This window comes from Pseudoglutamicibacter albus, from assembly GCF_031458175.1.
In the GTDB taxonomy this organism is placed as follows: domain Bacteria; phylum Actinomycetota; class Actinomycetes; order Actinomycetales; family Micrococcaceae; genus Pseudoglutamicibacter; species Pseudoglutamicibacter albus.
On sequence record NZ_JAVDXX010000001.1, the window covers coordinates 57,672 to 115,342 of the forward strand.

Below are 57,671 nucleotides of genomic sequence, written 5' to 3' on the forward strand. Positions count from 1 at the left end.
GATGCGGTTGGCAGAAATACACACCTGGCCTGCGTTGCGGAACTTCAAGCCCGCGGCGCCTTTAGCGGCCCAACGCACGTTGGCCTTGGACAAGACGAGGAACGGTCCGTTGCCACCCAACTCCATCGAGGAGGCCATGACGTTATCGGCCGCCTGCTTCAAAAGCTGGGTACCCACCGGGGTCGAGCCCGTGAATGAGACCTTCCGCAGCCGCTCATCCTTCATGAGGTCAGCGGACTGAGCCGGGGCATCCACGGTTGGCACGAGGTTCACAACACCGGCCGGCACACCGGCTTCGTGGAGAATCTGAACGAACAGGGACATCGTCAACGGCGTCAGATCAGACGGCTTGAGCACCACGGTGCAACCCGCGGCGAGCGCGGCGCCGGCTTTGCGGGCGCCCATCGAGACAGGGAAGTTCCACGGGGTCACCAGGTAGGAGGGGCCTACCGGTTGGTAGGTGGTGATGATGCGGTAGCCGCCTTTCGGGGCGGGGGCGAAGTTGCCGGTTTGGTGTTGGACTTGTTCGGAGAACCAGCGCAGCATGTCTGCGGCGTCGGTGGCTTCGGTCTTGGCTTCGCGTAGTGGCTTGCCCATCTCCGTGGCGATCACGTGGGCGATGTCATCGGCACGTTCCAGGATCAGTTCGTAGGCTGCGCGGAGGATGTCGGAGCGCTCCCGGGTTGTTGTGGCGCCCCATTCTTTCTGTGCCGCAACAGCGGCATCTAGGGCGCGGCGCGCGTCTTCGACTCCCGCATCGGCCACCTGCGTGATCTCCTTAGCTGTGGCCGGGTTCAGTACAGGAAACGATGCGCCACTGGCGGCCGCTGTCCACTCGCCGTCGATGAACAGGCCGGTCTGGACGTCGAAAGAACCATTCGGGCTGGTGAAGGATACAGAAGTCATACATTGAGTCTCCCACGTCGCAGTCGCACACGTCACCCACGCGTCACACCTGCGGAACTGTATGTGAACTGTGGGTGTCATTGTGTACTTATTGCACGCGTTTCCGCGAATACACGGGGTTCACCTGCCTACAATGGTCAACAGCAAAAACACAGCAGCACGGATAACGGTGGCAGCCGGCGCTGGGTGACGGTGGTAGCCGTTGGGTAGCGGTGGCAGCCGTTGGGCAGTGGTGGTGGCGCAGTATCGTAAGCACGCAGCGAGGGAAGCGGGGAGAGGGATGTCTCGTTCACCTATGGCCTCGACGTGGCGTACCGATTCCCGTGCCGTGCAGCTGCATAAGTCGGTGCGGGTGACGGTCGGTTCGATCGTTACTAACCTGATCCCTACCGCGATCGTTGCGTTCTTTGTCTATACCTCGGTTGCGGGCGCGGCCGTGGGTAAAGCCCTCATGTATATAGGTATCCCGTTGGGTGGCTTGATTTTCCTGATCGCGATCGGTGGGGCCGTGGTCGCGCTCGTCGTGGCTTATACTGAACGCCGCCGCATCCGGGGCGAATCGGGAACGCATGTGGCAAGCAACGGCTCCAGTACAGAGGTGACGGGGGCTCGGATCCCTATGCTGCGCCTCTGGATCCTGCTGGTGGTGACGGTAGCGGTGACGGTTTCCCGCATTATCGCTAACTGGTGGTTCTTCGAAACCAACGGGGCGGGTTCCGCGGCACGCACCGAGGTAGGGCCAGGCCCTGTGGTTCTGACTTCGTGGATTCTCTATATCCTCGCCACGGTCGTAGCGTTCTGGACGTTCTTTGGGGTCCGCCGCTACGAAGACGCCGTAACGCTACCGGCTGATACGGCGGGATCAGAGCGGGGAGCCAGCTAACTTTCCATGGCGGCTAGGGCCGTGAGGAAGTCCGCGAGCGATACCATCGGTGTTCCGTATTTGCGTGCGTTGCGTGCCTTGCCTGATTCGCTGTTGATGTCCGCGAGCACTAGAAGGTCGGTGCGGGTTTTCGTGACGTTCGCGCTCGTGACGAAACCGCGTGCCTCGATGAACTTCGCGAACACGTGCCTATCCCATGCCTTCCCCTCCAGCGTGATGCTGCCGGTGAACGCGATCCGCGCCCCAGGCTTCAGGATGTCTGCGAGCGCGGGGCCGGCAGCTGGCGGCTCATAGGGGATCACGACGCCGTACTCAGCTTCGATGCTGCGTTTCAGTTGCTCTGTGGCCGGCCCGAGCGTGCGGCCGGCAAGCCGCGCCGCCAAGTGCTCGGTGTGCGCCGGCGTCATCCTCCCGCCCGCCGGTATGAACGTCAGGGGTTCGGGGTTGCTGCTGGGTGCGGCGGCGTGGGAATCTGCGGCAGTGTTGGAGGCGGAGACCGTGTCAGACCGGGCGGTGCGGGTGAGGAGATAGCCCGAGGATGTGGTGTGTTCCCATGCGGTCCACGGGTCCGGATCACCAGGCGCCTCGCTCGATTCGACGAAGAGCGGCATGCGTTCTAGAACGCCGAGGCGGCGGAGCTCGAAGTCGATCAGCCCACGCAGAGTATCCGCGTTTGTGGCCACGACTGTCCTGCCCTCAAGCAGTGGACCGAGCCCGGTCAACGCTTGCGCCGTATCCGGGGCGAGGGTCAGCATGTCCGCATCAATCCCGTGCGTTGCCGCCGCATTTCCTAAGTCACGGCCGGGGTTCACCAGGGTTGAAGCCTGGCCTCCATCCGATGTGACTACCGAGACCTCGAGCGGCCGCGGACGCCAGCCTCGACCTGCGTCCCCCACCGTGAGGACCGTGAGGAAGGCAAGCCCACCATCGTAAGCAGTGTTGCCGGGCCCAGGGTTACTGTTGGGTCCAGTGTTGTCGCCTCGGTTCAGGACGCGTTGGCTGCGCAGGAAGCGACGTAGCGAGGGGGCTACTTGGATGTCTTTCGGGAGTACGGTTCGCCGCAAAACCAGCCCCTCCAGCGAACGCACGCGGGAGAGCGCGACATAGAGTTGACCGTCGGTGAACACGCCGCCGCGGATGTCGACGATCGCGCGTTCGAGGGTTTGGCCTTGGGCTTTGTGGATGGTGATGGCCCACGCGAGCCGCATGGGTAGCTGCCGGAACGTGCCCTGCACCGTGTTGGATAGCCGGCCGCTCTCGAGTGCGATAGGGGAGAGGACTTCCCACGTGTAGGGCCGGGCGATGAACATGTCCCCGCCGGGTGTCGCGACGGCGGCCCACGGTTCGCCGTCTTTGTCCCAGCCGAGGTCTGTGATTTCGCCGAGGGTTCCGTTGACCCACCTGTCCAGCGGGTCGTTGACCACCATCATGACTTGCGCGCCGATCCGCAGCTGAAGTTCGTGCGGGACGGGCGGGTCGAAACCGGTGAGGTCGCCCACGGTGTCGGCATCGGAGGTGAGTGAGAACGTAGCGAGCTTTTCGAGTTCGCGCCGGTTTGCGGCATCGGCCATCCGGTTGGTGGTGGTCAGGGTCATCCACGGTTCGTCGGCGGGTGGTGTGAAGTGCGGGTCGACGCGTTCGTTGAGTTCCGCGAGCCCGCGTTGGGTTAGCGAGCCATCACGCACTCCGTTGAGTAGTTCCGTGAACCGGGAGCCGTGCTCTTGCCGGAACACGTGGCTGAGCTCGAAAACCGGGAAAGAATTCTCCGGGAAATGCCGCGCGGAAAAGAAATAGGGGCTGCCGTAGTCCCGCTCAAACTGTGCTTGTTCGGTCGGGGCGACGACGGGCGGCAACTGATACACGTCCCCCACCAGAACCAGTTGAACCCCGCCGAACTGCTCGCCAGGCCTCGGCCCATACAGTTCCAGCGCCGCGGCGAGCGCATCGAACAGATCGGCCCGCACCATCGAGGCCTCATCAATCACCAGAACATCCAGTTGCTCAAGCACTTCACGATGCGCGGCCGGCGAATAGCGCGGCGAACGGACGAACTCCTCCGTCACCCCAGGCCGGAAACTGAACAGCCGATGCAGGGTCAGCCCGCCGACGTTCAACGCCGCCATCCCCGTGGGGGCGGCAACCAGCACGTTGCGTGTGGTCTGCTCCATAAACAGCCGCACGAGCGTGGACTTGCCCGTGCCTGCTTTACCCGTGATGAATGCGTGATTGCCCACCTGAAGATGGTTGAGCGCGGCCCTCAACTCCGGGGTCATCACGATGCCAGACATGCCCCGATCCTATCCGTGCCAGTTGCGTGTGGGCGGAGGCCGGGTGTGCGAAGCCGGGGCGAGTGTGGTAGGAATGTATAGCTATTGCAAATGAGTCTCAATAGCAATAACGGTATTCTTCTCACTAGAAAGCGCACAGCCATGCCGCCACTAGGGACACCAGGGAATCAGCTTCCCGCCACCAACTCCGCTGAACGAGTCAGCGCTGACACACGTACCAGCGCCGATACCTTCAGTGCCGCCTCGCGTTCTGCTGACGTAGCTTCCAGCACCAAACAATTCGCCGCCAAGGGCGCGAAGGCCCGCATTGCCTCAACCACGGGTGTGTTGGCCCTGCTGTTGGCGGGAATCTCGCCGGTAGCGGCCGCGCACGCCAACACCGCGCCAGCCAACACGGCCGCGGCCCAGACCTCGGTTGCAGGTTTGGGTGCTCATAACGCAACGACGGGCTTGGCCGCCTATAACAGCGCTACGGTTCCGGCCGCGGACCATCTGATCTTGGAGGCGGGCCACGTTGATGCGTTCAATGTCACCGCATCGAACGGTGCTTTGAAGCTCAATCTCAAAGAAGACGTCACTGGCTCCCATGTACACCGCGACCCGTCCAAGGTTGAGCTGCACGTCAAGGATGCCGCTAAGCGGGACATCCCAGCAGGCTGGCCGGGTGCTGGGCAAAGCTATTTCTTGCCGCAAACCCAGGACCACAATCTGCTGTGGCCGGGCTGGGACACCCTCGGGACCCAGGGCGGCGGGGTCGGTAAGCACGTGGATCTCGTGTTCACCTCTGTCCAAGGACCGGGCAAGGTGTACTTGTTTGGGACTAACGGCTTCGGGCAGATGAGCCCACTTCTGAAGAACGGCGCAACCCAACTCACAGCGGGTGCGGTGCGCGAACAAACCTATCCGGCCCATACCCACGCGAACTGGGCCTTCACCAAACCGGGCCTGTACAAGATCACGCTCAAAGCACGTGGAACCCAAACCAGCTCCGGGGCGATCATCGAATCCCCGGCGCAGACCTACTACTTCACCGTAGGCTCCGCCCACAAGGGAACAGCGTTCACCAAACCGGCACCCGCACCAGCACCTGCGCCGACACCAACGCCGACGCCGAAGCCGGCTCCGGAGAAACCAAAACCGGCACCGAAGCCAAAACCAGCGCCGAAACCGACGCCTCAACCAACTCCGACGCCAGCTCCTGAGAAGCCAACGCCAGCGCCAGCGCCGTCTGAGTCAGCCAAGCCGACCCCAGCGCCAGCTCCGGAGAAACCAAAACCGGCACCGGAAAAGCCGAAGCCGAAGCCGGCGCCGAAACCGGAACCATCTGAGTCGGCCTCGCCTGAGAAGCCAGCACCGAAGCCAAAGCCTGAGAAACCGGCGCCGAAGCCAGAGAAAACGGCCCCAGCGAAGCCAGCCCCTGAGAAGCCAGCGCCAGCGCCGGGCACCGGAGAAGCTCCAGCTGACACCTCACCGCAGGCGCCGGGTGATGCTGCGCCGCAGGCACCCGCTCCAGAAGCTCCGGCTCCAGGTGCGCAAGTTCCCGGCGCGCAGGCTCCAGACGTGCCGGCCGATGTGCCAGCACCGGGCGCGCCAGCTCCAGCACCGGGCGCGCCTGCTGCGCCGGTGACCCCGGAGTGCACCCCGGTCGAGGAACCACGTGAGGCAACGCAGGCCGAAATCGATGCGGCCACATCGTCCGAAGATTCCACGGCAGAAGATTCCAAGACGGAAGACTCCACAGCCGAGAGCTCCAAGGGCTCGAAGGCCGATCGTTCCGCAACTACCGGCGGCGTCACCAGGGGCGGCACCAGCCTGTTCTCCGTGGCGGGTCTGCTGCCGACGTCACGGGTCAGCGGCAGTGTGACCATCCCAGCGAACTCGCACGTGCACCCGAACTGGGTGTTCTCCAAGCCGGGCTCCTACACGGTACAGATCCGGCAGAACGCAACCCTCAAGAGCGGTGGGACCGCGTCAGCACGCGCAACGCTGCGTTTCAACGTCGGCCCAGGTGCCGCCGGTGTGACGGGCGGACACTTCGACCTCGGTTCGCAACTGAAAGGCTCCACCCTCAAGGCCTCCCTCAAAGACGACCGTAAACAGCCAGCCGCGTGGGTTGAGCCAGGTTCGCTCTCTTTCGCGCTCGGTGATGCCGCACGCACTTCCGCCCCGGCAGGCATCGACTTCGTGGCACCGCAAGGCTCCAACGTGTGGATGGTCCCGTCCACACAGATCCCAGGTGTGCCGTGGATCGGCGCGAACACGATGCACCCATCCCTCAAAAACACCACCGGACCCGTTACATGGACGCTCGAATCCGTGTCCGGCCCCGGCAACGTAGCCGTGTTCACCTCCGGGAACTTCGGTCAAATCGTCGGCCAACGCTGGTTCCACTCCACCGCAAGCACCCCAACGCCAGGCCAGAAACCAAGCCAGCCACAGGGAGCCAAGCCAGGCCAGCCTGAACAGCAAGGCACAGGCCAGGGCGCAGACAAGGGCCAGGGTGCAGGCGGCGGCGCAGGCCAAGGTGAAGGTTCAGATGCGGCAGGTGGCACATCGGACGCTGGGGGCTCCGCACCCAAGGTGACGGTGCCCGGGATCGCGAAAGACCAAGCCTCCGCCAAGGAAGGCCAGCTGTTCAAGAAGGACGGCAAGGTCATGATCATGGACACCGTGGGCCGCACCGCGGACGGCCAGCCGTGCGCACTGCCTGACGCTGGCGGGGCATCGCTGGCCCGCACCGGCGTGGACGCCGCACAGCTCGGCGCTGCCGGTGGCCTACTGACGGTGATCGGTGCGGCAGCGTTCATGCTGTACCGCCGCGCACGCCGCGCGGAGTAACGCGTGCGCGGACACCAACCGGATAACAGCCAGCCCGCCCCCAACGGGCCGGCACATACGCGGGGGCTCTCGCGGCGAACGTTCATCACGCTCGCCGCGGGAGCCGCCGCCGCGGCTGTTTTCCTTCCCGGCACAACAAGCCGCGGCCTCACCTCCGGCGGGCTGCGGATCGTCGCAACCACCGGAATCCTCGCCGACCTGACCCGCAACGTAGTCGGAGCCGATGTGCACGTCAGCGCTTTGGTGCCCGAAGGCGCTGACCCGCACTCCTTCGAACCCACACCACGTGCGATGCGCGACATCGCGCTAGCCGACCTCGCGTTCTCCAACTACCTCATGCTGGAAGAACAATCCATCATTCGCGCGATCGACGCCAACATTGGCGCGGACGCAACCCACATCGCGCTCGCCGAAGAAGCCTCCGGCTACGGCGCCGAAATCATTCCACTCGTTGAGTCACGATCCCTCGACGCGGTCTGGCTCGGTTTGAGGGTCGCGGCCGCCAGCGCTGGCGAGGCTGGCGGCGGCGGTGGTGATGCTGGAAAAGCTGGCGGTAAAGGCGGTGGCACTGGCTCGGGGGCCCGCCGCGGTGATGCGACAAGGCTCGGGCTGGTATCGGCGGAGGGCCCGGGGACGGTGTTCGCGTTCGTGACGGGAACGTTCGGGCGGCCAGAGAAAGTCTTCGACTCCTCCCTGCCGGAGAACGCGCGCGAGAACATCACGAACCTGCCACCCGGCGCCCACACCCATATGTCGTGGGCGTTCACCGAACCGGGCACCTATACGCTTTCCTTCCGCGCCACACCTGCCGCAAGCGGGACGCTTGGCAACAACTCAGGCGGGACACTCGGCGGCGAGGCCCTCGGCGCTGGGGCTGATCCGGCCTCACGCGATACAGCCGATGCTTCTGGCGCCGTGGTCTCGACGTTGCGGATCGCGGTGGGCGTGAGCCCCGAGGAGGCCGCCGCAGACATGCCGGCGGGGGTTGCGGGGGCGGGGCCGCGCATCGTGGGTAAGGGGCATGCGGACATCACGGTGGATACAGCGAAGCGGCGGCTCGTGTTGCGTGTGGATGAACCGCAACCGGAGGACATTCCGTTGGAGAACACGGTGATCCATGTGCCGCCGAAAGCGCTACAACCGATCCCGGCTGACCCGGCGTTCAGGTTCATCGGCCGCCCCGGTACTGATGTGTATCAGTTGCCGCAAGCGGTGCTCGGTAAGCATGTTCACGGCGAAATCGACCCGCATTTGTGGCATGACGTGAGCAACGCGCAAGCCTATGTTGAGGTGATCCGCGATCAGGTGATCAAGAAAGACCCGCGGAACGCGTCCCGTTACCGCGGCAACGCATCGGCCTATATCGCCCGGTTGGACGAGGTCGATGACTATGTGGCGCGTTCCATCGCTTCCATCCCGGAACGCAACCGGAACCTCGTGACCACACACGAGGCCTACGGGTATCTCGCGAACCGGTATGGGCTGGATGTTGCGGGGTCGGTTTCACCCTCGCCGGGGCAGGAGCCATCGCTGGCTGAACGTCGCAGGCTCGCTGCGACCCTGCGTGACCTCAACGTTCCTGCCGTTTTCATCGAACAAACCGCGGGCGGCACCGCTCAATCCTTGCGGGACGCCGCGCAACTGGCCGGGGTGGGCGTCGCGCCGATTTGGGGTGACGCATTCACCCCCGGAGTCAACACATACGAACTCTTGATGCGCGCCAACGCTGACTCGCTCGCGCGTTCACTCGGAGGCAAACCCCTAGGTGAGCACGATGCGCCCGGCCGCTAACTGCGCACCGGCGCTGGCCCCGTTGCATGTTGGCGGCCGCCGCCACTTGCCGCCGGGCCCGGGCCTAACTGCCGCTTGCCGTCAGCCCCGAGCCTAACTGGCGACTGCCGCTGACCCTACTCACTGCTGAATTCTGGAATTAATAAGGACACTCACGATGCTGAAGTTACATACGCCACCGCATACAGCCGCGCCTGCAGCACACAGCGGATTGCCCCGGCTGTCCACGCTTTTGCTGGCCGCCATGATTGCGTTCGCGCTCGCTGTTGTTGGGGTTCTCGCGGGGGTTTTCGGGCAGGTTCCTGCCGCGCACGCTGAGCCGTCCTCGGATGACCCAGCACTCGAGCAGACGGTGGAATCGGATGAACGCACCGTCACTGGCAAGGCCGCGGTTTTGGATGTGGGGCACGCTGATCTAGGGATGCGACGCGTGGATGGCAAGTGGGTTATGCAAGTGCGTGATGACCGGACTTCCCCTGCGGTGTGGCGCAACCTCGAAGACGTTGTGATCCAGGTGCATGACGCCGGTAAACAACAGATCCCGGAAAGCGGCTACGAATTCACCGGCGCGAAAGGCGGGGATGAGGCCTGGGTTGTTCCTCAGGTGGAGATTTCCGGTGTGGTGTGGCTCGGCTGGAACACCCAGGACCCCGAGCTCATCAAACATGCAGACCGCGGCGTGACCATGAAGTTCAGCAAAGCAACCGGACCCGGGCAGATGACCCTGTTCCTGCAACCCGGTAACTTCGGCGACCCGCAACTGTTAGTGGATAGCTCCAACCTCGCCGAACACAACAGCGTGTTCATCGAGAAGAACACGCACACGCACGCGAACTGGGTCTTCACACGCCCCGGCCAGTACACGGCCCAGCTCACGATGACCGCCGAAGACAAGGACGGTAAGAAGGTCTCCGCCTCAGGTTCGCTCGTGTTCGCGGTAGGGGACTCCACGAACACCGAAGAGGCGCTCGCCGCGGCCAAGGAAACCAACAGCGCCACTGGCAAGGATGCGGCGGGAGAGGCCGCCGGGCACGATGCGGCAGGCGACGATGCAGAAAACGATGGTGCGAACAACGGCGCCGGCGACAGCAAGTCGGCCGATACCGCAGCCGATGCGGGCGAGACCAAGCCTGCAGGCGCGTCGTTGGCGTGGTGGCTTGCCGGTGGCGCCGCCGTCGTGATCGCGGCGGGCGTGGCTGTTGGTGTGGTGGTGCAACGCAAGCGCCGCGCAACCGAGGCAGAAGTGTGGGGTAGCGGTGCCGGTGAGTGAGAATAACGGCATCGCGGTGCTTGAGGGCCGCGATGTGTGCGTGAATTTGGGGCAGCGGCCCGTGTTGGAGCACGCCTCGATCACCGCTTCCGCTGGTGAGATCCATGTTTTGCTTGGCCCGAATGGTGCGGGTAAAACCACGTTGATGCGTGCGTTGCAGGGGCTGGTTCCGTTAGCGGGCGGTTCGGTGAGTGTGGCTGGCCGTTTGGGTTATGTTCCGCAACGCCACGACATCGACTGGACGTTCCCTGTGGCGGCAGCGGACGTGGTGCGGCTCGGTCTGGTGCGTTCGGTTTCCCGCTGGCGTCGCCTCAGTGTGGGGCATATGAAGCGGGTTGCGCACGCGTTGGAGCGGGTTTCGATGACGCACTTGCGTGACCGTCCGATCTCGGAGATGTCTGGTGGGCAGCGGCAGCGGGTCATGATCGCTCGCGCGCTGGTTCTAGAGCCGAGCGTCCTGCTACTCGATGAGCCATTCACGGGGCTAGATATGCCTACCCAGGAAGAACTGTCGGCCTTGTTCGTGGAGTTGGCGCGGCAGGGTGCGGCGATCGTGATGTCCACGCACGATCTCAGCCACGCCCTGACCATCGCCGACCGTGTCACGCTCCTGAACCGCACCGTGATCGCTAACGGCCCACCACACGCACTCGGCGATCCGGGGCTTTGGCAACGCACCTTCCAAGTCAGCGAAGCCTCGCCACTGCTCACCCAAGTCGGCGCCTTCACCGGCGCCGCCGCGGAGGCAGCAACCGCGCCGGAAGTAACAACAGCATCGGAGGCTGCCTTCACATCGGCCCCAGCCACCGCATCGGAGGCTGCCACAACAGTAGAAGGGGTGCGCTCATGCTGACGCCGTTGGATTTTCTACAGGATCTGTTCAACCCGCAGCTCGCGTTTTTGCCGAAGGCGCTGGTGGTTGCGACGTTCTCGGCACTGGTGTGCGCGGTGGTGGGCACGCACGTGGTGTTGCGGGGGATGACGTTCATGGGGGACGCGATTTCGCATGCCGTGTTCCCGGGGCTTGCGGTGGCGTTTGTGTTGCAGGGTTCGCTGTTGTGGGGCGGGCTGATCGCTGGCGTGGTGACCGCGGTTCTGATCGCGGTGTTGAGCCAGAATGAGCGGCTGCGTTCGGATACGGTGATCGGTATTTTGATGGTCACGATGTTCGCGATCGGCATTGTGGTGATGTCTCGCGCGCCCGGCTATTCGGGAAGCCTCAGCACGTTCTTGTTTGGTTCGTTGACCGGTATCCCGGATTCGGCGCTGGTGACCACGGTGCTGGGGTCGATGTTGATCCTCGCTGTTTTGGCGGTGTTCCACCGTGATTTGGTGATGGTGGGGCTGGACCGCGGTTACGCTACGGCGATCGGGATGCGGGTCATGGCGCTGGATATTGTGCTGGCGGTTGTGGTGACCTTCGCAGTGGTCATGAGTGTGCAGACGATCGGCAACATCCTGGTGATTGCGCTTCTGGTGACCCCGGCGGCGGCCGCGCGGATGGTGTGCGACAGGATGGTTCCGATGATGCTCACCGCCGCGTGCTTTGGTGTGCTGGGTGCGTTCGTGGGGATCTATGTTTCGTGGGCTGTTGACCTGCCGACGGGTGGCGCCGTAGTGCTGGTGTGCGCGGTGATTTTTGTGCTGGCGTGGCTTTTGGGACCGCGCCACGGTGTGCTCGCCCGGCAGCGCGGCGTACGCGAACGCGGTGTACGTGAACAGAACGGCCAGGGACGCGTCCGCGCGGGTGCAGCGGCGACCGACGCCTAGATTTATCTCGTGCGCTTATCAATCCACTCCAAATATATATTTCAGTTCCTATTGATTGCTCCTTATTCTTAAAGAAGAGTTATCAAAGGAGGTGGCCGTGGAAATCAAAGCGTTGAGGTACTTCACGGCAGTGGCTGAAACCCTCCACTTCGGCGAGGCCGCGATGCGGTTGCATATCGCTCAGCCCGTACTTTCGCAGACGATCGCCCGGCTAGAAAAAGAACTCGGCACAACACTGCTGAACCGTACTACCCGCAAGGTTGAACTCACGGACGCTGGCGCGTACCTGAACCGGGAGGCCCGCCGCGTTCTGGCCGATGTGGATTCGATGTTCGCTGGTGTGCGCAACATCGCCGGCGGCTCGGCAGGCATCATCCGCATCGGGTTCACCGGAACCACGGGTTTCGCGCAGCTGGCCCGCATCAAACAAGCCGTGGCCGAGGCCCTACCGAATATCACGCTGGAAGTGCACACTGACCTTCTCACCCCGGCCCAGCTTGAACGGATCCGCAACGGGCAACTGGACATGGGGATTCTGCGTGGACACACATCGGACCCAGCGTTGGAAACCTATCCGTTAGGAACCGAGAAGCTCGTGGCCGCGATGCCGGAAGGACACCGGCTCGCATCCGTAGAAGGCGAGCTCGCCCTCAAAGAATTTGAGGAAGAGCACTTCATTGCATTCGGCGACCAGCGTTCCAACGTCAACGCCCGCGCCGTAGCGAGCTGCCATGCCGCGGGATTCACCCCCCACATCGCGCACACCGCGCCAGGCACGGCAGGGCTCCTCGCGTTGGTTGCCGCGGGAGCTGGGGTCGCGTTCATCCCCGAATCCGTGCAAGCCCTACGTCCGCAGGGTGTGGTGTTCAAGTCCGTGCCGGAAACCCTGCCGACTGACCTCGCGCTCGTGACCCGCGCCGGAACATCCAGCCCCGTCGTGAAGCACGTCATCGAAGCGCTCGTGGACAACGACGTCGTCAGCGCCGACGCAGACAATCCAGACCGACTCAACAACAAACAAGTTCCCGTAACGCAGGCTTAGGTAGGACTCACTGAAGGGAGATCGATGTGGCACAGACACGGTTCCATGAATCCGCGCTCGCCGCAGTAGAAGGCATCAAGGACGGCTCGACTGTTCTGATCGGCGGCTTCGGTATGGCGGGGATGCCCGTCACGCTGATTGACGCGCTGATTCAGCAGGGGGCGAGCGACCTCACGGTCGTATCGAACAACGCTGGTAACGGTTATACGGGGCTCGCGGCGCTGCTGCAGGCGGGACGCGTACGCAAGATGGTGTGCTCGTTCCCACGCCAATCCGATTCCTACGTGTTCGATGAGCTGTACCGCGCGGGCAAGATCGAGCTTGAGGTGGTGCCGCAGGGCAACCTCGCCGAGCGTATGCGTGCCGCTGGTGCCGGCATCGGCGCTTTCTTCTGCCCAACCAGCTACGGAACCCCGCTCGCAGAGGGTAAGGAAACCCGCGAGATCGACGGCCGTAACTATGTGCTGGAGTACCCGATCAAGGGCGATGTGGCGCTGATTCACGCGGAGACCGCGGACAAGATGGGCAACCTCGTGTACCGGAAGACGGCCCGGAACTTCGCGCCAGTCATGGCGACCGCCTCGACCCGCACGATCGTTGAGGTCAACAACGTGGTTGAGGTGGGCGAGCTGGACCCAGAGAACATTGTGACCCCGAAGATTTACACCGACGACGTCCTCGACTTGTCGGCCCTGCCAAAGGCGGAGACCGCAGCATGAGCCAGGACAACGTGAAGAATCAAGCCGTAGGCGCCACTGACGCTGTAGGCGCTGACGTGGCGGGCGCTGACGTGGCGCGCGGCACGGTTGAGCACACGGACCGCGGCCCACTGGAGAAGACCGAGATGGCGCAGATGGTGGCGCGGGACATCCCGGATCACTCGTTCGTGAACTTGGGTATTGGGCAGCCGACGCTGGTCGCTGACTACCTGGATGCTGATTCCGGCGTGACGCTGCACACCGAGAACGGGATGCTCGGCATGGGCCCAGCCGCTAAGGAGGATGAGGTTGATGAGGAGCTCATCAACGCCGGCAAGATTCCAGTGACCGAGTTGCCGGGGGCGAGCTTCTTTCATCACGCGGATTCCTTCGCGATGATGCGCGGCGGCCACCTGGACGTGTGTGTTTTGGGTGCGTTCCAGGTTTCCGGTGGCGGCGACTTGGCGAATTGGTCCACGGGCGCCCCGGACGCGATCCCGGCGGTGGGCGGCGCGATGGACTTGGCGATCGGCGCGAAGGACGTGCTGGTCATGATGACGCTGTTCACCAAGGACGGCAAACCGAAGCTGGTTCCGGAATGCACCTACCCGTTGACCGGTACGGGCTGTGTTTCCCGCGTTTACACGGATCGCGCGATCTTCGACCTGACCGACGACGGCGTGGTTGTTCTGGAGACGTTCGGGATGAGCTTCGACGAACTTCAGGAAGCCCTCGACATCGAACTCAAGCGCGCATAGTTAGCGCTCGATTAGTTAGCCCGAGAGGCGGCGACGGGGCCGGCTTGGTTGCGTACCAAGCCGGCCCCGTTGTTGTTGGTATAGGATTCAGGATGTTGTGTTGTAGGTCACATGGGGGTCGCGCTGCTGAGGGGCCGTTTTGTTGAGAGGCCGCGCTGCTAACTGGGTCCTGTTGCCAGAAATGAGTTGTCATGGGTGTGGTTAATCGCCGGTTGCGGTTGGCGAAAGCCTCGAACGCTACTGACGCGTTTTTCGTTCAGGCGTTCGGGCCGTGGATTGAGATTGTCGCGGTTGCCCTCCTCGCCGCGAGCGCGTGGCAGATGGGTCTACTGAACGCGCTGACCATGGTGGCGTTCATGATTCTGGGCATCCCCATCGGCGTTTTTGTTGACCGTTTCGAGGCAGTCCGGGTTTTGAAGCTCGCGCTTGTGGCGAAGGTTGCGCTCGCCGCAGTGCTTGTTGCGGTGGCGGCGAGTGGGCACCTGAGCATCCCCTTCCTGCTCGTGTTCGCGACCGTCATGGGTATTGTGACGGTCGCGACGGAGACCGCGCAGGTGTCCACGGTCCCTGCTCTTGTGGATCATGACGGACAGATCAGCCGGACTGTAGCGAACATCGCCACGTGGGACCGGATCGCTTCACTTGTTGCGCCGGTCGCTGTCGCTTATGGTGTCACGAGGTTGGGCGCTAACTGGACGCTGCTGGCGGCCGTCGGTTTCGCGGTGCTCGCGATGATTCTCGCGCTGTTCATCGCGCGGCCGCGCGTGAGGCAGGCTGGGGCGGATGCGGCGGAGTCGGGTGATGATGCCGGGGTCGATACTGATACCGCCGAGCAGGCCGCCGGGCAGGTACCCGCGAAGCAGTCGTTTTGGGAGCAGGTTAAAGACGGCTGGTCGGTGCTGGTTGCTGACCGGCAGTTGGCGGGTATGACGTGGCTTTCGGCGTTTACTAACGCTGGTTTGTCGATGGGTGCAGCGGTTGAATCGATTCTGGTCATTCAAACTTTGGATTTGGGTGTCGAGTTTTACGGCATTCTTGGTTCCTTGGCGGCGGTTTCCGGAATTGCGGCGTCGTTCGTCTCGGGCCGTATTGCTGATGCAGTTCCGGTCAGGAAACTGTACGTGTGGGGCGGCATGGGGCAGTGTGTTGCCGCGTCCTTGCCGCTGTTCGCGTTCGCGGCGCCGCAAGCGGCCGTCGTGTTGCTGATTATTCACACGATGGCGTGGGGCGGCATCTTGACCATCACGAACGTGGCCTCGCAGATCTATGCCGCGACCACCGTCGAACAGCGCCTGCTTGGTCGAATTTCTGCGTTCCGCCGCACATTCACGAGGGGGTTGGTTCCGATCGGTAGCATTGTCGGCGGTGTGCTAGGCACGGTTGCGGGCCTGTGGTTGCCGCTGCTTTTATGGCCGGTTTTCACGCTGTTCGGTGTGCTGATCTACATGGCGTTGGATCGCCGACGCGGCCCAGACACAGCCTAGAGAGGCGACTAGGCTCAGGCGACTGGGAAGACCTTCTTGCCGGCGAACCACGTGCTGACCGGCTGAATCGTGGTGATGTCCTCGACCGGGCAGGCGAGCGGGTCGGTTTCTAGGATCACAAAGTCCGCCGCCTTACCTTCAGTGATGGAGCCGGTCTGTTCACCGAGGCCCATCGCGCGGGCGGAGTTGATCGTGTAGGTAGCCAGCGCTTCTTCACGGGTGAGTGTTTGTTCCGGCCACAGCTCGCCCGGGAATTCCCCGGTCGGGTCTTTGCGGGTCACGAGCCCATAGAGCGCTTCCCACGGATTTGGTGAAACAGACACAGGCCAGTCGGAACCGGCAGCGATCAGCGCCCCAGCCTCCGTCAAAGCACGGTTCGGGTGCGCTTTGCTTCCGCGTTCTTCACCCAGGACAGACTTGATGGCCTCAATGATCACGCCAGGGAACCACAGCGACGGCGAAATATCCGCCGCAACGTTCAGTTCAGCGAAACGCGGGATGTCTTCCTCCGTGACGAACTGGCCGTGCGCAACCTGGTACAGCACCTCGTCGTAGCCGGCTTCGCGGACCTTCTGCACAGCATCCAAAACGGCGCGCACCGACGCATCGCCCGTGCAGTGGATCTTCGCGGAAATGCCGCGTTCAGCGGTACGCAGCAGCCACGTTTCAAGCTCCTCATACGGCATAGTCATGTGGCCGTGCGTGCACGCGTGCCCTTCCGCGGGAAGGTACGGTTCAACGAACGCCGCCGTCAAAGCCGGTGGGACGCCGTCGAGGAAAATCTTGATGAAATCAGGTTTATGGTGCTCGCTGCGGGTGTGCTCCATCCCGAAAATGACGTCTTCCCCGACCGGCTGATAACCGAAAATGAACTCCTCAACCGGGGTGCTGGAAACAACCCACGAGTTCAGCTCGCCCGCATCATCCAACGCCTTGACGGCCTCCATGATCTGTAGGGAGGCGGCGGCATCCTGGAAACCCGTGATGCCGTACGCGTTGAGCATCTCAACCGCTTTGGCCGTGGACGCCTTGAGAGCCTCCGCCGATTCCGGCTGATCCGCCGCCTTAGCCAACTCCACCAGAACGCCCGCGGATTCGATGAGCCAGCCCGTCGCGTTGCCGGCGCTATCGCGGGAGATGACCCCGCCGTCGGGGTTCGGGGTGTCCGTGGCGATCCCGGCCTTCCGCATCGCAAGCGAGTTAGCCCACCGGTTATGAAGCGAATCATCCGTAAGTAATACGGGGTGGTCGCCGGAGGCCTCATCGAGCGCGGCGAGCGCTTCAGCGGTGTCGATGGTGCCGATGAGGTCCGAACCTACCGAGCCGCCATAGATCCACTCGCCGGCAGGGGTTTCGGCGGCGCGGGCGCGTACGGCTGCGAGGATTTCGTCCAGGTTCGCGGTGGGCGGGAACGTGAGGTCGGTGAGCTCGCGGCGGCCACCATGATTGTGATGGTTATGTACGTCGATGATGCCCGGCAGGACCGTGTAACCGGTTAGGTCAACCGAGTCCGCGCCTTGCTCCAGAAGCTCGCGGGCGTCGTCACCCACCGCAACGATGCGGCCGTCATCCACCGCGAACGCATCAGTTTTAGGGGCGGCGGCATCCATAGTGTGAACCGTGGCGGAATGAAAAACAGTCGTCATCGAAACCTCCAAAGCATCTTCGGGTGGGGCGCGGGAATTTGCGGGTGGACAGAGCTATTTGCGGACGGGGCGGAGCTATTTGTGGACGGGGCGGATGGCTAGGTTTTCGATCATCGCCTCTGGCGTTGCGTCTACCGCGAGCCGGACCGTCGCCGCAACCGATTCGGGGCGGATGTACAGCGAGCCGTTGTAGTCGTGGTTGCCGTAGGAGGCCTGCAGTTCGACCTGCATGTCAGTATCCACGCGGCCCGGATGGATCGAGGTGACCCGCACCGATCCGCGTTCCTCCTCCCGCAACGCATCCGAAAACGCACGTAGAGCGAACTTAGAACCCGAATAGACGGCAGCCCCCACGCCGGAGAAGTAGCCGGAACCGGAGTTGATCGTCACAACCTGACCACGCGCCGCACGCAGCGCAGGTAGCAACAGACGCGTCAGCTCGGCCACAGCGAAAACATTCACGGAGAACACCCGCTCATACACATCCCACGGGGTCTCCGCGACCGTCTCGCCATCAGCCACACCCGCTGAATGCACCAACACATCCAGCCGCGGGAGGGCATCCGCGCCCTCGCCAAAACCGCTTGCGGTGGCACCCTCGCCGGAACCGCCAGCACCAGAACCGCCGCCGAAGCCGGCGTCCGCGACAGCGCGGGCGATCGCGTCCTTATCTGTCAGCTCGGCGATGAACGGGCGGGCACCCGGGAACTCGGCCAGCACATCGGCCAGTGAATCCTTACTAGAGGCGCCCAAGATCAGGTCATGCGTCGAGGACAGCTCGCGGGCGATCGCCAACCCGATCCCACGCGAAGCACCCGTAATCAACGCAACCGGCCTACCGGATTCAGCAGCCTCGGCAGATTCAGCAACAGAACCATGTGAAGTACTCATGCAACCAACGTAGCGGGTCAACGTCGCGCGGGAAACAGGTGGCATGGAAATCGCTGACCAAAGGGACAGAATCGCTGACCAAAGGAGCAGCCAACCAGGAAACAGTCACCGGGCAACCGTTGCGTTGGGTGACCGCCGCGCTGGAAGTCGAGTTCCGGATTCGGGCCGCTTACGTTTAGCATGAGAGGCACATCACTCTTTACTGTTTCATTAACAGTTCTTTGTTGTTCGCGATAGGTCGGGTGCCAACGGACCGTTGTCACTCGATTCTGCGTTTGAACTATATGCACCCAGGAGGTTGGCATGGCTGAGCCGAAGATGCCGGAGTATCTGGAGAGTCTTCGTCCGGACCCGTCGAAGGGCCGTGACGTTAAGCAGAAGTCGCCGGGCGAGTTGGATCCGGCCGTTGAGAAGCGCACGGTGAATGTGCGTTGGGGTGGGCTCGCACTCGGTGTGGTGTTGAGCGTGCTGATCTATTTCATCCTCCCGCACTCGATGTCGCATAACGCGCGTTTGACTGCCGCTACCGCGATTGTGATGGCGGTGTGGTGGATGACCGAGGCGCTACCGATCCCGGCTACGGCACTGCTGCCGCTCGTGATTTTCCCTGTGCTGGCTCAGCCGATTCAGGCGGAGGGGAAGGACCCGGAACCGGTCACTTTCAACATGTTGGGTGCCTCGTATGGATCTGACACGATCTTCCTGTTTATGGGCGGGTTCTTCATCGCGTTGGCGATGCAGCGGTGGAATCTGCACCGGCGGATCGCGTTGGGTGTTCTACGGGTGATGCCGAATAAGCCTGGCGCGATGATCGCGGGCTTCATGATTGCGACCGGTTTCGTTTCGATGTGGGTTTCGAACACGGCTACCGCGGTGATGATGTTGCCGATCGGTATGTCTGTGTTGTCGCTGGTGAACCAGATTACGCAGAATGATGACGCGAACCCGAAGACCGGTTCGATCGCACTCAACGCAGATAGCGAACCGGTGACGTCCGCGGTTGATTTGATCCGCACTAACTTCGGTTCCGCTTTGATGTTGGGTATCGCGTATGCCGCCTCGATCGGTTCGCTGGGCACCCTGATCGGTACTCCGCCGAACGCGTTGTTGGCGGGCATGATGAGCGATAACTTGGGCGTCACAATCGGTTTCGCTCAGTGGATGGTCGTGGGTGTCCCGATTTCTATCGTGATGATGGCGGTCGCATGGTTCTTGCTGGTCAAGGTTCTGTTCAAGCCGGAGATCGATGAGATCCCGGGTGGCCGTGATCTGATCCGTTCGGAGCTGAGCAAGCTTGGCCCGATGTCCCAGGGCGAGATCCGTGTGATCGTCGTGTTCATTGCGACTGCGCTTGCGTGGATCATCATCCCGACGGTCGCTCAGCTGAATGGTGGTACGGCGATTATTTCTGATGCGGGCATCGCGATGGTCGCTGGTGTTGTGTTGTTCATGATGCCGGCTGGTGCTGAGCGCGGTGTGCGCCTGTTGGATTGGAAGACCGCTAAGGAACTTCCGTGGGATGTGCTGTTGCTGTTCGGTGGCGGCCTGGCGCTTTCCAGCATGTTCAGCAAGTCCGGTTTGACGAAGGACATCGGTACGTTTGCGGGCAAGCTGGACGGTGTCCCGCCGGTTCTGGTTGTCGCGATCCTGGCGGCGGCGATCCTGTTCTTGACTGAGCTGACCTCGAACACGGCTACTGCGGCGACGTTCATTCCGGTGGCGATGGGTATCGCATCGGGTATGGGCGCTGATCCACTGCTGTTCGCGGCACCGGTCGCGTTGGCTGCTACGTGCGCGTTCATGCTTCCGGTGGCGACCCCGCCGAACGCGGTCGCGTACGGTTCCGGTTACGTCACGATCGGCGAGATGGTCAAGGGTGGCGTGTGGCTGAACCTCATCGGCATCGGCGTCATCACGCTCGCGTGCTCGACCCTGCTCGTGTGGGTGTTTGGTCTCGCGCTGTAAAACAGCGTGACTGTGTAGAAGCGAGCTGACCTCGTCAGCATCCACATCAGCGGCCCCACAACCAATGTTGGTTGTGGGATCGCTTTTGATGTTGTGGTTGCGGTCACGGTAGTGTGAAAGGTTCCTCAACGAAAAGAGAGAGCATGGCTGCCGAGAGTCCCGGCGAAGCAACATACGGTTCATCCCTCACCAAGGCGGAGCCGTACGGAACGGAACAGATCCCCGATGTAGAGAGGCACGGTAGCCCACGCAGCCAGTTCACGCTCTGGTTCGCCGCGAACATGGTGCTCGCGGTCATGGTGTCCGGTTTCTTCTCCGCGCAATTCGGGTTGTCAGTGGTGCAGGGCCTCACCGCGGTTGCCGCTGGAACGCTGTGCGGCGTGCTGGTCATGGGGTTGCTGGCCGGTATCGGCAGCAAGCTGGGTGTCCCGCAGCAGGTCCAGGGCCGCGGCCCGATGGGTTTCTACGGGAACTACCTACCGATCACGTTGCTCACCATTGTCTCCGCGATCGGGTGGACGGCCGTGAACACGGTGTTCGCGGTGATCGCGCTCCAAGTTTTGGTGGACATCAACTTCGCGCTCGCCGCGGCACTCATGTTCGCGGTGCAGGCGGTGTTCGCGGTGTGGGGCCACAACGTGGTGCATGTTGTGAATAAGGTAGCCACCGTCGTACTGACGGTGTTGTTCCTGGTGATCTCGGTGCTTTCGATGCGGGAGGCTGACTTCACGCTCGCCGCTAACCCCGATGCGGGCAGCTACATGGGCCCGGTCGCCGGCTGGATCACGTTCGCCGGTTTCTTCTTCGCCTACGTGATGACGTGGACTCCGTTCGCATCGGATTTCTCGCGGTATCTTCCGCGCCGCACCCCGCATTCGAAGGTCGTGCTCTATACCGCTGGCGGCAGCTTCTTAGCGCTGACGTGGCTGGGCAGCATCGGGGTTCTGGTTTCCAGTTTCGCGGGCGAGCTGGATGCGATCCCCGCGTTGGCGCAGCTGACGGGTTCGTGGACGCCAGTCGCGATGATCACGGTGGTGCTCTCCACGATCCCGGTGAGCGCGATGAACCTCTATGGCGGCGCGCTATCCCTGTTGACGTTGAAGGTCCCGGTGAGCCGTATTGTTGCGGTGGTCATCGTGGCTGTGGTGAGTCTCGGCATGACCTTGTTGATGCAGGATGACCCGTACGGCGGGTTCTATAACTTCCTCTCAGTGCTTGCCTACCTCGTGGTTCCGTTCAGCACGGTGTTGCTGCTGGACTATTACTTGCGGATGCGTAAACCCGCCGTGGATAGCTCCGTGGAGCTGTATAACACCGGGCGCCGGTTCGAGTGGGGCTTCTTCGCATGGATCGGCGGATGCTTGGTCTCGATGCTGTTCTGGGATACCGAACTGCTGGCCGGCCCGCTCGCTGAACTCTCCCGTTCAATGGGGGACCTCGGGTTCCTCGCCGGGATCCTGGGCGCCGGGGTGCTCTATATGCTGACCTATAAGCTGCCCGTACCCACGGGCCTGCTCCGCACACGGAAAGCGGCCCGCCAACAGGCCGAAGCCGAAGCGGCCGCTGAGGCCGACGCCGACGCTTCGGCGACGGCCGCCGAAACTAGGCCCAACACGGAAACCAAGCCCACCACTGAATCGGAAGGTTGAGGATTGATGAGTACCGCATCGGACGCCGCTGCACCGGCTGCAGGGCAGCAAGCACCTGAGACGGGCACCCCGCGCAAGGGTGCGCTGGTGTTTATTGATATGCAGAACATTTTCGCTGACCAGGACGGCCAGTGGGGTGTCTCGAATTATGCCGAGGTTGAGCAGGCGATGGCGCGGTTGCGTGAGCGGGATGGTTCGCCGGTGATTTGGACTCGCTTTGTGCGGGACCCGGAAGAGCACGGCGCGTGGGCGGACTATTACGACCGCTGGGACGAATGCCGCGCCGAACCCGAATCCGAGGTGTGGGACTTGACCTCCCCGGTGCGGGATGGCGACCGTGTGTTGTCGATGCCGACGTTCTCCAAGTGGGGCGAACAGCTCGCCGAAATGACGAAGGACTATGACCGCCTAGTGTTGGCGGGGGTCGCCACGGACTGTTGCGTGATCGGGACCGCGCTGGGCGCCGTGGATGCCGGCAAATGGGTTACGGTGCTCACGGATGCGTGCGGCGGCGGAACCAAAGAAGTGCACGACCAGGCGATGGCGATCATGGACTGCTTCAACCCGATGCTCACGCTCATGACCGTGGACGAATACCTGAATGCGTGAGCGGACTGAAATGCGTAACTGGAGAGGACGTGGCCGTTGTGGCTGGTTCACCGCGCTGGAAGACGGTGCTGTTTGACCTGGATGGGACGCTGATCAACACGATCCCGTTGATTGTGGCGACGTTCCACCGCACCTTTGAGCATTTCGGGGTGCAGGCCCCGGATGATGAGGTCATGAAGTCGTGGATCGGGTTGACGTTGGAGGACACGTTCCGCCCCGTGGCCGGCGAGGACGCGGCCGATGAGTGGGTGGCTGTGTACCGGAAGTTCAACCAAGAGATGCATGACGACGCGGTGGCCCCGTTCCCTGGCGTGGACCAGGTGTTGGCTGATCTTGAGGCCGCTGGCTGCACGGTGGGTGTTGTGACGGCGAAGCTGCCGGAGATGGCGCGGCGCGGCCTGCGGGTGTGTGGTTTGCCAGAGCTGAGCCCGCTGGTGGGTAACGGTGATGTTGAACGGCATAAGCCGGCACCCGATCCGGTGTTGAAGGCGCTCGAGTTGGTGGGTGTTGAGCCTACCGGCGGCCCAGGCGGGGCGGTGTACGTAGGGGATGCGCCTACCGATATTCAGGCGGGCAACGCCGCCGGTGTGGACACGGTGGGCGTGACGTGGGGCGCGGCGACGCGTGAACAGATCGACGCCGCGCACCCAGGTCAGGTGGCCACGAGCATGGCGGAGCTACACAAGATCCTGCTACCGGGCGGTTAGTCCAGCTTTTCTTAGCCCGTGAGACAACTACTGCTTTGCCGGCGTCTGTGAGTAGGGCCGGCTTTCGGGACGGGCGCCGCCTTCGAACACTGCAAGGTAGGAGTCGGAGATGTGCCCAACATCGACTGCTTGGCGTCCGGTTTCGGCGATCTTGTGGGATAGAACCGTGCCTGCGGGGCCGAGCGCGACTAGGAAAATGTCCGTATCGGTGGCCTTGTCGACCTCGTTCATAATCCGTGGGATGTCCGCGTAGGCGTGACGGTCTTGTGAATCGATGCGGTCAGAACCTGCCAGGTTGTCGAACAGCTGTGGGATCAGGTCGAACCTCGAGCTTTTACCGGTGATGATGGTCGCTTTCTTGCCAGCCCAGACGCTACGCCATGCTTCCACGCCTTGCTCGCCTTCGGAAGCGAAGAACAACGGCCGGGTCGCGTGCGCGTTGCCAAGGCGGGTGGCTGGCGCGATGACTTCGCGGAATTCGGGCCAGTATTGGGCCCAGATCATGCTCCAGTGGCGGTCACGGTAGGTGTGCGGGGTGCCGAAGATGACGTCGTCACGGTTGAGGCTTCCGCTCATGGCATCGTTGAGGTCCTTTTGAAGTGCCGTTGAGTTCTTCTGGAAACCAAGGTTTGCGGTGATGTCGAAAGCGAGCTTGAGTTCGCCGTCGCCGATGCGCACAAAGGAGAGGTTGTTTTCAGAAACGGTCTGCACTGTTTCAAGCAGACCCAGCTGCTTCGCCCGGTATTCCTTCCGCATTTCTTCAAACAGTGGCATCGTAGCCAGGCTACGCATCGCATCGTCGTGGCGGCGCTGAAGTGTGGCTTCCTTGCGTAGCGTTTCCAGATCCTTCTGGATCTGCACAAGTGCTTCATTGGTGGACGTGTTCGCGGCATCCAGTGCCTTCTTGATGGAGCCGAGAGTCCTGTTATTGGTTTTCAGGCTCTCGGTGTAGTTGAAATTGAGCAACCGCCGAATATTGCTTATGAACTTTGGTTTTGCCATGCCTACAGCTTCTTTCATCGGGGTTTCTTCAATTCTGCCTGAGTTTGCTCGCGGGCTGGCTGAAGGATGAGTTGGTGTTACCCGGCAGGTCGCGAAACTGTAACGCGGGCACGGGACCCTGACGCGGGCACGGGAGTGCAACCCCGGCGCGGTGTCTAGGAGTTTTTCTTTTCCTTGGTTATGATCAATCCGGGCACTGACTCGTTTTCGTTACTTTAATGCCGATTTGAACTCGTACACATCTGAACTAGGGCAGCTTCATCACCAAACTTGTTGAGTATTCCTGCGCCCATATTTAGCTCGTTCTAGTTTGAGGAATGTGTATGAAACGGTTCTTCCGTGCATTCGCCATTGTTCTGGTTGCCGTTGGGTTGAACGCAGGCACCGCGGTCCCAAGCCAAGCGGCACCACGCCTGGTGGACGTGACCGGGTTCAGCGCCAAGTCCATCGTGGTTTCCAACCCCAGTTGTCGGTCCGTCGTGGTCACCATGCGGAAAACCATGTCCCCGAAGGTTGACTATTGGGACGTTTCGGCCGATGTGACCCGAAGCGGCAGCTTTGTGACCTGGGCAGATTATTCGAAATCTGGCGACCGGTCGAAGACTCGTGTTCAGATTTGTCCTTCGTTAGACGGCCTCGGTAAGTACACGGTTGGCCCTTCGACTGTCACTGCCGACACCCGGGACGGCTACGACTACCAGTCCTATACCGACTGGACCAAGGGACACTTCTACGTCCGGGCTAAGGGCAAAGCCGCGCTGAAGGGGAAGCGTAAGGGGAGCACCGTGACCCTGACAGCGTCGGCTCAGCGCTACAACCCTGAGCGTTATAAGTACGTGGCTCATGGGGCTAAGAAGGCTCGGGTGCAGGTGAAATCGGGCAAGAAGTGGAAGACCGTGAAGACGGTCAAGCTGAAGAAGGGTAAGGCCACTGTCAAGGTGAAGACGAAGCACAAGAAGCAGTACCGCTTCGTCTTCGATCAAACCAGCGCCACCACCGGTGCAACCTCGAAGACCATCAAGATCTAGCCGCTTCCAGGTGCGGGTCCTCACCGCAACGCTGCCCGGCCTTCATGCTGATTTCACTGGTTGAGCACGCTCATTTCGCCGGTTGAGAATCCCTCCGAAAAACGGGATGTCCTTGTTGGGCTCAAACTGACAGGACGTCTCCTATGGAAGGGGTTTTCAGCATGTTCGGTGATGAGTTCAAAGGCCGGGTCGCGTTGGTGACTGGCGGTGGTTCGGGAATCGGTGAGGCAACCAGCAAGAGGCTCGCTGAATACGGCGTCAAGGTGGTTGTTGCTGACATTTCTCAGGAGGCCGCGGAGCGCGTGGCTTCTGAGATCGAAGCCGCGGGCGGTACGGCGTTCGCCGTTGCCGGTGACACCTCCGTCAAGGAAGACAACGAGCGCATGGTCCGTGAGGCTATCGAGGCGTATGGTCAGCTGAACTATGCGGTCAACAACGCGGGAATCGGTGACCCGGCAGCACCGGCCGGTGAGACTGACCTTGAGGCTTGGGACAAGGTCATCGGCATCAACCTCAACGGTGTTCTGTACGGGATGCGTTACCAGATCCCTGAGATGTTGAAGGCTGGCGCGGGTGAGTCCGCGATTGTGAACATGGCGTCGATTCACGGCACGGTCGCGGCGATCGGCAATGGCGCTTACACCGCCGCGAAGCACGGGGTTGTAGGCATCACCAAGAACGCGGCCGCAGAGTACGGCCCGGAGGGGCTGCGCATTAACTCTGTTGGCCCGGCCTATATCGATACCCCGTTGCTGGCTAACCTGTCGGAAGAGATCCGCGATGCGCTCGTCGCTAAGCATCCGATGGGTCGCTTGGGCCGCCCGGAGGAAGTCGCGAACCTGGTTCTGTACTTGCTCTCGGATTACGCGTCCTTCGTCACGGGTGCCTACTACCTGGTTGACGGCGGCTACACCGCCGTCTAAGAACCGAAGAAAACCAGCGACCAAACAAACCCAAGAACACCTGCGGTGGGTGGGCATCAATGAGATGCCCACCCACCGCAGGTGTTAAAGCGCTGTAGAGCGGCGGGGCGTTTAAGCGCTGTAGAGCGGCGGGACGGCGCGGTCTGTGCGTTCCAGAATGAACCAGTAGTTGCCGCTTTCGGCCGTCCGCTGTTGTTGCGCATCGAGCGGTTGGAACTCGTCTTCGTCAACAACGCTGTGCACTGTCCAAAGCCCTTCGGCGGTGAAGAGGTCGTGCCAGCCCGTGATCGACAAGGAGAGCTGCAGCAGGAGTTCATCGACAATGAGTTCCTCGCCGTTCCAGACGCGTACCCGCTCAGTTTCGAGGTCGTAACCGTCGTGAGGTTCCCGCTTCGCCAGCTCCCAACGCACCGTGATGTTTTGGTATTCGGGGTTCTCGGTTGGGTTGCCGAAGCCTTCCCATTCCCCGTATTCACCGGGCTGTGGGCGTTCGGTCAGGTCCGCGCCGAAGGAGTCGAGGTGGATCAGGTATTTGCCGCCGGTGGTGACGCTCATCGCGGCGCGACGCAGGTGGGCGGCGACCAGTTCGGGGGTGGGGAGGCATCGCACAGTGTTGAGCGCGGAGAAAGCCCCCGGGTATGTGGGTAGGAGTGCGACTTCGGTGAGGTCGCCGAGGATCAGCCGTGGGGTGTGTTTGGTTTTCCGTTCGGCCGCCGCTTCGCTGAGGTAGGTGAGGGCGTCGCTCGAGGAGTCGATGCCGTCCACTTGGTAGCCGCGTTCCAGCAACGGAAGCAGCACGCGTCCCGAACCGCAACCGAACTCTATGAGCCGGTCGGCATTGGTGGTGGAGGTGATGAAGTCGAGTTCTTCGCTCGCGTCCCAGCCGAAGATGTTGTCGTAGAGAACCGGGTTATCGAATAACCGAGCGCCGGGTGCCTCATAGTTTTCGGTATCGCTTGGCGGTTCAGATGAGTGGGCCACCATCTTGGCGACCTTCTCGTGCGGGCATGGTGACTGCGCGGGTGACTGGGTGTGTGTCTGGTCGGTGCCGGCGTCGTGGTCCAAAGCGACCTTGGGCGTCCACGTGCCCTGCGGGGTTTCAATGATCAAGGAATCTCCTCGGGTGATGTGCTGAATCCTTGCACTAGAGAATAACCGCAACGAGCCGCGAACGACTAGGCCAGACCAGGCCGGGGCTGGCCAGGTCGGGCGCGTCGTCTAGGCGGTGTTTGGCTGGCTACCGCGTGAGTAGCCCTGGGATCATGGTTCGCGGCCGATGGCGTGGGTGACTTCCGCTGCCGGGCGCGGCTGAATCAGGTGTGCGTTGGCGCCGGCCCAGTGTGGTGCCATCCCTGCGGAGCCGCTCTTAGCGGCCGCGGCAGACAGCGCTTTGTTCGCTGAATAGGCGACGGGGAAGACCGGCGGGGTTGGTGCATCGGGCGCTTCAGCGAATTCCATAAACGCGGTAGGCAACCCGCGGGCTGGCCGCCCCGAGAACACGCGAGTCAAGCGAGTTTCAGCGCCGCCGCTTGCGTGCTGAGCGGCGTGCGCGGCTTGAACTAGAGCCTCACGGTAGGAATCTTTGGCCCCGGATTCGGGGCTCGTGATGAGTGCGGTGCCGACCTGAACGGCGGAAGCCCTTAGGCTGAACATGTGCTCGGCGCGTTCGCGGGTCATGATGCCGCCCGCTGCGACCACAGGCAGCTGTGTTGCTGAGGCGATCTGCTGAACGAGGCGCCCGGTAGGGGTCTGTTCATCGGGGCCGTTTTCGTCGAAGATTCCTCGGTGCCCGCCGGCCTCGATCCCTTGGGCGATGACCACATCCAAGCCCGCTTCCTCGATTACGCGCGCCTCAGCCTGGCTAGTGGCGGAAGCCATCAACAGGGTGCCGGCTTCGTGCAGTGCGTTGATGGTTGCGACGTCGGGGACACCGAAGTGGAAACTGACCACGGCGGGTTTTTCGTCCGCGAGTAGTTGGAGCAGCGCGGTATCGCCGAGGAACGATTCATAGGACGGGCTGAGTTCTGCTGGCGGTTGGGTGCCGAGCGAGTGAAAGAGAGGGGCCAAGTAGTCGAGCCATGCGGACTCGACGGCGGGGTCCCGGTGAGGTTCGGCGTGACAGAAGAAGTTCAGATTGAATGGCCGGGTGGTGAGGGCTTTAAGTTCGCGGATGGCCTCGCGAACCTGGTCAACGTTCTTACCCGCCAAACCAAGTGATCCGAGCCCGCCTGCGTTGCTGACCGCCGCGGCGAGCTGTGGGGTGGAGGTGCCGGCCATCGGCGCGCCAATGAATGGCAGTTCGATTCCGGTGAGGTCAGTGAAAGCGCTTGGGTTCCGCAACGCGGGCTCCTCGGCGTATCGCATGGTGTTGGATGTTTGCTGGGTGTTGGCTATTCCCACTATGCCATGGGGGCGGATCATCGGCGGGTGGCGGGGCATGGAATTAAGATGATCGAAGTCAGGCAACCGCATACCACATGGTGGTGAGCGTCTAGTGGGATCGCTGGTATCAACTAGATTTAGGCATTTACGAAGTCACTGACTTGCATCTGGACACAGGTAGGATGATCGAGTATCACTCATATGTCTGGATTCGACCTCCCGGTCGGAGCCTGCTCAATACACAGTTTCGCTTGCTGCACATGCGCGTCTTTGCTATCCGCGTCGAGAGAAGGAACACTGATGCAGATCACCCGCCTCCGGCTATCGGGATTTCAGTCGTTCGGCCCGGATCCAACCACCATAGAACTCACCGACGTCACGTACGTTTTGGGTCCCAACGGTGCGGGAAAAACAGCGGTGCTCGAGGCCCTAACGCGACTATTCAGCCCACTTCCGGCGCAACGAAAGATCAAACACACCGACTTCCACATTCCGAGCGGGCTCACTGCTAACGAAGTCTATGCAGCTGAGCCCGAACTATGGATTGAGGTAGACATAGAGGTTCCTGAAGCTGGTGAGGACGGGGAGCATGCTTCTGTTCCTCCGAATTTCGCCCACATGCGCATATCAACCGAAGACGGGGCACCCGGCATACGAGTGCGTCTGACAGCTACTATCGCACCAGATCACGTGATCGACGAGAAGCTGCAGTACGTCCTCGCGGTAGATTCTGACGGGGAGCCGTTGAACTGTGCTGACATGTCACGGTTTGACCGAGCCAACATAGAGGTACATTATCTACCTGCCCGCCGGGATCCGACAGAGCATATCGCTTACACGGCGGCGTCAGTCGTAGGGCGTGCTCTGCGCGCGGCAGAGTGGACCGAGGAGCGCGATGAACTTGACGCATTGTCGGAGGAACTAACTAATGCACTGACGGCTAACAGCGGGGTTAGGAGCGTTGGGAAGCACCTAGCGGAGAAATGGAAGGGGTTACACACTGGCGGCTTCTTCACAGACCCTTCCATTTCATTTGGAAGTGGAGATCTGGAGAGTGTGCTTCGGCAACTAACGGTTGCGTTCGCGCCTTCACCAGATGGTTCGTCAATCCCTTTTGACCGACTTAGTGACGGCCAAAAGTCATTGCTGTACATTTCACTGGTGCTCGCCTGGCAGGCTCTTGCACGTAAGGTGCTCGATGGGAGTGATACCTCTTTTGACCAGCACCGACTCCGCCCTCCAGTACACACCGTTATCGCGTTGGAAGAACCGGAGAACAGCCTTGCGCCCCAGTTCCTCGGTCGTATCAATCGCCAGCTTCGGGAGACTGCAAGGCATAAAGATTCGCAGTCGCTGATCGCTACGCATTCGCCTGCCTTGCTGAGTCGTGTCGCACCTGAAGACATCTGTTTCCTGCGCCTCGATCAGCAACGTCAGTCGAAGGTCCGCCGCATCGTTTTGCCGAAGTCTCACGAGGAAGCCGAAAAATATGTGCGTGAAGCCGTTGTAGCGTTCCCGGAGCTCTATTTTGCGCGGCTGGTAGTCCTCGGTGAAGGTGCAAGTGAGCAGATCGTGCTTCCGCGAGTCCTTGCTGCGGCTGGCATCGCGGAGGATGACGCCTCCGTTGTAGTGGTGCCGCTGGGTGGTCGCCACGTCAATCATTTTTGGAGACTGCTGACAGAACTGGTAATTCCACACGTCACGTTGCTTGACTTGGACTCTGGTCGATACCAGGGAGGCTGGGGTCGGGTACGCAACGCGCTCAGACAATACAACGAGTTCAACCCAGGTACCTTTGCAAAGGACCAGATAGATAAGCTGCCAGCCTGGAACTCGAACAGTGCGTTTCCTGTTCTGAACTCTACGAACTCTTTCTGCGGGGCCAATGCATTGAAGAAGCTCGAGGAGCAAGGAGTCTATTTCTCTCACCCGCTTGATCTCGATCTGATGATGCTTGAATCATTTCCCGAAGCATACGGTGCAAAGTCGATTGGCATACCTGACGAGAAGGTAACCGTCGCCGTGCTCGGCGAATCTCACACGAATGAGAACCTTCTCCCTGAGGTGTCACGCAATCTTTTCGCTGATTACCATCGCATGTTTAACAAAAACAAACCCGCCTCACACCTTAAAGCGTTGTCTTCGCTGAGTAACGAAGAGCTGAAAGAAGGTCTACCGGGTCCTCTCGCGCGTCTCGTGAACGAGGTGGAATGTCGACTCGAAAGCTTGCCGGAATGATACGTCCCGAAGAGTGGTCGCCGGTTGATGGGCTGCAGTTGGAGTCTAATGCGTTGAAAGCGGTCCGCGAGACCAGGGCGAATGTCGTGGTGACCGCTGGGCCCGGTGCGGGGAAGACCGAGCTTCTCGCTCAGCGCGCGGACTTTCTCTTCCGTACCGGAGCGAGTCCGTATCCGAAAAGGATTCTGGCGATCTCTTTCAAACGTGATGCTGCACATAACTTGCGTTCGCGGGTCAGCCTACGGTCGGGCCCCCAGTATGCGTATCGATTCGATAGCTTGACATTCCATGCTTTTGCCAAGCGGATCATTGACAACTATCGCCCAGCATTGACAGGAAAGAACGCCCTCGATCCCGACTATCGCATAGGCACTGACAGAACTTCGAACAAGGCGATTGCATTTGATGATCTTGTTCCACTGGCGCGCGAAATTCTTCAAAAGAACGTCTACGCCCGCGGTGCGTTACGACAGACATACAGTCATGTATTTATGGATGAGTTTCAGGACGCGACTGCAGAACAATATGAGTTCATGAAGGAAGCCTTCGCCGATACAGACGTTCTTCTCACAGGTGTTGGTGACACAAAGCAACGGATTATGGGGTTTGCGGGCGCGTTAGAAGGGATCATGGCGACGTTCGCCGATGACTTCGCCGCGCTTGAGTTGCAGCTCTACCAAAACTTCCGGTCGAAGCCTCGCCTGCGGCGGATGCAGAATAGGATGATCACTGCGATGGATCCTTCTGCGGCGAGCCCAGATGAGGATCTGCTGGGTGAGGGAGGCGAGCTAAAAGTACTGCGTTATGAAAACGATGTCGACGAAGCGGCGGGGGTCACTCAGTTAATCACGGGATGGATCCGCGAAGGAGTGCAACCACGGGAGATTGCAGTGATTGTGCGGAAGCAACCGCATCTCATCGCAGAAGTTTTGATGAGACATCTCAACAAAAACGGGGTTGCGTGTCGCAATGAGCAGCAATCTCAAGATCTCACTACCGAGCCTGTAGCCGCTCTGATTTTTAACTTTCTTCGGGTCGTAGTGGGCACTGGGAATCCAGCAGCTTACTCGGAGCTTGTGAGGATGGTTACGAGGGATGCCTTTGAAGAGGACGATGCCGTTCAGGCAAGTAAACTGCTGTGGCATCTCAACAAAGCTCGGATGGATGCGCAGTCCCCTGGGTTTGATGTCAAACAATTTGACTCATGGATGCAACTCATCAAAGCGTTTCTGAAGTTCGTATCTCGTTCGGCAGTCAATGCCCTTTCGCCTTCATATCAGCAAGGAGACCATTTAGACGAGGTTCTCAAAAAGGTCTTGGGTGCCTATGAGCGTGAACTAAAAATAACTAAAGATCCTATTGCGGCGCTCGCCCGATTGTCAGAAGCCGATGCTGTGCGGATCTTGACGATTCACAAATGTAAGGGCCTGGAATTTGAAAAGGTCATCGTCCTCGGTGTTGAGGAACAGTTCTACTGGGGTAAGGAAGACGATGTGCAAGCAGTGTTCTTCGTTGCTATCTCACGCGCCAAGGAGGAGCTTGTTTTGACAACCGCGCTACAACGGCAACGGCCCTGTGATGCGAACAGACAGTGGTGCCGGCTATCACGACCATGCGAAAGATTGCTGGACTATGCAAAAGGACTCTGAATTATGGCTGGGTGCCAACCGCCTGAACGAGGAGACCTCACCCCAAGTCAGCGAGGGCTAACCATCGTGGTTTGCGGGAACGGTGACGCATATGCGGCACAGGTATAGATGGTCGCAAGAATTACTCGAATCGTTGACTGTCACGAGATCTCGAGAAATCATATTGTTGTTCCAGCGGCTTCGCCTGAGGCTGAAGCGTCTAGTGCTTACCTTGTGCAGGCTGAATGAGAAACACAGGCCCACGTGGTGAGGTCTTGAACCTTTGTTCGGATGGCGGAGGGATTAGGGGCTATTCGCTCAGGCTCTTTCGCTGATGAAGGAGTTTGATAGGGCCTACATGGACCAGGGTTCACTGGCAGGCGTACAAGCCAGGTGGGGTTACCAGGCCGGCAATCACGACAGCTTGCCTGCCGCGCTCGATTTCGATCCTGTTTCCCAATAAGAGGGCATCCTCGTATGAAGCGGTGTTGGTGCTCGAACGGGCTATATTGGCATCCGCATGAGTTGAACATTGTTCTGAGCTGGTCACGTTGGATAGGCTCCGAGGTGTGTTTCAAGAGCCTGAACCCCATTGCCGCACTGTCGTCTATTGAGTTGAGCCTTGCCGATGAGTGATGAGTTTGTGGACCCTCTTTTGGTAGGTCTGCGTGAAGACCTGGTCACTAGTGACCTGCGACGCGCACTGGATGCGACGGCGCGTGAAACTCAGATTGCCAAGGTTGACAAGGCCGATTTCCCGCACGTCGCAGCCCGCTTCGTTGCAGAACGCTTGGAGCAGGAACTCCAGCTAATCAGCGGCGAAGAAGAACGCATCGAATTCGTGAACCGACTTCTGGCCACAATGAGTTCCGTGAGCCACGGCGAGCACCTCGAGGGACCAAAACCCCAGCAACTGTTGAGCACCGCGAAACCACCTCACAAGGCACCGCAGTCACCGTCGATCCCGATCTCCGAGGTCGCGCTACTAACCAACGCACAAGGTGACCCCCGCCTTGGCCCGGAGCTCAAAACCGAAATGCTCAGCGCCGACGCCGTCGATGTGGTGATGTCTTTCGTTCGCTGGTCCGGTATCCGCCTGATCGCGCAGGAACTTCAAGAGCTCAACCGGCGCGGAGTTCCGGTCCGTCTCCTCACCACCACCTATATGGGTGCAACCGAGAAACGCGCCCTGGACTATCTGGTGAATGAGTGCGGCGCCGAAGTCCGCATCAGTTACGACACCCAAACCACCCGGCTGCACGCCAAAGCATGGGTCTTCCGCCGCAACACCGGCTTTCACACCGGCTTTCACACCGGCTACATCGGCAGCTCCAACCTCAGCAAAGCGGCGATGGTGGACGGGCTCGAATGGAACGTGCGGGTCTCCAACATCCAGACCCCAGCGTTGGTTGAAAAGTTCGAGGCCACGTTCGAAAGCTACTGGCAGTCGCCGATCTTCGAACCCTACATCCCTGAAAAGGATGGGGAACGACTCCAGCAAGCACTCAACAACGGCGCCGCGGACAAGGTTCCGGACTCGCTGTTGGCCACGAACCTGGATGTTCGCCCGTATCCGCACCAGGCGATCATCCTGGACGATCTCCAACACGAACGCGAAGTCCTCAACCGTCACCGCAACCTTGTGGTTGCGGCCACCGGTACCGGTAAGACCGTGATCGCCGCGCTGGACTATCGCCGCCTATGCGAAAACACCAAGGGCCCGCGTCCGCGGTTCCTGTTCGTGGCGCATCGTCGTGAAATCCTGGAGCAATCCCTGCGAACCTTCCGAGACGTGCTGGGTGACGGCTCTTTCGGCGAGCTGTTGCGCGGGAACTACCGGCCTACCAAGTGGGACCATGTGTTCGCGTCCATCCAGACGCTGTCTCAGGAAACGGTCTACACCAAGCTGGACCGTGATCACTTCGATGTGGTGATCATCGACGAATTCCACCACAGCGCAGGCGCTACGTACGAACGCGTCATCAAGCATTTCGATGGGTGCAAAGAGTTCCTGGGGCTGACCGCAACCCCTGAGCGGATGGACGGCCAGAACATCGCGGCCGAATACTTTGACGGCCGGATCGCGAGCGAACTCCGGCTCTGGACGGCTTTGGACAACGACCTTCTGGTTCCTTTCCACTACTTCGGCATCGCCGATGGTGTGGACTTGTCCGGTGCCCAGTTCAGCGCCGGCGGCTACAGGGTTGCAGACCTGGACCGTCTCTATACCGGCAACGATCAGCGCGCTAAGAAAATCATCCAAGCCACCCGCGAGATCGTGACCGACACCGGCAACATGAAAGCCCTCGGCTTCTGCGTCTCCGTTGACCACGCCACCTACATGGCCGAGGTTTTCAACCAGGCCGGCATCGCATCCGGCGTTGTCACGGGCAAGACCTCTCGCGAGGACCGCGACCAAGCGATCAAACAGCTTGCCGCAGGCGAGCTCAACTGCCTCATGGCGGTCGATGTTTTCAACGAGGGCTTCGACCTGCCCGCCATTGACACGGTGCTGATGATGCGGCCCACCCAGTCCGCGACCATCTTCATACAGCAACTGGGCCGAGGCCTGCGCCGAGCGCAAAACAAGAGCGTCCTGACGGTCCTGGATTTTGTGGGGCACCAGCACAAGAATTTCCGTTTCGACATCAAGCTGCACGCACTCACCGGTCAGGACCGGAAGCAGTTGCAGCGTTCTGCGGAACATAATTTCCCGGTGCTGCCGGCGGGATGTCAGATTGTGCTCGATGAGGTCACGCAGAAGGAAGTTGTGGCTAACCTTCGGAGCCAGGTGACGATGAGCACCAAGGACTTCCTGGCGGATGTGCGCCAGATGAGCACGGCGGCTGAGGTTACGGCCGGGTTGCACCTCAAGGACTATTTGGAGCGGTCTGATCGTGACCTGCCGTCGGTATATAAACCGGGCGCGACCCGAACATATCTCGGCGATAAAGGCCCGAACGCTTGGGTTCAATACGAGGCGTGGGCGAATGGGCGGAGCTCGTTCCGTCCGAGCGAAGCCGAAAGCAAGCTGCTGCAGCGAGCCAACAAGTTTGTGCACGTGGACGACCCGGTCCGTTTTGAGGGATATCTGCGAGTATTGAACAGCGGCAAGGTCACGCCTGAGTTGCTGCAGGATCCGCTGGCGTTGATGCTGTATTACTCGTTCTGGCCGTCTGGCCATGAGAAGGGGCTAGCCGCCGGGATGGCGGAGCTTCTGAACGCTCGATTTGTGCGGGAAGAGCTGGAACAAATCATGCAGTTCCGGGAAGTGGTTTCGAGGGCCGTCCCGCGGCCACTATCCGGCGGTCTTGAGACCCAACCCATCCGAAGCCACGCGACATATACGCGTGAGGAGCTGCTCGCGGGCCTGGGCGTGGGCTCGCTGAACTTGGAGAAGCCCGGCAGTATCCGCGAAGGCGTGAAGTGGATTCCGGAACTGCAGACGGATGTGTTGCTGGTGACGCTGAAGAAATCGGAGGCCGACTATTCACCGACCACGATGTATCACGACTACGCGTTGACGGACACGCTGTTCCACTGGGAATCGCAAAGCCTCACTCGGGAAGCATCGCCTACCGGGCAGCGGTACATCAACCACGAATCGGAAGGCTCCAACGTGGTGCTGTTTGTGCGTAAGGCGAAGAACGGTGAGATGGGAACGGAGCCGTACACGTGCCTCGGTAACGCCCGCTATGTGAAGCATTCAGGGGAGAGGCCGATGCAGATCATTTGGGAACTTGAACGCCCGATGCCAGCCAGCTTGTTCGAAATCGCACGCGCAGCAAAATAGCTGCGTGGTTAAGAGTGGCCCGGACTGATAGGTGTGGCAACCAACCTGCCGCGGAAGGCACTTGCAACGGTTAGGCTAGCGACGTGCCCATCACCCGCTCCATCCACGCGACCGCCGCCAAGCATCCCGAACGGCCCGCCATCATCACCAGCAACCGTTCCCTCACCTACCGCGACCTCGTGGACGAAAGCCCCCGCATCATCGCCGCCGTACGGCAACTACACGAAGGCGTGCGGTTGACGGGAAGGAACGCGTCAGCGGCGCGGCCGGTGACCGCGGTATGCACCGCATCGGCGTTTGAAGCGGCACGGATCATGGCGGCGCTCGCCGGTTCCGATCATGTTTTCGCAGCGATCGACCCGCGATGGCCGGCCGAGCATCAACGCAACATCGTCCTCGCGGCAGGCATCGGTGTGGTGATCGTCGATGACTCCGAATCCGCCGCAACCCTCCGGCAGGCCCTGGGTGAGGGGAGCGGCGAGGACTGGGGAGGGGTCATCTGCACACTAACGGAGTTCCGCAACCTCGAACACGCGGTCGCTAATGATGGCGGCGACGCAGGGGATGGTGCTGACAGCGTTGCCGAAGTTGCGGAGAACCGCCCCGACACCTCCCGCCCTGATGGTGCGGCGGACCGTCCTGATTCTGAGCCGTTCCTGATGCTGTTCTCCTCCGGGACCACCGCCGCGCCGAAAGCGTTCCTCAAGACCCGTGGGCAATACCGGGCGAACCTCGCCGTCTCCAAGCGGCACCTCGGGCTGGGGCCTGGCGTGGTCACGTTCGCTCCGGGGCCGTTCGCGTACTCGCTCACCCTCTACGCCGCGGTCGAAACACTCGCAACCGGCGGCACCATCCACCTCGCAAGCAACACTGACACTCTCACGTTGGCCGGCCTGGGGGAGCGAGTCGCGCGCGAAAACATCACCCGCATCGTGACCGTTCCCGCGATGCTGCGCGGCATCATCACCCAAGCCACCCGCACGCCTGAACAGTTTGCAGACCTGGACCTCATCGTCGTGGGCGGCGCCGACCTCCCCGAAAACCTCCGCAACGAGCTCGCCGCCGTGCTCCCTCACACCGAACTCATCAGCTACTACGGGGCCGCGGAAATCGGGTTCATCGGCCAAGGAATCCCCGACCACCCCGGCTGGCACGAGGTCTACGACGGGGTGGAGGTCCAGATCCGCAGCGAGGACGGGGAGCCCATGCCCGATGGTGAACTGGGCACAATCTGGGTGCGGGCCGCATCGTGCTCGGACGGGTATGTGGTCGGCGGCGGCCCTATGGATGGCGGCGGTGCTGGCAGTGACAATGCTGACGGTTCTGCCAGCCGCCTGCTGGATGAGCACGGATGGGCGAGCGTCGGCGACCAAGGCCGCGTCCGCATCGTGGACGGTCGACAGCAGGTCCAGGTTGTCGGCCGGGCCGGAGACACCATCAACACTGGCGGCCACAAAGTCGCACTCCCGGAAGTGACTCGCGCCTACGCCGGCCTCACCGTGGATGGACAGGCGTTCGAGGCTGTTGCGGTGGGGCTGCCGGATGCGACGCTTGGGACGGTGCTCGCGCTCGCCGTCGAAGACTCCGGACTGGGGACCGGGGGCGGTGGCGCCCGCGTCAACCCCCGCCTGACCAAGGCCGCGCTGCGTGAGTGGGGTCGCGCGCGGTTGGCGCCGCAATTCGTTCCAGCACAGTATTACGTGGTGTCGCGGATACCGCGAACCGTGGGCGGCAAGGTCAAGACCGCTGAACTCGCCGAACTGCTCCGCTCCGGCGCGACAGCCCGAACAAGCAGCGAAGGAGTGCAACGCTTGTGACGCACGAACGAGTCACCATCACCGGCCTCGGCGCCATCACCCCGAGCGGGCTGACCGTCTCCGAAATGTGGGACGCCGTCGCCAACGGCCGTAGCGGCATCCGCGTCCTGGAAGGCGACGAATTCGAAACCCAGCACGCCCGCGAACTTGGGGTGCGCATCGGCGGTCAGGTCCGCGGTTTCAATCCCGAAGACTACGTACCGCGCCCGCTCTCTCGCCGTCTCGACGACATGCACGTGTGGGCCATCGCCGCCGCCGACCAAGCCCTCGCCCAAGCCAGTGGTGGCCCCGCCGCAACAACTGCCGCTGTAGCCGAAACAACAGGCGTCGCACCCGGTGCAGCGTTGCCGTGGGATCCGGCGCGGGTCATGGTCGTGGTGGGTACGGGGTCGGGGCCGTTGCGCCCGCATCATCAAGGGGCAGTCGGGTTCGAACATAAGGGACAACGCGGTGTCCCGTTGACCCTCACGATGCACGGCGCTCCCGACGCTCCCGCCGCGCTCATCAGTCAGCGGTACGGGGTCACGGGGCCGGCCCGCGCGGTGTCGGCTACGTGCGCTTCCGGTGCTGTTGCGCTCGGGGAGACGATGCGCACGCTACGCCACGGATATGCCGATGCAGCGATCGTGGTCGGTGTCGAGGACTGCGTAAACCCGATCAACGTGTCCTCCAACGCGAACGTACGCGCACTCGCCGCAGGCTACGAGGCCCACCCGGAGCAAGCATCACGGCCCTTCGACAGCGGTCGAACAGGGTTCGTGGTCTCCGCCGGAGCCGCCGCGATGGTTCTGGAACGGGAAGCCGTTGCGCGTAGCCGCGGCGCGAATGTACTCGCGGAGCTCGCGGGTTATGGTGCATCCTCGGACGCCCATCACGCCACGGCCCCTCTGTCCGATGGTCGCGGTGCCGCCGCCGCGATGCGCGCGGCCCTCGCTGACGCCGGGGTCACGGCGGAACAGTTCGCCACGGGTGCTCCCGACGGTGGACCGCTCGGGCACGTGAACGCGCACGGAACCGGGACGGTGGCCGGAGACGCCGCAGAGGCCGCTGCGCTCACAACCGTGTTCGGTAGTACCACCGCAACTGGCGCCTCATGCCAGCTCCCGATCACCGCCACCAAGTCTTCGACCGGCCACCTGCTGGGTGCCGCGGGAGTCCTCGAAGCGGTGATCAGTGTGTGTTCGCTGCGGGAGGGGATCATCCCGCCAACCATCAACCTCGACGATCCAGCGTTCCCGGAGCTCGCCATCGTGCGCGAACCGCGCCGGATGCCGCCGGAGAACAACACGATGGTGTTATCCAATTCGTTCGGGTTCGGCGGGCATAACGCGTCGATCGTTATCGCCGCGAGGTAGCCGCGTTGGCAGGGGACGCCCTGCCAACGCGGCCCGCTCGGCAGTGGTTTAGTGCTGGCAAGCTCGCCTCATCAGAAGCAGGCCGCCCATCAACACCACGGCCGCAAACCCGGTGAGCCCCGCAACCTCCGTGCCGGTCGGAGCCAAGCCGCGCTCACGGGCATCCGACTGCTCCTCACTTGGCGACGGTTCCTCACTTGGCTCCGGTTCGCGGGTGTCGGTGACGGTGAACTGGGCGGAGGTGCGCATTCGCATCTTCGTATTCTCAGCACGGCCCACAGCCTTGTTGACCACAACATCGCCGTCCTGAGCCTCATGCAGCTCGGTCTTGACGGTGATGGTCTGCTTCTCGTCGTATGCCAGCGGCGCCTCGGTCACTACGCGGACGGGTCGGGGTGCTGAGCGGCGAGCCGGGGAAGGTGGTGGGCGTCAGGGCCTGGTGTTGAGCCCCAGTCGAGGCAGGGCGACGTTCAGAATCTCCTCGGCAGGAGTTCTAAGGCATTCCGTTGCAGTACGGCCGGTCGCATCGAGGTACTCCTGTACGATGCGCGTTCCAGCGGCGTAACCGGCGCCGGTAGGCAGGCCGACGGGCGATGACCCAAAGAGTCGGGCACTCGCGTCGCCAAGCACCCAGCCCGCAAAGTTCTGCATACCAGTGTTGTTGAGGCCTTCGCAGACGCGGCGAAGTACGTCATCGCTTTCTCGTGTCTGTTCAGAAACAAAGTGGGTGTAGCCTCGCAGGCCGCAGTAGCGGACAGCGAAAAGGTCGGCCAGACCTTCAGCCACGACGTGCTCTCCAACAGTCACGGTCATCGGATTCCATACAATCCCGCCGGATGAATAGCGGAGGTTGTGATGTAACTCGTGTAACGCAATAGCTTCAAGCCGGTTGAGGATCACATCGGTGGGCCAGATGGTGATTGCGATGTAGCCGCTGATACCGCCGAAGGCTGAAAGCCCTTGCAATTCCTCCATAAAGTGCCGGTTGGTCGGGTCTCCCAACAGCAACAACACAGTGATGTCCGGTATCTCAAGGCCGGGGATTGCGGTAGCTAAATCTGTTGCACCCTGAATCAGTGCTTGCTTGATGCGGTCCCATGCATCGGCCTTTTCCAAGCTATCTAGCGCATCGAGCATCCGCTGTTTTGGGGCCGCTGGGTCGAAGCCGAAGTTCTGAGCGTGAACTGCTACGAGGTCAGGCTCGCTAGGGCCGAAAGAGTACATGCCTGCCACAGGTTGCCACAACCGGCGGAGAGCATCGTTCCGTTGCTCCCGTGAACAATCCAGTAGAGCGCGCATTTCGACGCCGCTTTCGACCATCGTGATGTGTGTGCTATTCATGTTGAACCTTATGACCTGGGGCTTATGCCCACTCAGGGTTGTTGATATTCACTCCGCTGGTTACTGCGACAGCTTCAATTGCATCGGCAAGCCACCGGGCAAGGCCGGGTTGCCTGGCGTCGTAGTGGTTGGTGAAACTCTTGACGGTGATGTAGCTACGTGAGATCAAATAATGCTTGGCCGGCGTGACAGGGAAAAACTCACCAAGTGCTTCGCGGTGCTTCTGGACTAGCATTGCTGCCTCATCGCTGGAGGCGGAAACGTTATTGCGCACGGCTTCGGCGCACTGTTCTTCAACGCTGTTGAACCTATCGTTACACGCGGCCCAATCAGCATGACTCCACTCGGCGGTTCGTTGTTGACTTATGCTCCAATCGTCAGTGTCGCCATAAGCGTCTTCAGCTTGTGAACGATATTCAACGAAGCGGGCTTCGCCTAGAATTTCTCCGATTTCGCTCAACGTTGGTTTCTTCGTGGCTGTTTCCTTGGCTATCAGCTTGTCGATCACGCTGAGCATTTCTTGAGTCTGCTGGATTTGAGACGTGAGAATTTCTCGTTGCCTCCGCAGATGTGCGATGTGTTCTGTGCCCGCCGCAAGTACGTCCTTGATGGTTGCAAGCTTCATGCCGGTGGCCCGATAGATCATGATCTGCTGGATTGTATCCAGGTCAGCGCGCGTATAGAGCCTGTAGTTTGAGCAGGTGCGCTCGGAAGGGCGGACAAGACCGAGGTCTTCCCAGTGGTGCAACGTACGCACCGTTATTTTGAACTGCCGGGCAACCTCCCCGACGGAGTAATGATCTTCATGGCTGTTCATGAACGTAATTCTGATGCCTGACGTTACGTGAGGGTCAAGTCGGTCTTAGCGGTGGGCCAGGCGCGCGCTCGCTAGGAAGTCGCGTTGATGGGCGGGCTGGTAGGTCATGATGTCACCTTACAGAAGTGAGCTGTACCCGGCCAGGGCCCTACGATGCGGCCTCAACTGGCCTGTTGTGGCGCGCCCCGACGGCAATCATGATGAGCCCGGCCGCGATCCACGCCGACTGCGCCCAGGGTCCGCTGACCGGCAGAGGTCAGTTGGAGAGCAAGCAGAACAGCCGAAGCCATGCCATCAAAGATGAGCGGCAGCAACGCTGAGTTCAGCCCCACGCCTTGAGGGTCCTCGGCGGTCATGGGTGCGACGTCGTTGACAGTGACTTCTTGCCCTTCGGCTTCCAGCTGGGTTGCCATCCCTTTGAGGGCAGCCGCATAGCGCGCACGCAAGTGAGCACCTTCTTGATGTCACTGGGTGAAAACAATCAGGAATTTGTCGAATCAGAGAGGGTCTCGGAGGTTCGCGCGGACCGGCTGGCTCGCCTCGAACCTATCCTTAGGCGGGCACGTGAAGCCGGGTTGATAGGGGACATTGACGCGATGCGATTCCTGGTGGGGATCGCTGCAGCAACCCGGCCGCTACCCGATTTCGTGGAGGAACAGATCCCGGATCTGCATGAGTGGCTCATCGACGTCTACTTGCATGGGCTCCGGCCGTAAGGGTCTAGCGTTTATTCGCGCAGCTGTGGTGAAATAAAGCCAACACGGGCTTGCATCTATCGTTTTTTGAGTTTGAAAGGCTCCGTATGCGTCGCACCACAGCTGCTCTCACCGTCCTGCTCTTAAGCGTTGGCTTGGCCAGTTGCTCCCAGGATCAGGGCCAGAACGATGGGCAACAACAGGGGCAGAATCTGAGCGAACGGCTGATGCCGCAGCAGTCGCAAGACCAACAGCAGTCGCAACAGCCGGGGCAACAATCGGCACCGAGCCAGCAGGCGCCTGCACCGAGCCCTTCCGAGCAGCAGAATCAGCCAGGTGCTGGCGGCCTGAAACCTGACCTTTCGGAGCCGACACCGCCATCGGGCCCTTATGAAAAAGCTACGGTTCAGCATCCCGCGCGGAATGTGCCGATCCCTCAATTGGACCCGAACATTAATAACGATAAAGCCGGGGTCAAGGAGGTCGTGAGGTACTTCATGGCTTCCCAGGAGTACATCCGGCAGACCGGTAACGCGAGGCCGCTAACTCAAGTGGCGCCGACGAGCTGCGCGGGATGCTGGGTGTATGCCAGCAGTGCGAACTATCTGACCTATTCGAAGGGCAGCTGGTATGTCGGTAAGGGCATCGAATATAAGGAAAGGACGTTACAGGTAAAGCCGCACCCCGACCGGCCGGGCCAGGTTGTCGCGACGTTCGATTTCTTTGAGAACGAGGTCACCCTCGTTGAGAACGGCAAACCGCAAGTGGTGGCGAGCCCGAACACGTTCCGCTCCACCATGGTCCTGGAATACGACTTTTCTCTGGACAAATGGATTATTCGCGAGCTGGAGAACAGGCCGCGGTGACGCGTGTGCTGAGTTGTCGTAGCAGGTCACAGGGGGCAAACGGAGCTACCCGTCAAGAGCTGATCGCAGCCAGCATCATCGCCCGCCCCGTCACTTCCTGCGCATCGCCCCGTTACTTCCTGCGCGTCAGGGCGAGTAGTGTCAGCCCGAGGCCCGCCACGGTCCAGGCCGCCAGCACCAGCAGAGCCTGTCCCTCGACGGAGTAGGTGTCGGAGACCAGACCGGCGCGGATCACGTCCCCGGCGGGCATGACCGGCAGTAGCTCATGCACTCGGGCGTACCAGTCGGGCAGCCGTTCCGCAGGGAAGGTCACCGGGGAGAACATGAGTACGAAGAACACCATCACCTGGCTGACGACCTGCGCCAGCATCGCCGGCAGGGTCACAGCAATCGCGTAACCCACAGCGGTGGCCATCACGGTCACCAGGAGCACTCCGGTAATCAGCAACGGCCAGTCCAAGGAGAACTCCACATCGAACCGCCACCATGCTGCCAGTCCGGCGACCACCACGCTGGGCAGGGCCATAAGCACCCAGAGGGTGAGGTCGGCTAAGAACAGCACCGGCCGCGGTACCGGCTGGGCACGCAGATACGTCAGGGTTCCGTTGGCGCGGGCGGCGGCCACGCCTTGCGGCACGATCACCAGCCCCAGGGTGAGCAACAGCACGGTCGGAGTGCCGGTGGACAGGAAAGTGATGGAGGCCGTGTCACCCTCGTTGAGCAGGAACCCGAAGCCGACGACGATGCCGCCCGCCAGCAGCACCTGGATTACGGCGATCAGCGGGACCATCGGCCCCAGCTGGGCCAGTTGCCATCGCAGGAGGGTGAGGTAAGCGGTCAGCGCCCCCGCCGATCGGGGCATGGCGACGGTGGTTCGCGGCGCGGCGTTGGTGGCGCGGGGCGTTGCGGTGGCGGTGGATTCAGGCAAGGGTCTCCTCCTTCGGTGCGGTGAGTGCGAGGTAGGCGTCCTCGAGGCTGGCCGGGCCAAGGGTGTAGTCCTCGATGACCCCGGCGGCACGTTGACCGGTAGACCAGGCGACGGCCTCGCCTGCCCGGCTCGCGGGCAGGGTGAGTATTACGCGGCGGCCGACGACGACGCTGCCCCGCACCTCGAGCTGTTCCGGAAGGTGCAGCCCCAGTGCCTCTCGGTGGGGTTCCTCCCTGCGGCGCTCCTCCTGGCGGGGCTCAGCGGCCGCGTCTGTGGGGGCGGGTTCAGGTTCGCCGGGCAGGCGGAGGGTGAGCCGTAGTGTGTCGTTGGAGCGGCCGGCACCCTCCGCATCGGCCTCAGCTTTTTCGCCGAGTGCCCGGGCCCGCAGCTGGGCGGGGCTTCCGGAGGCCACCACGCGGCCACGGTCCAAGACGGTGAGTTCATCCACCACGGACTCGGCCTCGTTGACGTTGTGGGTGACCACCAAGACGGCGGTTCCGTCGTCGTCGGCGCGGCGCCGTAGCGCGGACCAGAGCAGGCGACGGCGTGCCGCATCCACATCATTCGTGGGTTCATCCAGCACCAGTAGAGGCACTGGAGCGGCCAGGGCCATGGCCAGGGTGGTGAGTCGGCGCACGCCACCGGAGAGGCCGCCACCTTCGGGGCGGGCGGCGCGGTCAGCCCAAGGGCCGAGGTCTAGCTCATCGAGTAGGCGTGCGGAAGCGGCGCGGGAGTCCCGGGCTGACAAGCCGCGTAGCCGGGCGGCCAAGGTGATGGCCAGGCGCGGGGTGAGGCCGTCGAGAGAAGCGGTGGACTGGGTCTGCAAGGCCACCGCGCGGCGGGCCAACGCGGGGCGGCGAGTGGCGTCTATGCCGGCCACATGCAGGGAGCCGGAGTCCGGGCGGAGCAGTCCGACGATCTGAGAGACGAGCGTAGTTTTGCCTGCCCCGTTGTGGCCGAGAAGGCCGGATAGCTGACCGGCTCTGACTTGTAGGGAGACGGAATCGTTGGCGGTGACGTTGCCGAACCGTCGGGTGAGCTGGTGGATGTCTAGGATCATTGTTCTCTCCCGGGCGCCCAAGGTAATTGACATACCCAAGGTATTTCAGATGCCGACGGTATGTCAATGGTGGGTAAAGCTAGCTTGCGGCGGGTAGGGGACGGCGACTCCGTTGGGCTCTGGCGCGGCGATCCGGCCGGATATCATGGGTTTTATGACGGACCTGCCCGCTCCTCTCTCCCGCCAGGACATGCAGCGCATGACCCGCGAGCGCCTGGTGTTTACAGCGCGCGCCGCGTTCGCCCGCGAGGGCTACCACGGGGCGCGGCTGGATCGAATCGCGAAAGAGGCGGGGTTCTCCAAGGGTGCGGTGTACTCCAACTTCGCCAACAAGGCTCAGCTGTTCCTAGCCGTGCTGGATGCCAACATCGACGCCTCGCTGACTGACCCGGTGGGTGAAGAACCGCCGCTGACGGCGTTCAGCGAGAATGCTGAGGCGAGCGAGGAAGCCGCCGGGATGACGCCGGAGGAGAAACAGCAAGCGGTGCGCGGGATGGGCCTGGCCACCCTGGAGTTCGTGGCGTATGCGGCGCGGGACCCGGAGCTGGCTGCGCAGTGTGCAGTGCGGATTGACCGGGCGGTGGGGTTTTATGCGCAAGCGGCTGAGGACCTTGGGCTCGAGGTGGAGGGGCTGAGTGCTCAGGAGCTCGGCGGATTGTTCATGGCGCTAGACAATGGGGCCGCTTTGTTGACGCTGGCCGGTTCCACGCAGTTGTCTGACGAGGCGGTCGACCGCGGCATAGCCCTCTTGGCCGGGGCTCCTTGGACTAAGCAGACAGCGGGAGCTGAGGGCGTGGGGCCTGGGGGTGCCGATGAGCCGGATGCTAGCACGCGAACCGGGGACGAGGCACTCAGTGCCGAGACGCGCGAGACCCTGCGCGAGGCTATGGCTCAGCGGCTGCGCCGGGCGATGCCGAAACCGACCGCCGACTAGCCGGAAGCTAGTAACTCGAAAATGTCGTTGCAGACGAAACCGCGTTTGCCCTTGCCGACGCTGCGCCGCTCTAGGATGCCGGCCTCAGCGAGGTATTCAAGGGCGTTGTGTGCCGAGGTGCCGCTGGTTCCGGTTAGCTGAGCTGCCACATCGACAGTCAAAGCGGGCAACTTCGGCAGAACATCAAGCATCTTCCATACAGTTGAGTCGCTACGCGGAATACGCATGCCGGTCCGCTCAGCGTAGTCGGTGATCATGGCGTGGGCGTCGCGTTCAAACTCGTCGAGCTCATCCCTGAGATCAGAGGCAAGATCCACAGCGTCATTGGCGGCAGCGATGAACGTCCGCAGCCACGCGTTGATGCCTTCGCTGATGCTGAGCTCGCGGACCGGTTCAGCATCTGATGCGAGCTCAGCGCTGTGCGGGATGCCACGGAACGCCATGAGCCCGGCAATGTATTCATCGGAACGCGTCAGGAGCACCTCGCTGATCGGCAGGACGGAGCCTTCTGTGAGACCGCCACGGACAAGCACGGTGTGGATGAGTGCACGGCCGATGCGCCCAGTACCGTCAGCGAAAGGGTGCAGAGTTTCGAACTGCGCATGAACCAGCCCGGCCTGGATCAGGGACCCCACGGCGGCGCCGTTCATGAACTCCACCAGGCCCTCAACCGCGGGAACTAGCGCGTCTTCGCTGGGCGGAATGAACTCGGCTTGGCCCGGGTGGAACTCGCTCTCGCCAACCCAGTTTTGTCTGTCACGAATGCCTGAGGCGCCCAAGTGGGGTAGCAGTTCTGTCTGTAGCGCTTCGATGTCGGCCCACGTGACATTTTCGGCTGTCCCGAGACGTTCAACGGCGCTGGTGAGAGCCGCGATGTTAGCGGCGACTTCTGCCGCTACCGATGGATGCCCCGCGTCGGGGGCGCCCTTCGTCCCGCGTTCTAGTTGTTTGAGCTCTTCAAACACGATGTTCTTCGGGTTAGAACGCAGTCCCTCTATGTACGAGCTTGAGACTGCTTCGCTGCGCAGAAGGTGGCGGGACACGGCTTCGAGTTTGCCTGCGGCGTCGTGAAACTTCAGGTTTCGGATGCGACGTTCCACGCGACCGGCTTCGGCTGCTATTGCCGGGTCGATGCGCCACTCCGGTGTGGTGAGTGAGGACGGCTGATACGCCCAGTAGGTTCCGTACCAACGGTCGCGTGGGCGCCGTGCATTGTCAGAGGGAGTCCATTCCTTAGCTGTCCACGACATAACCACTAGCCTTCCAGCAAGCGGGGTTTCTCTCAAGGATAATGCTTATCCTTGGACGTTGGCTTCGTGGAGCTAAGGATAACCGGGAAGCTTGCGTCCGTTCCCTGTACTGAAAACCAAAGCGACGGTGGCACATACGTAATCTCGCATGCGCCACCGTCGTTGTCAGCTGTGCTCCTTGCTGGCTAGGCGTGAGCCGGCCAGGTGTGTGCGACTGTGCGTTAGCCGGCCATGTGGAGGCCGCCGTTGATGTGGATGACGTCGCCGGTCACGAAAGACGCGGCATCGGAGGTCAAGAACAGCACAACGGACGCGACTTCTTCCGGCTCACCGAACCGCCCCATCGGCGTCGAATTGAGCAGCGCTTCGCCCTTCTCGGCAACGAGGCTCTTGGTCATGGACGTGGCGATGATGCCCGGAGCAACCGCGTTCACGCGGATACCGCGCGGGCCAAGCTCCCAGGCGAGGCTACGGCTGAACGAGACGAGCGCGCCCTTCGTCGCCGCGTAGTGCGCGTGGTTCTTGCTTCCACGAGCACCGGCCATGGAACCGAAGTTGACGATCGAACCGCCATCGTGGATTTCCGGCTCGAGGTCGCGGGTCAGCGCGAACACGGCATCAAGGTTGATGCTCATAGCGCGCCGCCATTCCTCGTCTGGCATACCCGCAACCGGGTGCTCCGGGTAGATGCCCGCCGCCAGAACCAGGTGGTGCACACCGCCGCGTTCCTTCACCGCGGAAACCACCTGGGCGCGGGACTCAGCATCGGAAAGGTCCGCCGCGACAGTGGTCACGGAACCCGGCCCCGAAAGCTCGGAAGCAAGCTGGTCCAACGGTTCCGGACGCAAATCAACAAGGACCAAGTCAGCGCCCGATGCGGAATACAGGCGAGCGCACTCCGCACCAATGCCGCCAGTTGCGCCCGTGATCAGAACCGTGTTGCCGGCGAAAGCATCGCAAGCGAAAACCTGGCTCATGCGTCTGCCTCCTTAGGCATGTTCGTTGGCCACGTGTACCAGTCGCCGGCGATCGTCATACCGCCGTCGACAACCAGGGTGTGGCCGGTGATGAACGATGCGGCAGGGCTTGTGAGGAACACGATCGGCGCCGCGATCTCCTCGGGCTCCGCCCAACGGTCCAGCGGGATGCGGGACCGGACTGGTTCGATATCCAGCAGGCCTTCGTCCGTGAGCTTCTTGTTGAACGGGGTGAGCGTGTAGCCGGGGGCGACCGCGTTGACGCGGATCCCGTCACCAGCCCACTCAACGGCCAGGGACTTGATGAAGCCGATCACGCCGTGCTTCACAGTGTTGTAGCTGGCACGCTTCGGCATGCCCTGAACACCCGCAACCGACGAGATCGCGACGATCGAGCCCTTGGACTCGGCAAGAAGCGAGTGCGCGGCCCGGCACGAACGCATCATGCCAGACAGGTGAACGTCCAGCAGCGGCTCCCACTGCTCGTCCGTCATCTCCGCGGTCGCAACTGGCTTTGCGTTACCTGCGGAGGTCACCAGCGCATCCAAGCGGCCTTCAACCTCACGGATCGAAGCGAACGCCGTATCGACGGCTTCACGGTTGGTGACGTCGGCGATGATCCCGCGGGCATCCTCACCGAAGCTTTCAACAGCCTTATCCAGCTGCTCTTCGTTGATGTCCATCAGGACCACACGGCCACCGTTAGCCACCCATTTCTGGGCGACGGCGTAGCCGATTCCGGATGCGCCGCCGGTGATGGCGGCCGTAGGTTTTTGTGTTTCTGTGTTCTGTGTTTCCAGGGTGTCTGTTTCCATGGTCTATCTCGATTCTGCGATTGACTCGGACGGTTGTTGCGCACGATGACCGCGGGCGGCCGGCTCTGTTGGCGCGTCAGACGATCAGGGACAGCGGGTTTTCGAGGTGGTTTTTCACCTTGTTGAGGAACCGCGCGGCGACTGCGCCGTCGAGGACGCGGTGGTCGGCGGACATGGTGATGGTCATCATCGTGGCCACCGTGAGTTCGCCGTCGCGGACAACAGGCTGCTGTTCAGCCGCGCCGACCGCGAGGATGCCTGCGTGTGGCGGGTTAATGATCGCGGAGAACTCCCGCGTACCGAACATCCCGAGGTTGCTCACCGAGAACGAGCCGCCCTCAAGTTCGTGCTGACGGATCTTCCCTTCAGCCGCCCGGGTCTTGTAGTCGGCCGCGGCGGCGCTGACGGAGCCCAAAGTCCGCGAACCAACATCCGTGATGACTGGCGTGAGCAGGCCCTTCTCGGTTGCGATGGCAACCGCGACGTCGGCGGTCTTGTGGCGGCGGATCGTGCCGTCATGCCACGTGGAGTTCGCATCCGGCATCTCCGCGAGAGCGCGGCCGAGGGCCAGCAGAATGAAGTCGTTGACCGTGATCTTGCCTTCGGAATCCGCGCGGGCGGCGTTGACTTCCTTGCGGAACGCGAGCAGCTTGTCCACCTGGACGTCACCGGTAAGGTAGAAGTGCGGGATCTCGTTGACCGACTGCGTGAGGCGGCGCGCAATGGCCTTACGCATAGGCGATGCGGCCTCCTCGGTCCAGTTGTTTACCTGAGCGGCGCCCTCTTGTGTAGCGCTCTCTCCTGCAACGGCGCCCGATGCGGTTGCCGGCTGGGTTCCCGACGCGCCAGTTCCGCTGCCGCTGGATGCCTGTGCGGCACCGTGCGCTGCGTCAGCTGGCGCCGCTGCGGCGGCTGATTCGACATCGCGGCGGGTGATCCGGCCGGACGGGCCGGAGCCCTCGATGCCGTTGAGGTCAAGTCCCTTTTCCTTAGCCAAACGGCGGGCAAGCGGGGAAGCGAAAAGCCGCTCCCCGGAGCCCTGCTGGCCAGAAGCTTGCTTGGCAACGGCCGTCTCAGCGTCGTCTGCCTGCTCAGCCGGTGCAGCATCGTCAGCGGAATCAGCGCCACCAGCCTCCGCAGCGCCAGCACCAGACGCAGCATCATCAGACCCAACCCCTGCTTTCGCAAGAGCGGCCTCGACCGCGCCGTCGTCGTCGTCGCCGGCCTGAGAGAGCACCGCGATCGGCGCTCCGACCTCAACGACTGCGCCCGGCTCGATGAGCAGGCGCGCCACGGTCCCGGTGTCCTCCGCGTTGAGTTCCACGGTGGCTTTTTCGGTTTCGATATCGGCGATGTGCTGACCTGAAGTTACCTCGTCGCCAACGGAGATAGCCCAGCTGGCGAGGCCCGCATCTTCTGCGTCGGCGACAATCGCCGGCATGGTGATTACATATGCCATCGGTGTACTTCCAATCAGTTGAGGCCCAGGCCGCGGGCTACTTCGTCGAAACCAGCGGCAACATCGTTCGCGTCGGCGTTCGCGGCGGCTTCGAGCACCTTAGAAATGGACGGGCTGGCTTCCTGGCCGGTGACCCGCTGAACAGGCTGGTCGAGGTAGTCGAACAGCCGCCGCTGGATTTCGTCCGCGAGCCACCCACCGTAGGAGGTGCCTTGCGACCCCTGCTCGACGATGAGGACGCTGTTGGTCTTCTTGACCGACTTTTCGATGGTGTCCCAGTCGATGCTTGCGCGGTCGAGCCAGCGCAGGTCGATGACTTCCGCATCGAGGTCGTCACGCGAATCAGCGACAGACAAGCACACCCCAACCATGTTGAGGTAGGACAACACCGTGACGTCCTTGCCTTCGCGGCGCACGGCTGCCGTACCGAGCGGGAGGCGGTAGTTCGGATCGACGTCCGGGATGTCTTCCTTCTGCCCGTAGAGGTCCACATGCTCGAGGACAAGCACCGGATCCTCAAGGTCAAGTGCGGTGTTCATGAGGCCGATGTAGTCAGCCGCGGTCGACGGCGCGACGACGCGCCAGCCCGGGTTGGTCGCGAAGACGCCGGCAGGATCCATTGAGTGCTGCGAACCGTACCCGGCACCCATCGCGACCTTCGAGCGGAGCACCACCGGCATCGCCGACTGGCCCCCGAACATGTGGCGGGCCTTGCCGATCTGGTTGAACACCTGGTCAGCGGCAACCCACATGAAGTCGGAGTACATGAACTCGACGATCGGCTTGTAGCGGGTGGTCATCGACAACCCGCCAGCAAGCCCAGTGAAGGCGTTTTCGCTGATCGGCGTGCCCAGAACACGGTCCGGGAACTGGTCGGAAAGCCCCTTGGTTGCGCCGTTGGTTCCGCCCTTGAGGCGGTGCACGTCCTCACCGAGGACCACGACGCCCGGATCTTCTTCCATGCGGTAACGGATCGTGTCTGCGATCGCGTCAACGAAGCGCTCGGAACGCGTAGGCGCGCTCGCGTCAGGCTTCTCGGGGCCGGTCACGACCTCGTGGAGCTTGGCGTCGGAACGGATGTGGTCGTCCACCCCGGCGGTGTCTGGCCAGAGTCTCGGGATGACGCGGCGCTTGTCGCGCTTGGACTCCGGGTCCTTTTCGACGAGGCGGTCCAGGACTTCGTCGATCGAGGCCTTGATGCGCTGTTCGAGGTCGCGGTCCTGTTCTTCCGTGATGAGTCCGCGGCGGATCATTTCGCGGGCCACGCGCGTGATGGGGTCGCGTTCGCGCCACTTGGTTTCTTCGTCCTTGGTGCGGTAACCGAATGCGGAGCCTGGGAATGGCCCGTTCTGGTGGAAGAACCGGTAGGTTTCAGCCTCGATGAGGGTTGGGCCGTTGCCTGCACGCATGTGCTGAACGGCCTTCTGCTGCGCGAGGTACACGGCGAGTGGATCCATGCCGTCCACCTGGAAGGAACGGATGCCGAACCCTGGGCCGCGTGCCGCGAGGTTGTGTTCGCCGGTGACGTCCTCAATGAAGGTAGAGACGGCGTAGAGGTTGTTCTCGAGGAAGAAACACTGCGGCAGCTTCCATGCCGCGGCGAGGTTGAAGGTTTCAAGCGTGGAGCCGATGTTGGAGGCGCCGTCGCCGAAGTACGTGACGGTTGCGCCCATGTCCTCAGACCCTTGTACCTTGGCATCTTGGCGTTGTGCCCACGCGTTGCCCGCGGCCAGTGGAACGCCGCCGCCGACGATGGCGTTGGTGCCGAGCGCTCCTGCCTCTAGCCACTGCAGGTGCATCGAGCCGCCGCGTCCGCCGCTAAAGCCAGCGGCGAGGCCGAAGATCTCAGACAAGGTGCGGTGAATGAACTCGACGAGGTCGTCGCCCTTGATGCCATCAACCACGGTCATGCCCTCGGGGCGGAGATAGGAAAGCCCCTTAGCGAGGAACTGGTGGTGGCCGCGGTGCGTGCCGTTCACGCCATCGGTTGGACGCAAGGCCAGCACGGAACCGACAGCGGCACCTTCCTGCCCGATGCTGGAGTGGGCCGGGCCGTGAACGAGGCCTTCACCTGCGGCGGCGAGGACGGCTTCTTCGAAGGCGCGGACAGCGCGCATCTGCACGAGCATGGTCTCCAGAAGCTCGGGGCTTGCGGCATCCCAGTCTTCTTGCGTTGTTTTCAGGACTTTGGCGTCAGTGCTGACGCTCACATCGCTCAGTTCTGGCATGAGCTCTCCTTAAGGTTCTGCAGGTGGCGGTTGTGACTAAGGCTACATCCGAATGGATCCAATCACAATATGGTTGAGGCTGGTTGGCTCGGTTGCAGCGCGGTGTGCGATGGAGCGTTTGTGGCTGCCCTTCGTCAAGTAGACATCCGTCTAGAGGGGCATCATTTAGCGGTTATCAGCTGTTTTGTCAGCTGGTGATCTATGTTCGCGAGGTAAAGTGAGGGTCGAATTCGGTGCAAGGCGGCGGAAGTCTGTGTTTTAACTGTTTGGATCCAAGATGGGTGCTGGCTAAGATTTCAGATAGAGAATCGCACTGGTTTCGCATAAAGGTAGGCAATGGCGAGTCGAGAAACACAGTCTGCAAGCGAGCGGATCGCAGCAGAGTTGAGAGCAAGGATCCTTAAGGGAGACCTTCTTCCGGGGGAGAGGATTCGCCAGGAGGCCATCGCCGAGGAGTTCGGAGTGAGCCGCCTACCGATCCGCGAGGCCCTCCGCATTCTTGAATCCGGTGGACTGATTCGCCTTGTGGCTTCCACGGGTGCGTGGGTTGCATCCATGAGTCCGGCGGAGCTTGAGGAAAGCTATCGGATCCGCGAACGCCTTGAACCGCTTCTCTTAGGGCTCGCGGTCCCGTTTCATAACGCGGAGTCGCTGAGCGAGATTGAGAAAGTCGCCGAGGCCGTTGAGCAGGCTGAAACCGTCGAGGAGTTCGTGGACCTTGACCGGAAGTTCCACCTGAAGACCTTCGAAGGTCCGCCGGTAGACACCCTGCGATCCATGGTGGTGCGCTTGTGGAACACGACTCAGCACTATCGCCGTGCCTTCGTTGAGCTGCAGTGGGATAAAGGTCTGGAAGAGACGTTCATTGAGCACCGGCTGCTGTTATCAGCCATCGCCCGAGGCGACGTCGATGCAGCTGAAGACTTGATGGCGATGCACATCCGCAAAACCCGCCTCGCGTTGGCGGATACGCCTGGCATTTTTCAGTGACGCTGTTTTCGGTAACGCCTTTTCGAAAGCTCTGTTTTCAGCAGCGCCCGCCTGCCCTGCATCTAAGTATGAAAGGAATGACTGTGCCTAGCTCTGAACCCACTCGAGGAATCCCTGGACTGCGGGGCACGGACCACATCGGGTTCACGGTCCCTGACATCGACGAGGCACACGATTTCCTGACCCGCATCTTGGGGTGCGAGTACGTGTACTCGCTGGGCCCGTACCCGGCTAATCCGGAGTTGATGCAGACAAATCTCAACGTGCATCCGGATGCGGTCATGAAGCAGATCCGTTTCTACCGTTGCTTCACGGGAGCTAATTTCGAGGTGTTCCACTACGAAGCGCCTGACCAGGTGCAGACTATGCCTAAGAATAGCGACATCGGTGGCCACCACATCGCGCTCTATGTGGATGACCTCGATGCCGCGGTGGAGTGGCTTCGCTCCAACGGCGTGAAAGTTCAGGGCGAGCCGGTAGCTAGTTCGGCGGCGAGTGAAGGCCAGCGGTGGGTGTATTTCCAGGCGCCGTGGGGCATGCAGTTCGAGCTGGTGAGCTTCCCGAACGGCAAGGCATATGAACGCGAAGCCGATGTGAAGCTGTGGAATACCCGCTTCCCGTCAGAGTAAAAAGCGGCTGGCCCGCGTAGCAACTGGCTAGAGAAACAGCGCGGAAGCTAACTGACGTGATAACCACGTGGGGCGGCGTCTGATCTTAGCTTTCAGGTTCATCTGAATGCATAAAACTGCTCCCCACTAGTCGGTAACTGATTTCTCAGTCCAACTAATGGGGAGCAGTTCATCACAGCCCGGCACTGTTTCTCACGCCTGACCCCAGAAACGGTCTTCTGCCGGCCCGTCCGAAGAGAACAGTCGCACCTGCGTGATCCGACCCTCGGAGACGGTGAGTAGGTCGAGGCCGGCTTGGTCCAACGTCTCGCCGTCGCGGCGGCCCGTGAAGCGCACCGGGGCGGCGACGACGTCGCCGTTCGTCATCAGGGGACCGGCCGGGGCTACCGCGAAGGTACCTTGGCTGACCTCCATCATCCCGCCGATCAGGGCGCCGACGGCTTCCGGACCGCGGTGCAAGCCGGAGAACCGGTTCTGGCCAGGTTGGTGCCATTCGACCTTCGGATCCAGGGCGGCCATCGCCTGCTCAACGTTACCGTCTGCGAGATTCTGGAAGTAGCTGCCGACGACTTCGGCGGGGGTGGGGGTGTCCATGCTCATCACTCCTACAGTGGTTGGTGACGCGACGTTTCCGTCACTTTTACACTGGTGTGCGTATAGCCTCTTGTCAAGGTCCGATTTCATAGAGGATCTTCTTCTTGGTGTTCTAAGCCGCAACCAGCGTTGACCGATGCTGGTTGATCCACTCATCGTGGGCTTCGACAGTGTGCGCAGGCTCCAGGTCCTGGGACTGTCTCCCAGGACCTGGCAGCGCTGATTACTGCCGCGCCGGATCCTCGATCCCAAGATCGAACACCCTTGATCATCGGACAAGATCTCCTCGGCGCGATCCATCAACGGGTCAAGTTCAACCTCGGTATGCTGAGCCCACATGCTTGAGCACCGGCAGTTTCCCATGACGCTTTTCCACGACCTGGACCGCAGTCGCCCTTGAGGTAGCCCGGACCTTCCTCGCGGATACCACCTGATCGGTATCTCAAAACCACCGTTCTGGAATACAAAACCCCAGGTCACAGCCCCACGGGCCCGAAATTAAACTCATGTCGCTAAGTTAGGTCAGGCTATGCCGAGGCCCAGGTAGAGGATGATGCCGAGAACCGCGCCGATCGATGTGATGACGATGTTGGTCACGAAGAAGTAGCCGTACGATTCGCGGTGCGTCAGCTGGGTGACAGTGATCGCGGTGATGTAGCCGCCACTGTATGGCATCGAGTCAAGGCCCGCTGCGGACATCGCGAGGACGCGGTGCATTGCGTCCAGCGAGATGCCGTCCGCCTTGGCGAGTTCGACGTATTCAGGGCCGAGCGCATCGGAGAACACCTGCAGGCCGCCGGATGCGGAACCGGTTGCGGCGGAGATGGTTGCCACGGCGATTGCGCCGGAGATCATTGGGTTCATATCGAGGCTCATGGCCCATTCGACAACGGAATTGAAGCCGCTGGACATCGCGACGACGCCGCCGAAACCGACCACGACCGCGGTGTTCATCAGGGCGATGAGGCTGTCCTGCCCACTGTTGTTGAACCGTTCCAGCATCCCGTCTTTGAGTTTAGGGAAGTGCAGGATGATGGTGATCAGCACACCCGCCGCCAGTGCGATGTTGACGGCGAAGACGGTTTCAAGGATCGGGTTGAGCGTGAAGATGAGGCCGATGACCACCACGATCGGGATGACCGAGCGGAAGAAACCCGGAACACCGGTGCGGTCGGAGATGTCGATGCGGCTCATGTCATCGCGGGAGCCTGGCACGAAGCCGATGCCTTTTGCGGCGAGGCGCTTCTGGGAGAAGCGCAGCCACAGCATGCCGAGCATGAACATCACGATCGAGCAGATGATGCCCATGACCGGAGCCGCGTAGGAGGTGGTACCGAAGATTCTCGCGGGGATCAGGTTCTGGATGGCCGGGGTGCCGGGCATCGAGACCATGGTGAAGCTGGCGCAGCCGAGGAAGAGCGCGGCGGGGAAGAGGCGCTTGGGGATGTCTTCCTCTTTGAACAGGACAAGCGCGATCGGGTAGATCGAGAAGACGGTCACGAACAAGTTGACGCCGCCGTAGGAGAGGATCGCCGCAACGAGGACCACCACCAGCAGTGCCTTGTGCTTGAGCGGAATCCGGAGGACCTGGAGGGCGATGGATTTCGCGGCGAGGCTACGGCTGAGCAGTTCTCCGAACAGGGTTCCGAGGAAGAACAGCACGATGTAGTTGGCGACGTAGTTCGCGGTTGTTTGGCCGAAACCTTGAACGAGTGCGTCGGAGACGTTCATCCCGTTGAAGAGGATGACGACAAGCGAGGCGGCGAGGGTCGCGGGGACCATGCCGAGGCCGCGGAACGCTAGAAGGATCATCGTTCCGAGCCCGGCGAGGATGCCTAAGAGGCCGAGGAGGGTCATGATTCGCTCACAATCATTCGAATGATGGGGCGGCTGCTAGCGGGATGCGGCCGCTTCATTAATCACCCGCGCGATGTGGGTGACATCACAGGAATATTCCCACGATTGGATCCAAAAGGCAATGCGTGTGGGTGTTCCATTGAGAGTTCTAGGCTTATGTGGCCGAAAATGGATCCCTTTGGATCCAGTGCAGGCGATGCTGATGGCTTGGTGAAGCCATTGCACCTACCCGTTAACAGCAACGGTGCCGAGCGCCGTCACCTAGGTGATCGGCGCTCGGCACCGCTGTCGCGAACCGGAGCTGTTACGAACCGGAACTAGCTCACAGGCTCGTTACTGGGTCTTGCCCGTCCATGAACGCAATGAACCGGTCCTCTGGAAGCTGGTCTGCATCAGCCAGGTGAGCCAGTACCTGCGCGACCAGTTCCCGGCTGGTCTCCGTGTTCTCCGGTACACCGCTGTTGGGATCGAAACGCTGCATACCGGCGGGTGCATCCTCATCTGTGAGGAGGCCCGGGCCAACGATCGCGTAGTCCAGGCTCGTGCCCTGAAGGTGTTCATCGGTGGCACGCTTAGCCAGCACGTAGTGGTGGAAGGAGTCTTTTTCGTCGATGGGGTGCACGAACGAGGTCGCGAAGCTCACCATGAGGTAGCGCGGCTTGGCGGCGGCGCGGGTGGCCGCATCGATCGATGCGATCGCGGCGTCGCGGTCGATCGCGTAGGTCTGGTCGACACCGTTTCGGCCGCCGTTGCCTGCCGCCCAGATGACGACGTCTTTGCCGCGTAGCAGTTCATCCCACGCGGCGTCGTCGAAGTCGAGCATCTCGGCAATGCGAGGCCGCGCGCCGAGGGCTACGATGTCCGCCTCGT

The 57,671-nt window shown here is 61.7% G+C and carries 47 protein-coding genes (2 of these 47 cut by a window edge); 26 read left to right on the forward strand and 21 right to left on the reverse strand.

Features of this window, described 5'->3' with window-relative positions; translation table 11 throughout:
• Positions 1–906: the 5' portion of an NAD-dependent succinate-semialdehyde dehydrogenase gene (locus J2S67_RS00255; protein WP_310245192.1), read on the reverse strand. 564 nt of this gene lie to the left of the window's left edge; 906 of the gene's 1,470 nt are visible here — the first part of the coding sequence; it begins with the start codon at positions 904–906; the stop codon falls past the left edge of the window.
• A 280-nt stretch (positions 907–1,186) separates the two neighbouring features.
• Between J2S67_RS00255 and J2S67_RS00260 the strand changes: the two genes are divergently transcribed.
• The gene (locus J2S67_RS00260) at positions 1,187–1,789 is read left to right on the forward strand and encodes a hypothetical protein (RefSeq protein WP_141739787.1); all 603 of its coding nucleotides are present in this window, start codon (positions 1,187–1,189) and stop codon (positions 1,787–1,789) included.
• Here J2S67_RS00260 and J2S67_RS00265 read toward each other — a convergent pair.
• Complete coding sequence (locus tag J2S67_RS00265) at positions 1,786–4,077, reverse strand: AAA family ATPase (protein WP_310245195.1); 2,292 nt, start codon at positions 4,075–4,077, stop codon at positions 1,786–1,788. The genes J2S67_RS00260 and J2S67_RS00265 overlap by 4 nt on opposite strands.
• Before the next feature lie 141 nt (positions 4,078–4,218).
• On the opposite strand from J2S67_RS00265, the gene J2S67_RS00270 reads away from it, so the two are divergent.
• The 9 genes from J2S67_RS00270 (at position 4,219) to J2S67_RS00310 (ending at position 15,728) form a co-directional block, all read left to right on the forward strand.
• Entirely contained in the window at positions 4,219–6,915 is a 2,697-nt protein-coding gene (locus tag J2S67_RS00270; protein WP_310245196.1) for a choice-of-anchor M domain-containing protein, read from the forward strand.
• A 3-nt stretch (positions 6,916–6,918) separates the two neighbouring features.
• Positions 6,919–8,706: an anchored repeat ABC transporter, substrate-binding protein gene (locus tag J2S67_RS00275; protein ID WP_310245198.1), complete on the forward strand. Its 1,788-nt coding sequence runs from the start codon at positions 6,919–6,921 to the stop codon at positions 8,704–8,706.
• 157 nt (positions 8,707–8,863) lie between these two features.
• Positions 8,864–9,976: a choice-of-anchor M domain-containing protein gene (locus J2S67_RS00280; RefSeq protein WP_310245200.1), complete on the forward strand. Its 1,113-nt coding sequence runs from the start codon at positions 8,864–8,866 to the stop codon at positions 9,974–9,976.
• Entirely contained in the window at positions 9,969–10,829 is an 861-nt protein-coding gene (locus tag J2S67_RS00285) for an anchored repeat-type ABC transporter ATP-binding subunit (protein ID WP_310245202.1), read from the forward strand. The genes J2S67_RS00280 and J2S67_RS00285 overlap by 8 nt, the downstream gene beginning before the upstream one ends.
• Positions 10,823–11,746, forward strand: a complete 924-nt coding sequence (locus tag J2S67_RS00290) for an anchored repeat-type ABC transporter permease subunit (protein ID WP_310245204.1) — start codon at positions 10,823–10,825, stop codon at positions 11,744–11,746. Before J2S67_RS00285 ends, J2S67_RS00290 begins: the two co-directional genes overlap by 7 nt.
• A gap of 97 nt (positions 11,747–11,843) precedes the next feature.
• Positions 11,844–12,788: a LysR family transcriptional regulator gene (locus J2S67_RS00295; protein WP_310245206.1), complete on the forward strand. Its 945-nt coding sequence runs from the start codon at positions 11,844–11,846 to the stop codon at positions 12,786–12,788.
• Positions 12,789–12,814: 26 nt separating this feature from the next.
• On the forward strand, positions 12,815–13,507 hold the full coding sequence (locus tag J2S67_RS00300) for a 3-oxoacid CoA-transferase subunit A (protein WP_310245208.1): 693 nt from the start codon (positions 12,815–12,817) through the stop codon (positions 13,505–13,507).
• 71 nt (positions 13,508–13,578) lie between these two features.
• Entirely contained in the window at positions 13,579–14,244 is a 666-nt protein-coding gene (locus tag J2S67_RS00305; protein ID WP_370991832.1) for a 3-oxoacid CoA-transferase subunit B, read from the forward strand.
• Positions 14,245–14,435: 191 nt separating this feature from the next.
• Positions 14,436–15,728 carry an MFS transporter gene (locus J2S67_RS00310; RefSeq protein WP_310245210.1) on the forward strand — a complete coding sequence of 431 codons (1,293 nt, stop codon included), beginning with the start codon at positions 14,436–14,438 and terminating at the stop codon, positions 15,726–15,728.
• 14 nt (positions 15,729–15,742) lie between these two features.
• On the opposite strand, the gene J2S67_RS00315 is transcribed toward J2S67_RS00310, so the two are convergent.
• Both J2S67_RS00315 and J2S67_RS00320 read right to left on the reverse strand, forming a co-directional pair.
• Positions 15,743–17,374 carry an amidohydrolase gene (locus J2S67_RS00315; RefSeq protein ID WP_310245212.1) on the reverse strand — a complete coding sequence of 544 codons (1,632 nt, stop codon included), beginning with the start codon at positions 17,372–17,374 and terminating at the stop codon, positions 15,743–15,745.
• Positions 17,375–17,449: 75 nt separating this feature from the next.
• Positions 17,450–18,265 (reverse strand): SDR family oxidoreductase, encoded by an 816-nt coding sequence (locus tag J2S67_RS00320; protein ID WP_310245213.1) that lies wholly within the window; start codon positions 18,263–18,265, stop codon positions 17,450–17,452.
• A gap of 303 nt (positions 18,266–18,568) precedes the next feature.
• On the opposite strand from J2S67_RS00320, the gene J2S67_RS00325 reads away from it, so the two are divergent.
• The 4 genes from J2S67_RS00325 to J2S67_RS00340 all read left to right on the forward strand — a co-directional run bounded on the left by J2S67_RS00325 (position 18,569) and on the right by J2S67_RS00340 (position 23,195).
• Positions 18,569–20,230 carry an SLC13 family permease gene (locus tag J2S67_RS00325; protein ID WP_310245214.1) on the forward strand — a complete coding sequence of 554 codons (1,662 nt, stop codon included), beginning with the start codon at positions 18,569–18,571 and terminating at the stop codon, positions 20,228–20,230.
• A gap of 143 nt (positions 20,231–20,373) precedes the next feature.
• Entirely contained in the window at positions 20,374–21,879 is a 1,506-nt protein-coding gene (locus J2S67_RS00330) for a purine-cytosine permease family protein (RefSeq protein ID WP_310245216.1), read from the forward strand.
• Between the two features lie 6 nt (positions 21,880–21,885).
• On the forward strand, positions 21,886–22,488 hold the full coding sequence (locus tag J2S67_RS00335) for a cysteine hydrolase family protein (RefSeq protein ID WP_310245218.1): 603 nt from the start codon (positions 21,886–21,888) through the stop codon (positions 22,486–22,488).
• Between the two features lie 38 nt (positions 22,489–22,526).
• Positions 22,527–23,195 (forward strand): HAD-IA family hydrolase, encoded by a 669-nt coding sequence (locus J2S67_RS00340; RefSeq protein ID WP_310245220.1) that lies wholly within the window; start codon positions 22,527–22,529, stop codon positions 23,193–23,195.
• A gap of 27 nt (positions 23,196–23,222) precedes the next feature.
• Here the strand turns inward: J2S67_RS00340 and J2S67_RS00345 are convergent, their stop codons facing one another.
• Complete coding sequence (locus tag J2S67_RS00345; protein ID WP_310245222.1) at positions 23,223–24,197, reverse strand: GT-D fold domain-containing glycosyltransferase; 975 nt, start codon at positions 24,195–24,197, stop codon at positions 23,223–23,225.
• A gap of 323 nt (positions 24,198–24,520) precedes the next feature.
• Here J2S67_RS00345 and J2S67_RS00350 point away from each other — a divergent pair, with 323 nt between their 5' ends.
• Both J2S67_RS00350 and J2S67_RS00355 read left to right on the forward strand, forming a co-directional pair.
• Positions 24,521–25,225, forward strand: a complete 705-nt coding sequence (locus J2S67_RS00350) for a hypothetical protein (protein WP_310245224.1) — start codon at positions 24,521–24,523, stop codon at positions 25,223–25,225.
• A gap of 161 nt (positions 25,226–25,386) precedes the next feature.
• Entirely contained in the window at positions 25,387–26,148 is a 762-nt protein-coding gene (locus J2S67_RS00355; protein ID WP_070506889.1) for an SDR family NAD(P)-dependent oxidoreductase, read from the forward strand.
• Between the two features lie 111 nt (positions 26,149–26,259).
• On the opposite strand, the gene J2S67_RS00360 is transcribed toward J2S67_RS00355, so the two are convergent.
• On the reverse strand, positions 26,260–27,258 hold the full coding sequence (locus J2S67_RS00360) for a class I SAM-dependent methyltransferase (protein ID WP_310245227.1): 999 nt from the start codon (positions 27,256–27,258) through the stop codon (positions 26,260–26,262).
• Between the two features lie 150 nt (positions 27,259–27,408).
• Positions 27,409–28,512, reverse strand: coding sequence for an NAD(P)H-dependent flavin oxidoreductase (locus tag J2S67_RS00365; protein WP_310245229.1), 1,104 nt, complete (start codon positions 28,510–28,512; stop codon positions 27,409–27,411).
• A 318-nt stretch (positions 28,513–28,830) separates the two neighbouring features.
• Here J2S67_RS00365 and J2S67_RS00370 point away from each other — a divergent pair, with 318 nt between their 5' ends.
• The 5 genes from J2S67_RS00370 to J2S67_RS00390 all read left to right on the forward strand — a co-directional run bounded on the left by J2S67_RS00370 (position 28,831) and on the right by J2S67_RS00390 (position 39,361).
• Positions 28,831–30,768 carry an ATP-dependent nuclease gene (locus tag J2S67_RS00370; RefSeq protein ID WP_310245231.1) on the forward strand — a complete coding sequence of 646 codons (1,938 nt, stop codon included), beginning with the start codon at positions 28,831–28,833 and terminating at the stop codon, positions 30,766–30,768.
• Positions 30,741–32,417 (forward strand): ATP-dependent helicase, encoded by a 1,677-nt coding sequence (locus J2S67_RS00375; RefSeq protein WP_310245233.1) that lies wholly within the window; start codon positions 30,741–30,743, stop codon positions 32,415–32,417. The genes J2S67_RS00370 and J2S67_RS00375 overlap by 28 nt, the downstream gene beginning before the upstream one ends.
• Before the next feature lie 607 nt (positions 32,418–33,024).
• A complete protein-coding gene (locus tag J2S67_RS00380) occupies positions 33,025–36,189 on the forward strand; it encodes a DUF3427 domain-containing protein (protein ID WP_310245235.1) in 3,165 nt (1,054 codons plus the stop codon).
• An 83-nt stretch (positions 36,190–36,272) separates the two neighbouring features.
• Entirely contained in the window at positions 36,273–38,006 is a 1,734-nt protein-coding gene (locus J2S67_RS00385; protein WP_310245237.1) for a class I adenylate-forming enzyme family protein, read from the forward strand.
• Entirely contained in the window at positions 38,003–39,361 is a 1,359-nt protein-coding gene (locus tag J2S67_RS00390) for a beta-ketoacyl-[acyl-carrier-protein] synthase family protein (protein ID WP_310245239.1), read from the forward strand. The genes J2S67_RS00385 and J2S67_RS00390 overlap by 4 nt, the downstream gene beginning before the upstream one ends.
• Positions 39,362–39,409: 48 nt before the next feature.
• On the opposite strand, the gene J2S67_RS00395 is transcribed toward J2S67_RS00390, so the two are convergent.
• The 4 genes from J2S67_RS00395 to J2S67_RS00410 form a co-directional block, all read right to left on the reverse strand.
• A complete protein-coding gene (locus J2S67_RS00395; protein ID WP_310245241.1) occupies positions 39,410–39,739 on the reverse strand; it encodes a hypothetical protein in 330 nt (109 codons plus the stop codon).
• A gap of 51 nt (positions 39,740–39,790) precedes the next feature.
• A complete protein-coding gene (locus J2S67_RS00400; protein ID WP_310245243.1) occupies positions 39,791–40,702 on the reverse strand; it encodes a DUF2268 domain-containing protein in 912 nt (303 codons plus the stop codon).
• 22 nt (positions 40,703–40,724) lie between these two features.
• Positions 40,725–41,519, reverse strand: coding sequence for a MerR family transcriptional regulator (locus tag J2S67_RS00405; protein WP_239445856.1), 795 nt, complete (start codon positions 41,517–41,519; stop codon positions 40,725–40,727).
• Positions 41,520–41,680: 161 nt separating this feature from the next.
• On the reverse strand, positions 41,681–41,965 hold the full coding sequence (locus J2S67_RS00410; protein ID WP_310245245.1) for a hypothetical protein: 285 nt from the start codon (positions 41,963–41,965) through the stop codon (positions 41,681–41,683).
• Between J2S67_RS00410 and J2S67_RS00415 the strand changes: the two genes are divergently transcribed.
• Together J2S67_RS00415 and J2S67_RS00420 are read left to right on the forward strand one after the other, a co-directional pair.
• Complete coding sequence (locus tag J2S67_RS00415; protein ID WP_310245247.1) at positions 41,966–42,235, forward strand: hypothetical protein; 270 nt, start codon at positions 41,966–41,968, stop codon at positions 42,233–42,235. It begins immediately after the preceding gene.
• 86 nt (positions 42,236–42,321) lie between these two features.
• Complete coding sequence (locus J2S67_RS00420) at positions 42,322–43,080, forward strand: DUF6318 family protein (RefSeq protein WP_310245249.1); 759 nt, start codon at positions 42,322–42,324, stop codon at positions 43,078–43,080.
• Between the two features lie 112 nt (positions 43,081–43,192).
• Here J2S67_RS00420 and J2S67_RS00425 read toward each other — a convergent pair whose 3' ends face one another.
• Entirely contained in the window at positions 43,193–44,008 is an 816-nt protein-coding gene (locus J2S67_RS00425; RefSeq protein WP_310245251.1) for an ABC transporter permease, read from the reverse strand.
• Entirely contained in the window at positions 44,001–45,068 is a 1,068-nt protein-coding gene (locus tag J2S67_RS00430; protein ID WP_310245253.1) for an ABC transporter ATP-binding protein, read from the reverse strand. Before J2S67_RS00430 ends, J2S67_RS00425 begins: the two co-directional genes overlap by 8 nt.
• A gap of 154 nt (positions 45,069–45,222) precedes the next feature.
• Between J2S67_RS00430 and J2S67_RS00435 the strand changes: the two genes are divergently transcribed.
• Positions 45,223–46,002 carry a TetR/AcrR family transcriptional regulator gene (locus J2S67_RS00435; RefSeq protein WP_310245255.1) on the forward strand — a complete coding sequence of 260 codons (780 nt, stop codon included), beginning with the start codon at positions 45,223–45,225 and terminating at the stop codon, positions 46,000–46,002.
• On the opposite strand, the gene J2S67_RS00440 is transcribed toward J2S67_RS00435, so the two are convergent.
• The 5 genes from J2S67_RS00440 to J2S67_RS00460 all read right to left on the reverse strand — a co-directional run bounded on the left by J2S67_RS00440 (position 45,999) and on the right by J2S67_RS00460 (position 52,731).
• Complete coding sequence (locus J2S67_RS00440) at positions 45,999–47,252, reverse strand: Fic family protein (protein ID WP_310245257.1); 1,254 nt, start codon at positions 47,250–47,252, stop codon at positions 45,999–46,001. The two genes, J2S67_RS00435 and J2S67_RS00440, sit on opposite strands and share 4 nt — an antisense overlap.
• A 221-nt stretch (positions 47,253–47,473) precedes the next feature.
• Positions 47,474–48,229 (reverse strand): SDR family NAD(P)-dependent oxidoreductase, encoded by a 756-nt coding sequence (locus J2S67_RS00445; protein WP_310245259.1) that lies wholly within the window; start codon positions 48,227–48,229, stop codon positions 47,474–47,476.
• Positions 48,226–49,044, reverse strand: coding sequence for an SDR family NAD(P)-dependent oxidoreductase (locus J2S67_RS00450; protein WP_310245261.1), 819 nt, complete (start codon positions 49,042–49,044; stop codon positions 48,226–48,228). The genes J2S67_RS00445 and J2S67_RS00450 overlap by 4 nt, the downstream gene beginning before the upstream one ends.
• A 76-nt stretch (positions 49,045–49,120) precedes the next feature.
• Positions 49,121–50,503 carry a dihydrolipoamide acetyltransferase family protein gene (locus tag J2S67_RS00455; RefSeq protein WP_310245263.1) on the reverse strand — a complete coding sequence of 461 codons (1,383 nt, stop codon included), beginning with the start codon at positions 50,501–50,503 and terminating at the stop codon, positions 49,121–49,123.
• Positions 50,504–50,517: 14 nt separating this feature from the next.
• On the reverse strand, positions 50,518–52,731 hold the full coding sequence (locus J2S67_RS00460) for an alpha-ketoacid dehydrogenase subunit alpha/beta (protein ID WP_310245265.1): 2,214 nt from the start codon (positions 52,729–52,731) through the stop codon (positions 50,518–50,520).
• A gap of 336 nt (positions 52,732–53,067) precedes the next feature.
• On the opposite strand from J2S67_RS00460, the gene J2S67_RS00465 reads away from it, so the two are divergent.
• Together J2S67_RS00465 and J2S67_RS00470 are read left to right on the forward strand one after the other, a co-directional pair.
• Positions 53,068–53,721: a GntR family transcriptional regulator gene (locus J2S67_RS00465; protein WP_239445878.1), complete on the forward strand. Its 654-nt coding sequence runs from the start codon at positions 53,068–53,070 to the stop codon at positions 53,719–53,721.
• 83 nt (positions 53,722–53,804) lie between these two features.
• On the forward strand, positions 53,805–54,350 hold the full coding sequence (locus J2S67_RS00470) for a VOC family protein (protein WP_239445879.1): 546 nt from the start codon (positions 53,805–53,807) through the stop codon (positions 54,348–54,350).
• A 192-nt stretch (positions 54,351–54,542) separates the two neighbouring features.
• Here the strand turns inward: J2S67_RS00470 and J2S67_RS00475 are convergent, their stop codons facing one another.
• The 3 genes from J2S67_RS00475 to J2S67_RS00485 form a co-directional block, all read right to left on the reverse strand.
• Entirely contained in the window at positions 54,543–54,944 is a 402-nt protein-coding gene (locus J2S67_RS00475) for a nuclear transport factor 2 family protein (protein ID WP_310245267.1), read from the reverse strand.
• Positions 54,945–55,466: 522 nt separating this feature from the next.
• A complete protein-coding gene (locus tag J2S67_RS00480) occupies positions 55,467–56,801 on the reverse strand; it encodes a GntP family permease (RefSeq protein ID WP_310245268.1) in 1,335 nt (444 codons plus the stop codon).
• Between the two features lie 322 nt (positions 56,802–57,123).
• Positions 57,124–57,671 carry the 3' portion of an NAD(P)H-binding protein gene (locus J2S67_RS00485; RefSeq protein WP_310245270.1) on the reverse strand. It continues 118 nt past the right edge of the window, so only the last 548 of its 666 coding nucleotides appear in the window; the start codon falls outside the window, past its right edge; its stop codon occupies positions 57,124–57,126.

Excerpts from the sequence above, each read along its gene's own strand:
- J2S67_RS00260 (WP_141739787.1), top strand. The coding sequence starts at position 1,187 with ATGTCTCGTTCACCTATGGCCTCGACGTGGCGTACCGATTCCCGTGCC.
- J2S67_RS00265 (WP_310245195.1), bottom strand. The coding sequence starts at position 4,077 with ATGTCTGGCATCGTGATGACCCCGGAGTTGAGGGCCGCGCTCAACCAT.
- J2S67_RS00270 (WP_310245196.1), top strand. The coding sequence starts at position 4,219 with ATGCCGCCACTAGGGACACCAGGGAATCAGCTTCCCGCCACCAACTCC.
- J2S67_RS00280 (WP_310245200.1), top strand. The coding sequence starts at position 8,864 with ATGCTGAAGTTACATACGCCACCGCATACAGCCGCGCCTGCAGCACAC.
- J2S67_RS00290 (WP_310245204.1), top strand. The coding sequence starts at position 10,823 with ATGCTGACGCCGTTGGATTTTCTACAGGATCTGTTCAACCCGCAGCTC.
- J2S67_RS00310 (WP_310245210.1), top strand. The coding sequence starts at position 14,436 with ATGGGTGTGGTTAATCGCCGGTTGCGGTTGGCGAAAGCCTCGAACGCT.
- J2S67_RS00315 (WP_310245212.1), bottom strand. The coding sequence starts at position 17,374 with ATGACGACTGTTTTTCATTCCGCCACGGTTCACACTATGGATGCCGCC.
- J2S67_RS00320 (WP_310245213.1), bottom strand. The coding sequence starts at position 18,265 with ATGAGTACTTCACATGGTTCTGTTGCTGAATCTGCCGAGGCTGCTGAA.
- J2S67_RS00325 (WP_310245214.1), top strand. The coding sequence starts at position 18,569 with ATGGCTGAGCCGAAGATGCCGGAGTATCTGGAGAGTCTTCGTCCGGAC.
- J2S67_RS00330 (WP_310245216.1), top strand. The coding sequence starts at position 20,374 with ATGGCTGCCGAGAGTCCCGGCGAAGCAACATACGGTTCATCCCTCACC.
- J2S67_RS00335 (WP_310245218.1), top strand. The coding sequence starts at position 21,886 with ATGAGTACCGCATCGGACGCCGCTGCACCGGCTGCAGGGCAGCAAGCA.
- J2S67_RS00345 (WP_310245222.1), bottom strand. The coding sequence starts at position 24,197 with ATGGCAAAACCAAAGTTCATAAGCAATATTCGGCGGTTGCTCAATTTC.
- J2S67_RS00350 (WP_310245224.1), top strand. The coding sequence starts at position 24,521 with ATGAAACGGTTCTTCCGTGCATTCGCCATTGTTCTGGTTGCCGTTGGG.
- J2S67_RS00355 (WP_070506889.1), top strand. The coding sequence starts at position 25,387 with ATGTTCGGTGATGAGTTCAAAGGCCGGGTCGCGTTGGTGACTGGCGGT.
- J2S67_RS00365 (WP_310245229.1), bottom strand. The coding sequence starts at position 28,512 with ATGCGATACGCCGAGGAGCCCGCGTTGCGGAACCCAAGCGCTTTCACT.
- J2S67_RS00370 (WP_310245231.1), top strand. The coding sequence starts at position 28,831 with ATGCAGATCACCCGCCTCCGGCTATCGGGATTTCAGTCGTTCGGCCCG.
- J2S67_RS00375 (WP_310245233.1), top strand. The coding sequence starts at position 30,741 with ATGTCGACTCGAAAGCTTGCCGGAATGATACGTCCCGAAGAGTGGTCG.
- J2S67_RS00380 (WP_310245235.1), top strand. The coding sequence starts at position 33,025 with ATGAGTGATGAGTTTGTGGACCCTCTTTTGGTAGGTCTGCGTGAAGAC.
- J2S67_RS00400 (WP_310245243.1), bottom strand. The coding sequence starts at position 40,702 with ATGAATAGCACACACATCACGATGGTCGAAAGCGGCGTCGAAATGCGC.
- J2S67_RS00405 (WP_239445856.1), bottom strand. The coding sequence starts at position 41,519 with ATGAACAGCCATGAAGATCATTACTCCGTCGGGGAGGTTGCCCGGCAG.
- J2S67_RS00420 (WP_310245249.1), top strand. The coding sequence starts at position 42,322 with ATGCGTCGCACCACAGCTGCTCTCACCGTCCTGCTCTTAAGCGTTGGC.
- J2S67_RS00430 (WP_310245253.1), bottom strand. The coding sequence starts at position 45,068 with ATGATCCTAGACATCCACCAGCTCACCCGACGGTTCGGCAACGTCACC.
- J2S67_RS00435 (WP_310245255.1), top strand. The coding sequence starts at position 45,223 with ATGACGGACCTGCCCGCTCCTCTCTCCCGCCAGGACATGCAGCGCATG.
- J2S67_RS00440 (WP_310245257.1), bottom strand. The coding sequence starts at position 47,252 with ATGTCGTGGACAGCTAAGGAATGGACTCCCTCTGACAATGCACGGCGC.
- J2S67_RS00445 (WP_310245259.1), bottom strand. The coding sequence starts at position 48,229 with ATGAGCCAGGTTTTCGCTTGCGATGCTTTCGCCGGCAACACGGTTCTG.
- J2S67_RS00450 (WP_310245261.1), bottom strand. The coding sequence starts at position 49,044 with ATGGAAACAGACACCCTGGAAACACAGAACACAGAAACACAAAAACCT.
- J2S67_RS00455 (WP_310245263.1), bottom strand. The coding sequence starts at position 50,503 with ATGGCATATGTAATCACCATGCCGGCGATTGTCGCCGACGCAGAAGAT.
- J2S67_RS00460 (WP_310245265.1), bottom strand. The coding sequence starts at position 52,731 with ATGCCAGAACTGAGCGATGTGAGCGTCAGCACTGACGCCAAAGTCCTG.
- J2S67_RS00465 (WP_239445878.1), top strand. The coding sequence starts at position 53,068 with ATGGCGAGTCGAGAAACACAGTCTGCAAGCGAGCGGATCGCAGCAGAG.
- J2S67_RS00475 (WP_310245267.1), bottom strand. The coding sequence starts at position 54,944 with ATGGACACCCCCACCCCCGCCGAAGTCGTCGGCAGCTACTTCCAGAAT.
- J2S67_RS00480 (WP_310245268.1), bottom strand. The coding sequence starts at position 56,801 with ATGACCCTCCTCGGCCTCTTAGGCATCCTCGCCGGGCTCGGAACGATG.